This is a genomic window from Rhodococcus sp. 05-2256-B1 (genome assembly GCF_002258465.1).
Lineage (GTDB): Bacteria > Actinomycetota > Actinomycetes > Mycobacteriales > Mycobacteriaceae > Rhodococcoides > Rhodococcoides fascians.
The window spans coordinates 56,948-112,476 of sequence record NZ_NOZA01000038.1 but is presented as its reverse complement, the minus strand read 5'-3'; the positions used below and the strand labels follow the sequence as shown (position 1 = coordinate 112,476).

Here is a 55,529-nt window from a genome sequence, read left to right as displayed (position 1 = left end):
GGCCCTCGTGGAACGGCTGTGCTCCCACGTCGGTGTCATCACCGGCGGTCGAGTCGTGGCGGCGGGAACGGTCGACGACGTCCGCGCCGGTGGCACCCTCGACGACGCCTTCGTGCGCCTCGTCGGATCCCGAGACCAGAACCCGGACGGCTTGTCCTGGATGCGCTCGTGAAGTCGGTCGGTCGCACCGTCCTGCAGATGCGAATCACGCTCTACCGCAGGCAGTTCAAGGGCGGACAAGCAGTGGTCAAGACCGTGTTCGGGTTGCTGGGGCTGGCCCTCGCGGTTCTCGCATGCGTGATGGCGGCCCGAACCGACGCATCGCAGGTATTGGTGGGCGGCACCGCAAGCCTCGGACTGACCCTGACGGGCCTGAGTTGGGTGCTCTTCCCGGTGCTGTCGGGTATCTCCGACGACAACATCCAGCCCCGCCACTTCCAATTGCTGTCCGTCGATCCTGCGCGACTGGCCCGTGCACTGCTGACCACGTCGGTGATCGGCATGGTGGTTCCGCTGACGATCGTTGCGGCGGCGTCCATTCCGATTTACGCTGCGTCCCGGTCGGTCGCAGCAGTGCCTCTGGCTCTGGTGGCCTGGCCCGCGACGGTGGTGTTCTTCGTGACGCTGTCACGGGTGGTGACGCTGGCCATGTCGCAACTACTCAAGAGTCGCCGCAGCCGCGAGTTCGCGTTGCTGGCGTTCGGCGCTGTCTTCGGAGGCCTGTACTTCCTGCAGTTCCCCATCACGCAGAATCTGGATCGTGTGCTGTCGGGTGAGGTGACGTGGCCGCTGACACTGGCCCATTCGATTCCCTTCGGCTGGGGTATCACCGGCGTCGATGCTGTGCTGGAGGGCAATTGGCTGTTGGCGATCGGCGCGGTGGTGGGATTGCTGCTGCTGGACGTCACACTGGTGTGGGCCTGGCAGCGACTGGTTCTACGCCACTTCGAGGGGCGAGTCTCGACGTCGTCGGGATCGACCCGTAAGCAGACTGCAGAGAAGGGCCGCGACGGTGCAACAGGGTGGCGGGCAACGCGCGTCGGCGCGGTAGTGACGCGAGAGCTGTCTCTGTGGCGCGGTGACATGCGTCGTCGGAGTCAGCTGCTGTCGGTGCTGATTTTCGCAGTGCTGGCCGGCATCGGCCCGCTGGTGACCGACTCGATTCCGTTCAGCGCAGCCTGGGGTGCGTGGATCGCGATCTTCATGGCGATGGGTGCGGGATCGAATTCGTACGGTCTCGACGGTGGTTCGATGTGGCACCTGGTGATGATTCCGGAGGCTCTCCCCGACGACATCCGTGGTCGGCAGATCGCGTGGTTGCTGGTCGCTACTCCCTTCGCGATCGTGCCGGTCCTGGTGGTTCGAGTGTTCGGAGATCTAGGGCTCGACCGATGGGAGATCCCTGTCGCCGTGACGATCTCGATGCTCGGAGTCAGCGCCGGTCTGACCGCCGTGAACTCCGTACGCGGTGCCTACCCGGTGCCCGAAGCTACGAAGTCGTTCTCGATGAACACACGGGGGTCGTTCACCGGAAATGCATTCGTATTCCTCATCCTCGGGATAGTGGTCCTGGCCGTGTCGGTCGTGCCCGCACTGCTTCTCGCACTGCTCCTTCCGGGAGCGTGGGCGTATCTGTCCATCCTGGTGGCCGTAGCGATCGGCTGGCTGGGGATGTGGTGGGGCGCGCGAATGGCAGTCGGCACGCTGGTTCGTGACTCCGACAGAATCCTGAACTCGGTGATCTCACGGTAGTGCGCGGATCGCCCGACACGGGTTCCCTGCAGCGAACGTATGCGGCGGTACGTCGCGGGTGACGACACTTCCGGCTCCGATCACCGAGTTCTCTCCGATCGTCACTCCGGGACAGACGATGACGCCTCCGCCGAGCCAGACATTGTCTCCGATAGTGATGGGAAAGGCGCTCTCCCAACGAGATCGACGAGCATCGTGGTCCTCCATGGGATGCAGCGCCGTCAGTAGCTGGGCCCGTGGACCGATCGAGACGTCGTTCCCGATCGTGATCGGTGCACAGTCCAACAGAATAGCGTCGTAGTTCAGAAAGCTGTTGGACCCGATGGAAATGTATGTGCCGTAGTCGCATTGGAATCGTGGCATGATCCACGAGTCCGCTCCGATGGAACCGAGTAGGTCGCCGAGCAGTTCACGTCTTTCTGCGTCCTGGTCTGCCTCGGTTGCGTTGAATCTGTCGAGCAGCTTTCCACACGACACCCGAGACGCCACCAAGTCGGGATCATTGTCTCGATAGAGTTCGCCGCGCAACATCCGGTCCCGATTCTCGCTCATGGACCAGAGGCTATCTTTGTCCCGTGATCAATGTGCTCGTGGTCGAGAGTGATTCGGACCGAAAGGCCTTCCCGTCGATTGGCGGAGTCCACTTCCGGAGCTGCACGATCCCCGAACTCGTCGATGCGGTGTCGTGGGCGGAGGTTCTACTGTTTCGCACGTTCGAGGCAGTCGACCTGCAGAATGTGTGGCCGCACGCCGACAAGCTTCGCTGGATTCATGTGTCGAGCGCCGGGGTCGATCGGGTGCTGGATCCGGTGCTGCGGGACAGTCCGTGGGTACTGACCAACTCCGGCGGCATTCTCGACCGTGCGATCGCCGAGTACGTCGCTGCGGGCGTTCTGGCGTCGATGAAGAAGCTGCCCGAAGCGCTTCGGCGGCAACGCGAACGGGTCTGGGAGCATCGCCTCACCAGTGGAATCCACAATCGAAGGGTGCTGGTCGTCGGTCCGGGTTCGATCGGCCGCGCCATCGGTCGCGTTCTCGGTGCACTCGGCATGCGTGTCGAGGCGGCCGGCACATCCGAGCGACCGGGCGATGCGGAGTTCGAGAGAATTCGTTCGGTGGACGAGTTACCCGCCTACGCAGGTGAATACGACGTGGTGGTGCTGGCAGCGCCGCTGACCGAAAAGACTCGCGGTCTCGTGGATGCGGAGGTCCTCGGGGCAATGCGTCACGACGCGGGGCTGGTCAACATCGCTCGTGGGCCCGTTGTCGACGAACAGGCCTTGTGTGAGGCGTTGGATTCCGGGGCGATCGGATGGGCTGTGTTGGATGTCTTCGAGGTCGAGCCACTTCCGGCGTCGAGTCCGCTGTGGGAGCTCGACAACGTAATTCTGACGGCGCATCTGGCCGGTGACGCCGACGACTTCGCCGATCGGCTGTGGACGCTGTTCGAGGACAATCTCGATAGGTATCGGCGGAACGAGTCCCTGGTCAATGTGGTGGACAAGCAGGCGGGCTACGTCCGCCGGTAGAAGCCGACGTCAATCTATGTGTAACACGCCGTCGCGTGTATTAGTGTCGGTGGAATGCGTGAGATAAACCATTCGGCGGTCGCGTCGACACCCCGCGACGCGGCTTTCGCCTACCTCGACGACTATCGAAACGTCCCGCGGTGGATGTTCGGGATCACGCGGTTCGAGCCGAGGAGTGAGACCACCTCCGGTCTCGGGGCGACGTACGACGCAACCATGCAGATCGGCCCCAAGTCATTGAATTCGATCGTGCGCGTCACCGAATGGATCGAGAACGAGCGACTCACGCTCGAATCGGTCGAAGGCCTGTCCAACTCATCGACCTGGTCTTTCACGGACCTGGATGAGGGCCGGACCCGCCTCGATGTCATCTTCCGTTACAGCCTGCCCGGGGGCATCGCCGGCAAAGTTCTCGGGGCCGTCGTGGAGCCCGTCGTCGGGCAGGCGATTCGGCACACCGAGTCCACATTGCGGTCGCAACTGGAATCGGCCGAACATCGGTAGTCCCGAATAATCGGTACTCTGGCTAACGTGACGGACGAGCCGGAACGACCCCGCGGATTGAGCTTCGGCAGAGTCGCCGAGGAGTACGACCGGGCTCGCCCTGGATACCCGGCGGCGCTGTACACGGATGTTCTTGCCGGCGGTGCGACCCGCGTGTTGGAAGCGGGAGCCGGCACCGGAAAAGCCACCGTCGCGTTGGCCGAACGCGGCGCTTCGGTGGTTGCCGTCGAGCCGGATTCGGGTATGGCCGAGGTGATCCGACGCCGCACCGAGAACATGGACGTCGATGTTCAGGTCTCCCGGTTCGAGGATTTCGTCTGCGCGCCGTCATCGTTCGATGTCGTCGTGGCCGCTCAAGCGTGGCACTGGGTGGACCCCGATCGAGGAGCCGCGGTGGCGGCTCGTGCGTTGGTCCCCGGGGGATCACTTCGGTTGTGGTGGAACATGCCCGGTCAGCTCGACGGACCGGTGTGGGAGTCGGTACGGGCTGCGTACATCGCCACCGAGCCGGACGCCGCACCGCTGTTGGCGCACTCCCTCGGCGTGCAATCCGAGACCGCGGTACCCCGCGCGGCCGGCTTCGGCCCCTGGTCCACGTCGACGTACGAGTGGGTTCAGCGTTACTCCGCAGACGAATTCTGCGCGATGGCCGCGACGTACTCGAGTCACCTGATTCTCACCGACACACGTCGGCAGGAAGTGCTCCGAGCGGTTCATGCGGCTATCGACAGCCACGGCCACCTGGATTATCGGTACGTCACGCAGATGATGACGGCGACTCGAGGCTAGGCCACCGTCGTGGTGCAGACGACGAATTGCCGTGCTTCGTAGGCGAATCCGCCTTCGGGGCAGTCGTTGGGGTCCGCGGTACCGGTCTTGATCTCGGTGACCTTCTCGACGCTCGTCGCGCTGGGGTCTGCGCAATCGACTCGGGCGGGCTCGTCCATTCCGGTACTCGGCACGCTCATGCAGCCGTCGATCACCCAGTCGACGTCGAGGCACAGTGCGCCCTGCTCGACACCGTTCAGAGTCTCGTAGTACGTCTGGTTGACGTCGGTGGGGCACTGCTCGTTCTCTGCGGCTTTGGCGATGACCTTGTAGTTGGACTCCATGCTGCCGCATTCGGCGTTGTCGATTTCGGCGGCCGTCATCGTGCCACCGAGCTTGACGCACTGGCCGATCTCGACGTCGATGTCGGTGGAGCCACCGGCGTCGATGCCTTCCTGTCCGGACACGTTGTCGGTGGTGGTGGGGGCTGCGGAGCTGCTGGAGGCGGTGGTGTCTGCGGCAACGGCGGTGCCGGCGTCGGACGACGAACAGCCCGCGGCGAGCATCAGCGTGAGGGCTGCACCCGCGGCGAGAAGGCCTCGAGATAGTGCGTGCATCGTGGCATGACCTTTTGGACTCGTCCAGGCGAAGGAGCATTCCTTCGTCGGCAGCCCCGCGGGCCACCGATGAAAGATTCTCGACCATCCGGGCGGTTTTGCAAAGTCACGAACGGAACACGATGCGCGCCACCCACTTGGTGTTGTGCACACCGGGAAGCGCGGGAACGATGACGCGTGCCGGGTAGCCGTGATCGAGCGAGAGATCGACGCCGTTGACTTTCAATGCCAACAGTGAATCGGGATGGAGCGCTTGATTACCCTGCAGCACAGCACGACCGAATGGGCCACCCTGTTCTATCGAGATGACTTCCGCGGACCTGGGTGCGGGTACACCTGCCAATGCTGCGAGTTCGGCCAACGGAACGCCCGTCCAACTCTGCGTGGTCGACCATCCTTCGACACAGGCGATGGGAAGTTCGGCGGTGTGCTGAGTCATCGACAGCAGCCTGCCGCGGGAGAGAACCACCGGTTCCATGTTCTCCGAAGTACTTTCGACGGACAGTGTCCAGTCTGCGCCCGTCTGTTCTTCGGTGACCCCGGCCGCCTCGGCAGTGCGATTGATCTGAAAGTCGTTGGGCCCGTCGCCGTACGAACGTCCCCGCGGAAGGAGAATTGCTGCCTTGCGTAGGACGCCGCCGACGGTCTGCCCCACCGTCAACACGGCCACGAAACCCATTCCGGCGGCGACCAATCCGAGCGCACCGCGTCGGCTCATGGTCTGGTGTGGCCGGCTCGGCGCTTCGTTGCGGGCGCGCAGGACGTCCATCAACGATTCCGATCGAAGGGTCCGCCACATCAGCGGCACCTTGAGGCCGAGGTGCACCAGGAATCCGGCGATGAAAACCCAGGCACCGAAGTAGTGAGCGGCGTAGAAGTCGAAGCCGAACACGTAGTCGTACTGGATGTTCAGCACGCCGGTCACGATCTCGAACAGCAGACCTCCGACGAGTGCCAGCAGCGACAGTCGCTCGAGTGCATGTGCCGGCGACCGCACCGGCGGCAGTTCGACGAGCTTGGGCATCACCGACCAGAGCTTGGCGATCACGAGCGGGACGATGATCAGGCCCAGCCCGACGTGCAGGCCCTGCGTCAGCTGGTACAGCCAGGCCGGGTTCGTCGGCCAGTCGAAGAACGGTAAACGCAACCACCCGACGGCACCTGGTCTGGCTTGGCCGAATTGCGGCCCGTAGGCACTGTAGGACAGCAGGCCCGTCAGAATCACGATCGGCAGCGCAACGAGCAGCACCGCGCCGAACACCGACGTCAACCACGTGCTGCGCAGCGGACTGCGAAAGCGCGCGAGCGGGTTGGGTGCGTCGGCCATGTATGGCATTCGCTGCCCGACCCGTCCCGGATGTGTGGCGGCGAGTTCCCCTTCCTGTTCCATGGCTCGGTAGAAGGCCTCGGCATCCTCGGCCGTCGACACCTTGGGGCGGCTCGACGCCCATCGGCGGAACAGCATTTCGTATCGGTCGCCCAACGCCGAGGGCAGTGCCGGATAGCGTGCCGCGATCTCGGCCGCTCGCTTGTTCAGCAAAGCCGCTCGGACAGTGTCCACTGTCGCAGAATCGAATTCGGCGGGCAGTGGCCCACCTGCCACGAGAGCGCGCACCAACTCTTCTTGACGGCGAGCCAGGTCGTCGTTCACCTCGTGTACCCGGACGTCCGTACCCCGGTGATGCGATCGAGTCCCGCGGCATCCGCGATCGAATCCAGTTCTGCGAGAAGCTCGGCCTCGGGTGGATAGTGACCGTCGCGTTCGAGCATCAGGGGCGTGCGATGCCCAGCCGTCGCAAAGGTTCGTAGTAGTTCGAGGACTTCGTCGGGCACCGGCTCAGTGTGGGTGTCGTGATAGATGCCGCCGCGGACCGTGCCACCGGCGATGTGGCAGTAAGCAATTCGATCCAGCGGCAGGCGTTCGAGTTCGGTCCACGGGTCGCGGCCCCGATTGAGTGCGTTCGCGTACACGTTGGCGATGTCGAGCACCAGGCTCACGCCGGTCCGCTCGACGAGTTCTGCCAGGAACTCACTCTCGGTCAACTGGTCTTCCGGCCAATCGAACAGGGCTGCAATGTTTTCCACCGCCAGTGGAACCGGCACAACATCCTGCGTTCGTGCGATGTTTCGCGCGAGCGCCGTCAGGGCTTCGTGGGTGCGCGGCACCGGAAGCAGATGACCGGCCTCGATGCCGTCGGCGCGGACGAAGGCGATGTGCTCGCTCACCAGTGGGGATCCGAGCATCGAGGCGACTCGTGCCAGTCGGTCGATACGGTGCTGCTCCACCGGCTCCGCACCGCCCAACGACAACGAGATTCCGTGCGCGACGACGGGAACTCCCAATGCGACGAGGCGATCGGGTGCCTGCTCACCGATCGATTCGGCGATGACCTCGCAGAACGCCAGCCCCGGCAGTTCCGAGACGATGCCGGATATCTCCGAGCGCCAACCGATTCCGAGCCCCACGGGCACTGCGTCGACGTTCAACCTCCACAACCTCCGCCGCCGCATCCCCCACCGCCGCCACCGCAACTGCTGCTGCCGCCGTCGCCTCCGCTGCCACCGCTGTCGCCGCCGAAGCCGAACGACGCGGCCCCACCGGCCTGAGCGGTGCCGTAGCTGAGCGCACCGGCCATCGCTGGATCGAGCATCAGCAGGGCGCCTGCTCCGAAGATGGCTGCCGACATTCCAGCGCGAGTCGGCCCGTATGCGGTGAAGGACGGTCGCGCGCGGGGTGAGAGGTAATCGTTCTCGGCGCGGAGCCGGCGTAGTTCGGTATCTCCCGCGGCTGTCCGACGGCGTCGACGAAGCAGAACCGGCACGGCCGCGAACAGGACGAACACGATCGCGACGAGAAACCAGACGGGCTTGCCGTTCGCGGTGCCGGCGACGATGCGGGCAATTCCGACTGCGATGACGAAGACCACCGGGAATACCCGTGTGACAGCGGAGCCGCGTGCGCCGTGCAGCAGACCCTCGTCGACGAGAGTGCTCCGCAGTTGCGCGCATGTGCCCGACATGTTCGCCACCAGTCGGGAGCGAACCAGGGGTGCTTTACCGCTACCGAGGCGTTCGAGAACGGTGCGGGTGAACCAGTCCAGCTGTGACCGCTCGATGGCGCTCAGCTCGCGGCGCTTTCTTCCTTGCGAGTCGATGATCTCGGCACCGCGAAGTATGGCCAACGATGCCATCACTGCCTGAGAGTCGCTGGTGAGCACACCTACTTCGGGTGGTGTGAGCACGCGGCCTGCCGACGTCACCGGGGTCGATCGGTGAGCGGCTATCCAGTTCCCCGCCATCGTCAGGAGTATCGCGAGAACTGCCGCGAGCAGGTACCAGCGGAGAAAGTCTGTGCTGGGGATGCCCCAGGTGTCCGAACCGCTCATGGCCACACCCACTTTCCGTCGGATCCAGCATCTGATGCTCAGTATCGGGCCCGTGGGCGAGAAAGCAACCCCGACGACGTCCCCGCGGGGACGGGTGCGTCGGTCTCCCGCCGTTCTTGTCGGTGCCTCGTCGTACTGTCGCCGAACATACATTCGACGAGTGGGGGCATTCATGGTCGAGACTGCAGACATCGAGACGGAGATATGCGCGCTGGCGGGCCAGATCGCGGCTGCATCTGCGCAGTATCTGATCCTGGTCGGTGAGTTCGATGCTCGACGCGGGTGGGCCGCGTGGGAGACGAGGTCCTGTGCGCACTGGTTGTCCTGGCGCGCGGGAGTCGATCTGCACACTGCCCGTGAGCAGGTACGGGTGGCCAAGGCGATGCGAGAGCTGCCCCTGATCACCTCTGCGTACCTGAGCGGCGCGGTGTCGTATTCGAAGGTGCGCGCGATGACCCGTGTCGCAACAGCCGACAACGAAGCGTCACTGTTGCAGAAGGCGCTCGATGCACCCGCCGCGCACATAGAACGTCTCTGCCGTGGTCTGAAGAAGGCGATGCGGCCGACCAGGGGCAACGGTGTCGACCTCGATCCGTGTGTGGGACGGTGGCGCTGGGACGACGAGGACGGCTCGCTCGTGGTGACGGCGCGCTTTCGGCCCGAGGACGGCAAGCGATTTCTGGCCGCCGTGACCAGGGCCGAGTACGAGCGCACTCGCACGGAGGTGGAATCCGAGGGTGACCGGTCGGCCCCGGCACCGCCGAACCCCGTTCCTGCGCTCGTCGCAATGGCGGAGATGGTGTGTGACGCCATCGATTCTCCGGTCGTCTCACCTGCCGCGGACGTGTTGGTCCACCTCGGAGACAGCACCGAAGCAGGGTGCGATCATGCTCATTTCGACGACGGACCTGGTCTGGACGACGAAACTCTCGCTCAGGTGTTGTGTTCGTCGGTCATGCGAGTCGTCGGTCACGGCCGGTTGGGAAAAACTGTGCGGTGGAGTACCACGGCCAAAGCTCCGAGTCGAACCCAGTTGCGTCAGTTGATCATTCGCGATCGATGCTGCTCGGTGCCCGGGTGCAGGCGCACCCGATTTCTGCATGCTCACCACGTCACCTACCGCTCGCGGGGAGGCGCGACCTCGCTCGACAACTTGGTCCTGCTGTGCGGCGAACACCATCGAGCACTGCACGACGGCTACTTCCTCATCGAATCCCTCGGCCACCAACGATTCACGTTCCGGCACCCATCGGGAGCAGAGATGGTTCATGCGCCGGCGCTGTCCAGAGACACGGAGGTCCTCCGGCGGCAATATCAGCACATCGAACCCGACGCCATTGTCCCGAACTGGGGCGGGGAAGGCCTCGACCTGAGCTACGCGACCGACGTTCTGATCACCAACTGGCAGCAGGCTGCATGAAACGGGGCCGTTCAGGGCAAGTTAGTGTGACGAAGAGACTCGGACAAGAAGCGGTGGGATATGAGCGTCGACAGATCGATGGCGGACGAACAGTCCTGGCCGGTGGAACCATGGCCGAGCTGCGAGGATGCAACCAGGCCTGAGAACGACCCGTTCTACGCCGCGCCCGAGGGTTACGAAGCAGCTCTACCGGGGACGATTCTCAAGGTGAGGCCTGTCGAGGTCGCGATGTTCGGCCACGTGCGACAGCGAGTCGACGCATGGCAGCTGCTGTACCGCACCGCTGATCTTGGCGGTGTACCGCAGGCCAGTGTGACGACGGTGCTGCGGCCGCAGAATGCCGAACCGGTGTTGCTCTCGTACCAGTGCGCCATCGACGGCGTCGCGTCCTCGTGCTTTCCGTCCTACGCGCTTCGACGCGGCTCGAAGGCCCTCGGCGCAGTTCCTCAGTTCGAGTTTCTGCTGGTTCTGCATGCCCTGCGCCGCGGATGGACCATCTCGATCCCCGACCACGAGGGACCGGACGGACATTGGGGGTCGCCGCAGGAACCAGGATTCTGCACACTCGACGCGATCCGCGCGGCGCTGTCGTTCGAGTCGTTGGAACTGCACGAGAGCACACCCGTCGCATTGTGGGGATATTCGGGCGGCGGGCTCGCGACGTCGTGGGCCGCGGAGATGGCCCCCGAATACGCACCGGAGATCGAGCTCGTCGGTGCCGCCCTCGGCTCCCCCGTCGGCGATCCGGGTTCTGCGTTCACCAGGCTCAACGCGACGCTGCACGCGGCTCTGCCGACGCTTGTTGTCGCGGGACTGCGACGCACCTACCCCGATCTCGATCGTGTGGTGCGTCAGTACGTCAGCGAGGACGGAATGCGCATTCTCGATTCCGTCGAATCGATGACGACCGTTCGCGCCGTCAGACGGCTTGCCCGGCACGATCTCGACAACTACATCGACATTCCGCTCGCCGACCTACTCGCCCTACCCGAGATCGTGCAGGTGTTCCAGGACATCCAGCCCGGTCGCACTGCTCCGTCGGTGCCGCTGCTGGTCGTGCAGGCCGTGCACGACCAGATCATTGCCGTCGACGACGTCGACGGCCAGGTCGATCGGTATCTCGAAGCCGGCGCACACGTCACCTACCTGCGAGATCGATTGAGCGAGCACCTGTCGCTGCATCCGCTCAGTGCGCCCCTGACCCTCGATTGGCTGGCCGATCGCTTTGCCGGCCTTCCTGTTGCCGAACCCGCGACCAGAACGGTGTGGTCGACGGCGTTCTCGTTCGCGGCTGTACGGGGCTTGATGTCTCTGACCTGGACAACCGTCCGAGCATTGACCGTCGGCGTCAGGGCGTAGCTACTCTCGGTGCGATGCAGCGAACCTGGGTACGGATTCTCACCGGAACGATCGCGACGCTGGGCATCGTCACCGGACTCGTCGCGATGGGGGCGTACTACACCGACACCCGCATCAACGTTCTGATCGCGCTGGCATCGTTCGTTCCCCTGATGCTCGTCGCTGTCGTGGTCGGTGCCGTCGTCGCGCTGATCGGTAGGCAATGGATTCTGGCGGCGGTGTCGGCGGTCGTGTTGGCAGCAGCCGCTGTGGCGTACGCACCTCTGTACGTGGCCGACGCGGCATCCCAGGACGACGCGAGCGGCAATGCCGTCCGGCTGCGGGTGATGCAGGCCAACCTGATGGTGGGCAGCGCCGATCCGTCGGTCGTCGTCGGATCGGCACGCGACAATGCCGTCGACGTCGTGACGATCCAAGAGCTGACCGATGCGTCGGTGCTCGGGCTGCGGGATGCCGGCATGGAGCAACTCTTTCCGTACAGCTACCTGCGAGCGTTGCCGACGGGTGGTGGAGGTGCCGGAATCTACAGTCGCACACCGCTGTCCGACAACCGCGAACTGGATGGCTTCGGGCCGGTGAACCTGGCCACCTCCGTCGACGTTCCCGGATCGGAGCCAGTGACGCTGCTGGCCGTCCATCCCGGCCCCGCATACGTCACCCCGGCCGATATCTGGACTGCCGAATTGGACACGCTCCGTAGCGATCTCGAGGCGGTGTCTGCGAGCGGTCCCGTCATTGTCAGCGGTGATTTCAACACCACGTATTCGCACAAGAAGTTCAGGAACCTACTCGATGCCGGATATTCCGACGCTGCAGCACAATTGGGGATGGGGCTGATACCGACCTATCCCACGGACAAGGGCACTCCGGCCGTCGTCGGCATCGACCATATTCTCACCAATTCCGGGCACGCCCGATCACTGGAAAGAATCGACCTCCCGGGATCGGACCACCACGGTCTGATCGGGGAGATCGAGTTCTCCGGAGTCAGCTGACGCGCGCCGACTGCTTGCGAGACTTGCCGCACTGCAACAGAATTCGCACCTTGGCTGGAGTTCCGTCGAGTGAGGTCACGATGTCGTCACGGGTCCGTGCTGCGGCGTCGGAGACCTGCTCGAGGGACGTTACGGCTGGGTCGAGCGTCGCGACGATCTCGACCACGCGCTGCCCCCTGTCCGAGACAGAGCGACCGGAGGCCGAGACGATTCCATCGTGACCTGCCAGCGACTTGGCTGCACTACGGGCGGCGGTGCCGAGGTCGACGCTGAGCCTGCCGTCGACCTGCTCTCCGTCCACGTTCGTGACGTCGGCCGACGTGGATCCGAAGGCCACGGTCCCGACCGATCGGCGCGGCAGGTGCGCGAGCAACCACCACAGACCCAGCAGGATCAGCACGACAGCGGCTACGCCGAGAGCCCAGGGCCACCAACCGGCGTCGACGGCGGTGTCGACGAACGCGGCGTCCAGCCGCTCGCGGCCGGGAAGCTCGCCGCGTTCCCACGCGATGGCTCCGCCACCGAGAGCGATCAGAGCCAGCCCGACGACGGCTGTGCCGGTGCGGTCGAGCGATGCGGTTGCACGTTTCACAGCTGCTGTCCTTTCATGAGGCCTGTCCTGTCGTGCGCACTCGGGTGCGCACCTTGGGTGCCGACGCGAGTGGGCGGAGGGCGTCGTCCACGGACGTCACGACCGCGGATTTGAGAGCCGAGGTGTCGGTACCGGCCACGGTGGATACGGCGACGGTGACCTTCTTGTTGCCCGCCTTGGCGGACGCGGTGTCGACGCCGACACTGTCCAGGGCGGCAGATCGCGCGACGGCAGCGACGTCGCCCTTACGAAGCCAGACGCCCTGCTCGGTGAGAGCACGGTGGGTGCGACGACGTGGGCGAATTGCCACGAACACGAGAACGAATCCGATGACGACGGCGGCGATACCTGCGGGCAGCATCCACTGCTGAGCGGTGAGCCCGTCGAGGTTCGATGCGGCCGGGCCGACCCACTCGGAGCCGTCGAGAGCGCCCAGCTTCAGCAGCGCCTCGCGGCCGAGTACGACTCCGGCGGCGATGAGAACGAGAGCGAACAGGACGGCCGGAACAGCTGCGGTGGGGTTGGCCACCGGCTTCTTGCTTGCTTGCTCTGTCACTGCACTCTCCCTTCTTCGCTGGTGGGCTCGGCCGGTATGCATTCGACGGTCACGTCGACTCGGTCGACGGTGTAGATACCGAGTTCGGACAGGTCTCTGGCCACGGCGGCGCGAACGTTCGCAGCCACTTTCGCCAACGGTGAGGGCCAGGTGACTCCGACTGAGACCTTCGCTCGCACGCGCTCGCCGGTGATCGTCACATCGGCCTTCGGCAGATCACGCCCACCGAGGAGGTGCAGTCCGGGCTGGCGGTCGGTGACGGAGTCGGTGCCGCGGGCCGCCAGAACGGCCAGGCGTTCGACTGCCTTGTGCTTGATCTCCAGGGAACCGCGATCGCCGGGGTCCGCGAGTGACCCCGAGGTTGCTGCCGGTGTCCCGGGGGTCGTGGGGGCTGCTGCTGTGTCAGTCACGACCGCGACCACGCATGATCGAGTTCAGATCCAGTTCACCGTCGATGTAGCGGCCGACGAAGAAACCGAGTCCGCCGAGGACGATGGCGATGAGGAAGCCGGTGAAGCCGCCGGCTGCTGCGGCGATGGCCAGCAGAAGTCCCACGAACAAACCGATGGTTGCAGTGGTCATGGTCTTGATCTCCAGTCAGAGTGTTCGGAATCCGAGGTGTCGGATGTCGAGGGTTCAGATGTCGAAGTAGTTGCGTCGAGTGACGCGTTTGCGGAGCCGGGCGATGCGTTTCGGCAGTGTGCGCAGTGGCGTCGGTACCGAGGACGAGCGGAACGCTGTCGGTGCGCTGGCAGTGTTGATCGGAGTCGACGGAAGTACGGCGAACCGGCGGTCGACTTCGGCGAGCTCTGCCATGTACCGGGCGGGATCACCACCGATGTCGGGGTGGTGTTCTCGGGCCACAGCGCGCCGGGCCGCCTTGTACGCGGCGGCCCGGTCGCGCGCTGAATGCTCGTTCACCTGGTCAGACTCGCACAATTCAGACCCGCACGACATCCTCGACTGTGACGTGCACGGGCCCGTCGACCATTGCCGCGACGGTGCTGCGCACTGCCTCGGCGGTCTCCCGTACGGCGTAGCCGAACTGGAGAGTGACGTGTACCTCGGTGCCGTCGTCTGCGATCCGGATGCCAGCGACGCGGCGTCCGGGTAGATAGGTCGCAGCCTCGCCGAACATGCCGCCGTGCAGCCCGACGACACCGTCGATCGCCTGTACGGCGTCGGCGATGTCCTCGGACTTGTCACGGTCCGTCGGGTTCGGGTCGGTCACTGCACTCGGGTGGAGGCGGTCTCGGTGGTCTCCTCTTCGTCCGAGCCGTCGTCCAGGTAGATGTCGTGAACGACGATGTTGACCTCGGTGACCTCGAGGCCCGTCATGCGCTCGACGGCGTTGATGACGTTGCGACGAATGCCTGCTGCGAGGTCTGCGATCGAGACGCCGTAATCGGCGACGATGTCGATGTCGACCGCTGCCTGACGCTCGCCGACCTCGACCGAGACGCCCTGCGACTGGTTGACGCGGGCACCGGGGATACGCTCGCGCAGGGCACCGATCGCGCGGCTCGCTCCGCCGCCGACGGCATGTACGCCCTGGACCTCACGGGTGGCGATGCCGGCGATCTTCGAGACGACGGTATCGGCAATGGTGGTGCGGCCCTGCGAGCTGACGAGCACGGAATCCGACTTCGTGGTGATGTCGGTCTTGCCTTCGCCTGCTGCGGATACGGTTGCCTTGGTGTCCGTCGTGGAGCTCATGACTGCCTCTCTTCGCTGAGTAGTGGTGCACAGTGTGTGTCAGGAGTTGGTCGTAGCTCGATCACCGAAACGCACGTACAAATAAAGTGACCTACGTCATAGATTACGTCTGGGGGCCCGATGGAGTGGAGAGATGCGTCGGACCGCGTACTCGTCGGCGCAGCCGCGCTCGGCGAGACGGATGCGTTCGAGGAGATCGTGGGCCGATACGGACCGGAGATGTTTCGGTACGCCCGAAACATGCTGTCCGATCAGGGTGCAGCAGAGGAGGTGGTGCAGGACGCGTTCGTCGCAGCGTGGAAGGGACTCGACAACTTCCGGGGCGATTCGGCTCTGCGCACCTGGCTGTTCTCGTTGGTCTCGCACAAAGTGATAGATCATCGCCGGCGTCGCAGCGTTCCTCCTGCCGAAGACTGGGTATTCGAGCGCAAGAGCACGGGCGCGGGCAGTGATCCCGAGGCGGACGTCGAAGCAGACAGCTTCATGGCCGAATTGGGTGTGGCACTGGCGGAGTTGCCCTATCGGCAACGGGCCTGCTGGTTGCTTCGGGAGGTCGAGGGCCTGACCCATCCGGAGATCGGCGCGATCATGACGTTGTCCGCAGGAGCAGTACGAGGTCAATTGACCAGAGCACGAGCAACATTGAGCGAAAGGTTGGCGACATGGCGAACCCGGTAGAACCGAATGCGGTTCTCGCGCGTGCTGCCACCGAGCTTCGGGAGGCACCGCAGGAACCGAACTGGGTGGACATCAGCTCGTCCATCCTCGCGAAAGTGCGCAATACGACGCGTCGCACCTGGCCGATCGACAGCGCCTTCCCGGCGGGTTCAGCGGCCGATCCACGGGACTCACTGCGGATCAGCGATCACATCGTCAAGACGACGTTGCGCCGTGCTCTCGCGGGCGTACACGGTGCACAGCCCACCGAGATCGACCTCGATCTCGAGGATCACGCCTGCACAGGTCTGTTCGTCGCGGTGATCGGCGTGTACGGCGACGATCTGCAGGCGGCAGGCGAAGAACTGGCATCGATCGCCATCGACGTGGTTACGGACCTGCTCGGCGTCACCCTCGGCAGGGATGCGGTCGAAATCCGCGTCGACGACATCGAGGAGCGCTAGCGGATCGCGATCGGCCGAGGAGCGCTAGCGGATCGCGATCGGCCGAGGAGCGCTAGCGTAAAAACTCCGTCATGACCGCAGGTCGTGAGCGTAGGAAAGCGTAAGGAACGCGTTTTCGTTCGCTGGTGGGATCCAAGATCGAGCAATGACCGAATTGCTCTGTCTCACGGTGGCCGCGTTCGTCGCGGTCTACCTGTTCGTCGCTCTTCTCGATCCCGAGAGGTTCTGACGCCGCCATGAATCCTGCTCTGCTTGCCGGTCTTCAGATCGCTGTGGTCATCGTCGTGTTGGCGGCGGCGTACGTGCCGCTCGGTGACTACATGGCCCGGGTGTTCGGTTCGACCCACGACACTCGGGTCGAGAGTCTGCTCTATCGGGTGGCCCGGGTGAACTCGTCGTCGGAACAGACCTGGGTCGGCTATTCCACCAGCCTGCTCGGGTTCTCGTTCGCCGGGGTCGTATTCCTGTTCGTACTGCAGCGAATTCAAGGTGTGCTCCCGCTGAACGGTGGCCTGTCGGGGGTGAGTCCGGCGATGGCGTTCAACACTGCGGCGTCGTTCGTCACCAACACCAACTGGCAGTCGTACGTTCCCGAGACCACGCTGTCGAATCTGACGCAGCCGCTGGGGCTGGCGGTGCAGAACTTCGTCTCTGCTGCAGTCGGTCTCGCGGTGGCGATCGCCGTCGTGCGCGGCTTCGTTCGGGTGTCGACGGGCGGTGAGCTCGGCAATTTCTGGGTCGACCTCACGCGCGGGACGCTCCGTATTCTGCTGCCGCTCTCCGTGCTCGTCGCGGTGATCATGCTGACTCAGGGCACCGTGATGTCGTTCTCGTCCGGCTTCACCTCCACCGGTCTCGATGGGCAGACGGTCACCAATGCGCTTGCGCCCGTTGCCTCGCAGGAGGCGATCAAGGAGATCGGCACCAACGGTGGTGGCATTCTGGCGGCCAACTCGGCGCACCCGTTCGAGAACCCGACACCACTGACCAACATCGTGCAGATCATCTCGTTGCTGCTGATCCCGGTGGCCCTCACTCGTACGTTCGGCACGATGATCGGCAACCGCAAGCAGGGTCTGACGCTGCTGGCGGTGATGGCGACGCTGTGGGCGACGTTGTTGGCGGTGACGTTGTTCGCCGAATCCGGTACCCGTGGAGTGGCAGCAACGGCCGCGGGCGCGATGATGGAAGGCAAGGAAGTTCGCTTCGGCATCCCGGCGTCTGCGCTGTTCGCGGTGTCGACGACCGGAACATCGACCGGCGCAGTCAATTCGGCCCACGACAGTATGTCTGCGCTGGGCGGCGGAGCGGTGTTGCTGAACATGCTGTTCGGCGAGATCGCGCCGGGTGGCGTCGGCACCGGTCTCTACGGATTGCTGGTGCTTGCGGTCATCGCGGTCTTCGTCGGTGGCCTGCTCGTCGGCCGGACCCCGGAATTCCTCGGTAAGAAGCTGGGTCGACGGGCCATCACGATGGCCGCGCTCTCGGTTCTCGTGATGCCGATCCTCGTGCTCGTCGGAACGTCGATCACGGTGATACTCGAATCGACGACGAGCTATCAGGGCAACCCCGGCATCCACGGATTCACCGAGGTGCTCTACGCCTACGCCTCCGCTGCGAACAACAACGGCAGTGCTTTCGGCGGCTTGACGGTGACGAGCGACTGGTTCCAGATCTCCCTCGGTATCGCGATGCTGCTCGGCCGGTTTCTGCCGATCGTCTTCGTATTGGCCCTGGCCGGTTCGCTTGCGACGACCAAACGCAGCGCGCCCAACGCCGGCACCCTGCCCACCGATGGACCGTTGTTCGGCACGCTGCTGATCGGTACCTCGATCCTGGTCGCGGCCCTCACCTTCTTCCCCGCACTTGCTCTCGGACCCATAGCAGAGGCCATGCAATGAACCTGTCACTGAACACCGCTCTACCCGGCGCGTTCCGCAAACTCGATCCGCGTCACCTGGCCCGCAACCCGGTCATGTTCGTCGTCTTCCTCGGCTCGATCGTCACGACGATCCTGTCGATTGCTCAGCCGTCGGTGTTCGCCTGGTTCGTCACCGGCTGGCTGTGGTTCACGGTGCTGTTCGCGAACCTCGCCGAATCCGTCGCCGAAGGTCGCGGCAAGGCGCAGGCCGCCAGCCTGCGAAAGGTGAAGCAAGACACCACTGCTCGACGACGCACGGCGTCGGGTGCCGAGTTCGTGATCACCGAGGTGGCCGGTGCCGAATTGAAGGTCGGCGACGAGGTCGTCGTCTCGGCCGGTGAGGTCATTCCCGGCGACGGCGATGTCATCGAGGGCATTGCAACCGTCGACGAATCCGCCATCACCGGTGAGTCGGCTCCCGTGGTCCGTGAATCCGGCGGCGATCGGTCGGCCGTCACCGGCGGCACCATCGTGCTCTCCGATGAGATCGTCGTGAAAATCACTGCAGCGCAGGGCGAGACGTTCGTGGATCGGATGATCGCCCTCGTCGAGGGCGCGGCGCGGCAGAAGACGCCGAACGAGATCGCCCTGAACATCCTGCTCGCGTCGCTGACCATCGTGTTTCTCTTCGCTGTCGTCGCCATCGGTCCGATGTCGAATTACGCGGGACAGCAACAGGATCCAATCCAGCTGATTGCCCTGCTCGTCTGCCTGATCCCCACGACCATCGGGGCACTGCTCTCGGCCATCGGTATCGCGGGCATGGACCGGTTGGTGCAGCGCAACGTACTGGCAATGTCCGGCCGGGCAGTGGAGGCGGCAGGCGACATCGACACGCTGCTGATGGACAAGACCGGCACCATCACCTTCGGTAACCGCCGCGCCACCGGTCTGCATCCGGCGACGGGCATCGACGCCGCCGAATTGGCTCGCGCAGCTCGGCTGTCGTCGCTGGCCGACGGCACCCCCGAGGGGCGCAGCATCGTCGAACTGGTCGAGCGAGACTTCGAATCCGTCACGGCAGAAGGCGAATCCGAGCGCGGCGAGTTCGTGGCGTTCACGGCGCAAACTCGGATGAGCGGGTTGGATCTACCGGGCATGGAGATCCGCAAGGGTGCAGCGGATTCGGTCTACAGTTGGATTCGCGACGGCGGCGGGACGGCCGATCTGGACGGCACCGTGCACGACATCGCCCAGAACGGCGGCACGCCGCTGGTGGTCGCGGTACGCGAAACCGGTTCTCCCGCTCGCGCTCTCGGCGTCGTCGAACTCTCGGACGTCGTCAAACCCGGCATTGCCGAACGGTTCGCTCAGCTGCGGGCCATGGGCATCCGAACGGTGATGGTCACCGGCGACAATCCGCTGACCGCCAAAGCCATTGCTGCCGAGGCAGGCGTCGACGACTACCTGGCCGAGGCCACTCCCGAGGACAAGCTCACGCTCATCCGGCAGGAGCAGGAAGGCGGCAGGCTCGTTGCGATGACCGGCGACGGTACCAACGACGCCCCGGCTCTCGCCCAGGCCGACGTCGGCGTCGCGATGAACACCGGCACCTCGGCCGCCAAGGAAGCCGGCAACATGGTGGACCTCGATTCCGATCCGACCAAACTCATCGAGATCGTCGAGATCGGCAAGCAGTTGCTCATCACGCGCGGAGCTCTGACGACGTTCTCGTTGGCCAACGACCTGGCGAAGTACTTCGCGATTCTGCCGGCGATGTTCTCCACCGTCTATCCCCAGCTGGGCGGGCTCAACATCATGCACCTGGCGACCCCGGAATCGGCGATCCTGTCCGCGGTGATCTTCAACGCGCTCGTCATCGTGGCGCTGATTCCGTTGGCACTCAAAGGTGTTCGATACACCCCGGCATCCGCGGCTGCGTTGCTGCGGCGGAACCTACTGGTCTACGGCGTCGGCGGCGTCATCAGTCCGTTCGTCGGTATCTGGCTCATCGACCTGCTCGTTCGACTCATTCCAGGGATTGGCTGACCATGCGTTTCGTACAGGGATTTCTCCGTCAGGTCGTCGCCGGCTTCGCAGTGCTGCTGGCGCTCACCGTGATCCTCGGCATCGCGTACCCGGCTGTGGTCTGGGGCATCGGCCGCATCGGCACCGACTCCGCCGAGGGGTCGCCGCTGCGTGACGCACAGGGGTGCGTCGTCGGCAGCTCGCTGATCGGCGTCGATCCGCAGGTGGATCCGGGAGAGCCGGATCCGTTCTTCCACACCCGCGTCACGGGCTCGGTATCGGACGACGACGCGTTCGCGCCCGGTGATCCGGCCGCGGCGCTGCCGACCAATCAGGGCCCGTCGAGCGAGGTACTCGCGTCGTTCGTCGAACAGCGCCGAGCCGCCATCGCAGCCCGGGAGAACGTCGACCCGTCCACCATTCCGGCCGACGCCGTCACCGGCTCCGGATCCGGTGTCGATCCCGATATCAGTCCCGCCTACGCGGCCCTCCAGGTCGCCCGGGTGGCCCAGGTCAACGGAGCGCCGGTGAGCGAGGTGGAGGCTCTGGTCGACGAGTACACCCGCGGCCCGCAGTACGGTGTACTCGGTGCCGAAGCGGTGAATGTCCCGGAGTTGAACCTGGCACTGCGGGACGCATACCGGCCGGGTGAGGAGACAGGCTGTGGCGGACAGGGGTGAGCTGCGGATCTATCTCGGTGCCGCGCCCGGCGTCGGCAAGACCTTCGCCATGCTCGGCGAAGCTCGTCGGCTGCAGGATCGCGGACGTGACGTGGTCGCGGCCGTTGTGGAAACGCACGGTCGGGCGCGAACCATCGAGGCACTCGAGGGCATCGAAGTTCTGCCGATGGCCACCGTCCGTTACCGAGGAGCCTCGGCGCAGGAACTCGATCTCGACGCGGTCCTGACGCGCCGCCCCGAGGTGGTGCTCGTCGACGAGCTGGCGCACACCAACACTCCGGGCAGCGTCCACGACAAGCGGTGGCAGGACGTCGAAGTGCTGCTCGACGCGGGCATCGATGTCATCTCCACACTCAACGTGCAGCACCTCGAATCTCTGAACGACGTGGTGCAGCAGATCACCGGTGTTCCGCAGCGAGAGACGGTTCCCGACAGCGTGGTTCGGGCCGCGGACGAGGTCGAGCTGGTCGACATCACACCGGAGGCGTTGCGGAGCAGGCTGCGGCACGGCAACGTCTACGCCGCCGACAAAGTAGACGCCGCGCTGAGCAACTACTTCCGCGGCGGCAACCTGACGGCTCTGCGTGAGCTAGCACTGCTGTGGATCGCCGACCAGGTCGACGCCGCATTGGTGAAGTACCGCAAGGACAATCGCATCACCGACACCTGGGAGGCGCGCGAGCGGGTGGTGGTCGCGGTGACGGGCGGCCCCGAGTCGGAAACCCTGCTTCGGCGGGCGAGTCGGATCGCCTCGAAGTCCAGTGCCGAACTGATGGTGCTGCACATCGTTCGCGGAGACGGCCTCATGGGCGTGTCCGCACCGCAGATGGGTTCCGTGCGCAAGCTCGCCGCCGGCCTCGGTGCGAGTGTGCACAGCGTTGTCGGGGACGACGTGCCCACCACTCTGCTCGATTTCGCGCGCGGAGTGAACGCCACGCAGTTGGTGATCGGTACCTCGAGAAGGTCACGCGCCGCCCGCATTCTCGACGAGGGTATCGGCGCGGCCGTGGTGCAGAACTCGGGAAAGATCGACGTGCACATGGTCACTCACGCCGAGCAGGCCCGTCGGCGGAGTCTGCAGGTCGATTCGGGGCGTCGACGGGTGATCGCCTGGCTGGCCGCGGTTCTCGTGCCTTGCTTGGCCGCTGCAGTGCTGAGCACGGTCGGTCCCGATTTCGATTCCAGCGGTGAGAGCGCCCTGTTCTTCATGGTGGTGCTGTGTGTGGCGCTGCTCGGAGGTGTTGCCCCGGCAGCACTCTCGGCGCTGATCGCAGGATTTCTACTGAACTATTTCTTCACCACACCCAGATACAGCCTGACGATCGCCGAGCCGGACAACTTCGTCGTGACAGTCGTACTGCTGCTGGTCGCTGTCGCGGTCGCGGCCCTGGTGGATGCGGCTGCTCGGCGGACGCGTCAGGCACGCCGGGCGACGCAGGAAGCCGAACTGTTGACCCTGTTCGCGGGGTCCGTCCTGCGCGGTGCCGATCTGGGTGCGCTGCTCGAGCGCGCACGGGAGACGTACCGCCAGTCCGGCGTCGCATTGTGGGACAACCAGTCCCGATCCATCGTGGGCAGCTCGGGCGAACACCCGCCTACCGATCGCAACGGGGCCGACACCGAAATCGACGCGGGCGATTTCACGCTGCTGCTCGTCGGCGAACGCACCCGCGCCCACGATCGCCGCGTCCTCGCAGCCGTGGCCAACCAAGCCGCGGGCATGGTGCGCCAAGCCCGTTTGGCCGAGGAAGCCAGCCGCGCCAACGCACTGGCCGAGGCCGACGCGTTGCGTCGAGCATTGCTCTCGGCCGTCAGCCACGATCTGCGGACGCCGCTGTCGGCGGTCAAGGCAGCCTCGTCGTCGCTGCGCAGCACCGACGTTCAGTTCTCGCCCGAGGACACCGACGAACTGCTCGCCACCATCGACGAGTCGGCCGACCAGTTGACGGCATTGGTGACCAATCTGCTCGACTCCTCGCGGCTGCAAGCCGGTGTGGTCCAACCCAGTCTGCGTCCCGTCTTCGTCGACGACGTGCTGGCAGGCGCGCTGGTAGGGGCCGACGAGCGCGTGCGGGTCGAGGTGGGCGACGTCGAAGTGCTCGCCGATCCGGGTCTGCTCGAACGAGTGCTCGCGAACCTGGTGGCGAACAGTGCCCGCTACGCCCCCACCGGCGAGATCACCGTGCGCGCCGCAGTGCACGGTGACATGGCCGCCATCTCCGTCGTCGACCACGGCCCCGGCATCACCGTCGGGGCCGAAGCGACCATGTTCGACGCGTTCCAACGCCTCGGCGACCGTGACAACTCGGTGGGGGTCGGACTCGGCCTGTCGGTGGTGCGAGGATTCGTGCGGGCCATGGGCGGTACCGTCACGGCGTCGGACACCGTCGGCGGAGGGCTGACGATGACGGTCGAGTTGAAGGCGGCGAGCAGGTGAAGGTACGGGCGCTCGTCGTCGACGACGAACCACAGATCGTGCGGGCGCTGCGGATCAATCTGAACGTCCGCGGATTCGAGGTCGTCAGCGCGGCTACGGGTGGGGAAGCACTGCGGGTGGCCGCGAACTTCCACCCGGACATCGTGATTCTGGACCTCGGTCTGCCCGACATCGACGGTATCGACGTCATAGCAGGTCTGCGCGGATGGACCGATGTGCCGATTCTGGTGCTCTCGGCGCGCACCGACTCGGCCGACACAGTCGAGGCACTCGATGCCGGAGCGGACGACTTCGTGACCAAGCCGTTCGGCATGGACGAGCTGTTGGCGCGGCTCCGCGCGGCCCTGCGCCGCGGTCCGCAATCGGTGCCGGACCCCGTCGTCGAGACCGCGGACTTCACCGTCGACCTCGCTGCCAAAACCGTTGTTCGGCAGGGCGAGAACGTGCACCTGACGCGCACCGAGTGGGGGGTGCTGGAGTTGCTCGTCCGCAACGAAGGAAAGCTGGTGTCGCAGAAGGAGATTCTGCGTACCGTGTGGGGGCCCGGGCATGAACGCGAAACGCATTATCTGCGAATCTATCTCGGCCAACTACGGCAGAAGTTGGAACGAGACCCGGCGGCACCGGTACATCTGATCACCGAAACCGGCATGGGCTATCGATTCGTGAGCTGAGCGCTACCCGCGCCCGCACCTATCCACCCAGTACCTCACCTTCGCGGCGTGGGTCCGCTCCGCCGATCCAGCCACCGTCGGTGCGTTGCAGCGCGCTCAGCCCGCTCGACTGGTCGGCAACCGAGACCTGGTGGCCCTTCTCGCGCAGCGTCACCACGACCGGATCGTTCTCTCCGGTCACGTTGGGATGTTCGCCGCCGTAGTTGGTGGACGGGGTGTTGGCCGCCCCGAAGTCGACCATCGACACCGCCTGCTGCGGGTCCATTCCCCAATCGAGCAGTCCTACCAGTGTTTTGACGACGAACTGGATGATGACAGACCCGCCGGGTGAGCCTGCGACGAGAACGAGATCTCCGCGTGTGCCGTCGTCGCCGCGGTCGAACACCAGGGTCGGGGCCATCGAACTGCGCGGACGCTTGCCGGGCTCGACACGGTTGGCCATGGGAGTTCCGTCCTCGGCCACCGGCGCGGCGGAGAAGTCGGTCAGCTGATTGTTGAGCAGGAAGCCGTCGACCATGTGGAACGAGCCGAAGGCCGACTCGACAGTTGTCGTCATCGAGGCCGCGTTGCCCTCGCCGTCGACGATCGAGATGTGGCTGGTGCCGTGCTCGGGATCGGTGGACGAGGCGAACTGCACCGGTCCGAAGTCGCCCGGTTTCGCGGTACCCATCGACTTGCCTTCGTCGATCAGTCCTGCTCTGCTGCTGAGGTACTCGGGGTCGAGCAGGGTGTCGGGCGAGCCGCCGGGTAGGGGTACGAAATCCGGATCGGCGACGTACTTGTCGCGATCGGCGTACGCCAGACGCTCGGCCTCGGAGATCAGATGCACGGCCTCGGCGGTCGGCTTGCCGCCGTTGGCATCCATATCCGTCGGGGCGTACTGCGCCAGATCGAAGTTCGACAGAATGCCCATCGTCGACGCCACCGCGATGCCGCCGGAGGACGGCCCCGGCATTCCGCAGATGTCGTGATCGCGGTACGGCGTGCACACTGCGGTACGGGTCTTCGGCTCGTAGCCGGCGAGGTCGTCCACCGTGATCTGCCCCGGGGTACGGCCGGCGGTGGTATCTGCTGTCGCGTCGACGATCGCCTGGGCGATGTCGCCGGTGTAGAAGGCATCGGCACCGTCGGTTGCGATGGTGGACAACGTCTTCGACATCGCCGGATTGTTCAGCACCGTGCCGGCAGGCTTACCGGTTCCGTCGGGCTGCAAGAAATAGTCCTTGGACGCCGGGTCGAGTGCGAGCTTCGGTGCCGAGTCCGCGATGGACGAGGCCATGCGCGGGCTGATCTCGATTCCGTTGTCGGCGAGCTCGATCGCGGGTCGGAACAGATCCCCCCACGGCTTGTCACCGTGATCCTCGTGCGCCTGCTCGAGCATGCGCACAACGCCCGGCACGCCGATCGATCGGCCACTGGACCGCGCATCGGGTTGCGGCACAGTGCGGTTGACGTCGTCGATGTACCGCAGGTAGTCGCCGGTGGCACTCATCGGCGCGGTCTCGCGGCCGTCGTAGCTCTGCACCTCGCCCGACGCGGCGTCGTAGTACATCAGGAAAGCGCCGCCGCCGATTCCCGACGACTGGGGTTCGACGAGCCCGAGCACGGTCTGCGCCACGATGAGGGCGTCGGCCGCGGTGCCGCCGTCGCGTAGTACCTCGCATGCGGCCTCCGTGGAGACCGGGTTGGCGGTGGAGACCGAGTACGACGGCGTCTCCACCGGAGTCATGTTCGACCGATATCCGGTCGCCACTTCCGGATTGGTGGAGATGTCACCCGAGCCGGTGCTCGGGGTCTTTCCTACCGGGGTGCCGCCACTGGCACCGAGTACGCAACTGTCCGCCGCGGCGGTGTCGGTACCGGCGTCGTCGCTACTGCTGCACGCGACGAGCGGCACCAGCAAGAGAGCACAGGCGAGGGCGGTGTAGCGAACAGGGCGCATTCCGGTTGCAGACACCGCTCGACGCTAACACCGTGGTCACCGTTGCTGCGCGGATTCGAGAAGCCAATGCGCGATGGGGGCGGGCCTGCCGTACAGATAGCCCTGCGCGAAACGGCAGTCGAGTTGCTCGATGATCGCGGCCTGTTCCTCGGTCTCGACCCCCTCGGCGACGGTCGTCACGGAAAGCGCGGACGCCATGGCGGTGATGGCGCGAATCAGCTGGACGTCGGAATCGGAGACGCCGATCTCGTGGACGAAGGACTTGTCGATCTTGAGCAGCGCAATCGGCATCTTGCGCAACCGGTTCAGCGAGGAGTAGCCGACACCGAAATCGTCGAGCACGATGAGTACGCCCATGGCGGCGAGCCGATCGAGCACGGTCTTCGCTGCGCCGACGTCGTCGATCAGAACACTTTCGGTGATCTCGAGCGCCAGGTCCGCACCGGCGACGCCGAAGGTATCGAGCACCCGTTGGACGATGCCCGGCAGCGAGTCGTCGCGCAGCTGCATCGGCGAGACGTTGACCGACATGGTGACGTCCTGCCCGTTCGCGCGCAGTGTCACCAGATCGGAGATCGCGGTGCGCAGTACCCACTCACCGATCTCCTCGATGAGATTGGTCGATTCGGCGATCGGGATGAACTCGTTCGGCGTCCGTACTCGGCCCTGCCAGTTCCAGCGCACGAGCGCCTCGTAGACAACGGTCTTGCGGGACTTCGTCGCGACGATCGGTTGGTAGTAGACCTCGAGTTCTCCGCGCCGGATCGCGCCGCGAAGTGCGGTGGCGGTCTCGATCGCCGATGTTGCTCGCGCACGCAAGGACTCGTCGAAGAACGCGTAGCGAGACGCCCCGAGAGATTTCGCGTGATACATCGCGGTGTCGGCCTCGCGGATGGCGTCGTGCAGTCGTTCGGCGTCGGCGATGCCCACCGAGGCCGAGACGTAGGCGGTGGCAGCACTGAGCGGGAACGGCTCACTCAGTCGTTCGATGATGCGGCGCGCCAACAGTTCCGAACCGGAACGGTCGCGGCGGGTGAGCACCACGAACTCGTCGCCGGCATAACGAACGACGGTGTCGGCGGCACCGACGGCCGCGCGGATGCGACGTGCCGCGGCGACGATCAACTCGTCTCCGACGCGGTGGCCGTACGAATCGTTGACCATCTTGAAGTTGTCGAGGTCGACGAACAGAGTGCAGGTGCGTCCGGGTCGCTGAGCGCGTTCGTGTCGGGCGTACTCCGCGTCGAGCGTCGTGCGGTTCGGCAGTCCGGTGAGCAGGTCGTGTGCCGCGAGGTAGCGGGCATGCTCTTCGCCGGTCTGCACTCGGGCCAGGGCGCGTTCGCCGCGGAGGAAAGCGCCGACCAGGATCGAGGCGAGCAACAGCGAGCGGACGATCAGGTCGCCGGTGGAGACCGCCGAACCGAGCAGCGGCACGGTCGCACAGACCACCAACAACAACACCACGAAGACCACCCGACGGCTGCTGTGGGCGGGTGCGGGGGTCTGCCGGTGCGACACCGTGCGCATCGACGGGTCGAGCGCTGCCATCGCCAGCGACAGGTACGCGAACAGGTAGATGCCGTCGAGCAACCCCGAGGACGGAGCGTCGTCGGTCGTCGCCGCGAAGGCGTAGGACACGTCGCCGACGAATGTCGCCACCAGGGCGAGCAGCGCCCAGAACAGCGCGGCGGAGCGGGGTTTCGAGGAGAAGAGCAGATATGTCGTCAACGTGATCAGCGCCGCGTCGATCGCCGGATAAATCCCGTTCACCACCGTCGACACGGACGAACGCGGCAGGTCGAGGGCCGGAGAGATCAGCAGCAACCACGACAGGAACAGTGTGCCGAGGAAGATCAGGCCTGCATCGACGAGTGGGGTGATGTCGTCGATCGATCGGCGGTCTCGGATCCACCGAGACAGGGCGTATCCCACCAGGGCGTACCCGGTGAGAGTGAACAGATCCGGAAGCAGCGAGAACGATCGATCCAGCGCGTTCGGGTCGCTGCGAAACGAGACTCCGAACATGAACAGCACCGAGGCTCCGAACAGAGCCCACCAGCATCGGGCGTCGCTCGGGCGGTAGCGACGAATTGCCGCACTGATCGCCACGACCGATCCGACGGCGACGACAGCCAGCACGCCGGCACGCACGTCGGCACTGCCCTGGACGAACACCGTCACCGCGACGACGGCCACAGCAGCCAAGAACGCGGTCCGCACCGACGGCACGGCGAAAGGTGCAGCGGCCTTCGCATTCATCGAAGGACCCCACTTCCCCTCGCGTGCGGACTCGCACCGTCCCGACTGACGCCATCATCGGTGAATATACGTCTTTGCCTGCACAAACGGTGATCAGGGTCACTATTTGCCCTCGAACAAACCGCGACTCCACCGACCCTCGGGGAACAGGCGTCAACCAAGGGTTGACGATCGACGACCGTCAACCTAAAGTTGACGCATGACAGAATCGACGAAGATCACCAATCCAGTCCGACTCGACGACCTGATCGCCGCCATCGAGAAGGTGCACACCGACGCACTCGATCAACTCTCCGACGCGGTGATCGCCGCCGATGCGCTCGGCGACATCGCCGACCATCTGATCGGCCACTTCGTGGATCGAGCGCGTCGGTCCGGTGCGTCCTGGACTGCCATCGGCGCGTCCATGGGCGTCAGCAAGCAGGCGGTACAGAAGCGGTTCGTGGCCAAGGGCGGCGACGACCCTGCCGAGCTCGACGCCAGCCAGGGCTTCTCTCGCTTCACTCCGCGCGCACGAAATGTGGTGGTGGGGGCGCAGAACGAAGCCCGGGCGACGAGCAACGACCACATCACCACGGGCCACTTGATCCTCGGCCTGCTCGGCGAGCCCGAGGGCTTCGCCGCGAAGCTGCTGGGTGCGCAGGGGCTCACCGACGAGCAGATCCGCGCCGCGGTGACGGCGACGCTGCCCGCACCGGCCGATCCCCTGCCGGCGCTGATTCCATTCGACGCCGGTGCCCAGAAGGCACTGGAATTGACCTTCCGTGAGGCGCTTCGGTTGGGACACAACTACATCGGCACCGAGCACATCCTGTTGGCGTTGCTCGAGAACGAGGATGCCACCCTGACCGAGCTCGGGGTCCGCAAAGACGCCATCGAGAGCGGACTGGCAACCGCGCTGGGAAGCTGATGAACCGCCGTCAGGAGGCCATTGCTTCGGCCTGCTCGACGGCGAACCGAACGTCCTCCTCGATGAGATCACCGTTGATCGCGGCACCGGCCTTCACGCCTGCCGCAGATGCCGCGACGACGGTGTCCATGGGTGCCGCTACGTTGCCGGCCACCCACACTCCTGGCACGGACGTCGCCCCGACCGGGTCGGCCTCGATGTAGGTGCCCAGGACGTGCCCGTTCATCACCATCTCGGTTGTCTCGAGTCCCAATGACTCGAGAACGTCCGCGCGGGAAGTGAAGTTGGGGCCGACGACCACGGCGTCGAGCGCGACGGCGACGCCGTTCGCCAACGTGACGCCGACGATGGCGTCGTTCTCGACGTCGACTCGCGTGATCTCTTCTTCGACCACGACGATCCCGCGGGCGCGCATCCGCGTCAGCTCTTCGGGGCTCAATTCCGTTGCGGTGTGGGTGAATACGGTGACATTCTCGGACAGTTGACGCCACATCTGGGCCTGATGTCCGGACATGACGCTGCCGATGATGCCGATCGCCCGGTCTCGGACTTCCCATCCGTGGCAGTACGGGCAGTGCAGTACGTCGCGGCCCCAGCGCTCGGCGAGCCCGGGGATGCTGGGAAGAATGTCGGTGAGACCGGTGGTGACCAGGAGGCGACGGCCTCGAACGACGGTCCCGTCGGCGAGGGACACCTCGAACCCGGAGTCGGTCCGCGCAGCCGAGGTCGCGCTGCCGTCGACGATGCGGACGCCGTAGTGCTCGGCCTCGATACGGCCGAGACGAACGAGCTCGAGCGGAGATTCGCCGTCGCGCGTCAGGTAGTTGTGGGAATGGGCGGCCGGAGCGTTGCGTGGATCGCCGGCGTCGACGATCGCCACGGATCGGCGGGAGCGTCCGAGAGCGACGGCTGCGCTGAGCCCCGCGACTCCGCCGCCGACGATTATCGCGTCGACGGGGACATTCTCGACGGGGGCTGGGTGTGCGTTGTCTGAAGTCATGTCTGCAGTGTGCGGACAGGACTGCATGGTTGGCAAGAAATATTGCCAGGACAGCAACTTGTCGAAGGCGAAAATACCGCTGCTCCGACTCGCGCAGACAAAACGAGGTAGCTGCCCTGTTTGTCCCCGCGTCGGCCGAACCGACGGTTGCCATCGGTGGCAGTAAGCGCGGATCTACCGCTTGAACAGGCCGTTCGGGTGCGGTCTACTGATCGGCAGGAAGAATTTTGGGGGCGCAATGGGGAATTTCGAAATCGGAGATACGGTCGTCGCACTCAGAAATCTGGGACGCGTGCGTTGGCGAAGCGGCATTCCGAAGGGAACCGTGGGGATCGTCGTAGGCATCGACTGGCTCGGCGACGCCCGAGTAGACTTCACCGCCGACCCGTCGATGCGAGCGCGCGGAGAAGCGGTGGAGCACATCGTGGCCGACGGTGACGTCCGGACGGTGCGGTCGGCGCCTCGCCGCTTGTTCGGCTAGCTGCCGTCGGTTCGCTCGTCGTCGGTGGCCGGGCCGGATTCGATGGCCCCGCCCTCGCTGGACCAGTCGTTGGTGTCTGCGTCCGCAGCCGGGTCGGACTGCACGTCCTTGTCGGCGTCGGGGGCAGAGTTCTCGTCGTGCTTCGGATCAGTCATGTGTGCGGTGTACCCGTGCGGTGCCGGACGAACCGTCGGCACCGCACGGATGGCGAACTGCCGGTCCTACAGTCCGAAGGGCAGCGTTCCCGGTGCCAGCTCGAAGCCGCTGCTACCAGCAGAAATGGAGCCGAAGCCGGCCAGGATCGCGTTGATGAAGTTGGTGATCATGCGATGTTCCTTTCCTTCGATGTGTAGACGTACTCGTGGGACAACCCGGTCGAGGTTACCGGCCGCGGTAGCGTCGAGCCTGTGAGGAACCCTGGGATCTACGTCGGGATTGCTGTTGCCGTGAGTCTGCTGGCGGCGTGTTCTTCGCCCAGTGCACCCGACGCCGACGTCCCGGACGCCCCGGCTTCCGCCCCACTGAACTATGTGGCGCTGGGTGATTCGGCGGCGTCGGGGCCACGTATCCCGGAGCAGGTGGGCGTACCAGGTTGTGAGCAGTCCGACTCGAACTACCCGCACGTCGTCGCGGCTCAGCTCGAGGTCGCGTCGTTCGTCGACGTCACGTGCGGCGGGGCCGTGACCGAGAACCTCGTCTCGACGCCGCAGAGCACCTCCAGCGGGGATCAGCCCGTCCAACTCGACGCGGTGACGCCCGAGACCGATCTGGTGACGGTGACGATCGGAGGCAACGACATAGGGCTCGTCTCGACCGCGGTGGGCTGCCTGACGTTCGCGAATTCCTCGACAGGCAACGTCTGCAAGGACCGGCTCACCGCCGGCGGCGTCGACACCGTCGCCGCCGCCATCGCGGACAAGGCTCCGGGCTGGGGCGCGATGCTCGACGCGGTGGCCGAGCGTGCGCCCGACGCGCGGATCCTCGTCGTCGGATACGGAACGTATCTCCCCGACGGCGGCTGCTTCCCCACTCAGCCGGTTCTCCCCGAGGACGCCGACTACATCCAGAGCAGCATCACCGCCATGAACCAGGCGCTGAAGACACAGGCCGAGGAGCACGGGGCCGAGTTCGTCGACACCGAGGCACTCAGCGTCGGCCACGATGTCTGTGCGGCAGTCGATCAGCGGTATTTCGAGGGCGTCATCCCGGAGAACCCCGCTGCGCCACTGCACCCGACAGCAGCCGGCATGGCCGCCATCGGTGACGAGATTGCCTCGATCGTGCGAAGCGAATAGGTGTCCACGGGAAGGTAACTGGCTCTACCCGGGCGTTCGACTATCGGGAAGTGTCGACCGTATGGTCTCGTGGTCCGCAGTATTCGGCGTGTTCGCCGTCGCCCTCGTGTTGGTTCTGACACCGGGTCCCAACATGATCTACCTCGTCTCGCGCAGCATTTCGCAAGGCAGGCGGGCGGGGATGGTGTCCCTCGTAGGTGTGGCTGTCGGCTTTCTGGTCTACCTGACGGCCACCAATCTCGGCCTGGCAGCGGTGTTCACGGCCGTGCCCGCGTTGTACATCGCGGTCAAGCTCGCCGGCGCGGTCTACCTCGGTTGGCTTGCCGTGCAGGCGCTACGCGGAACGGCCTCCGCCTTCGAGGCGACTGCACTGCAACAGGATTCGAACCGTCGACTGTTCGCGATGGGTCTGGTGACCAACCTGCTGAACCCGAAGATCGCGATCATGTACATCTCCGTGATTCCGCAGTTCGTCGATCCTGCGGCTGGCCGCCTTCTGCTGCAGGGCTTCACACTCGGCGGCGTACAGATCGCCGTAGCGGTGGTGATCAATCTGGTGATCGTGGTTCTGGCCGGATCGATCGCCCGATTCCTCGCCGTCCGGCCCACCTGGCTGAAGATGCAGCGCTACCTCATGGGCACCGTGCTCGGGCTACTGGCTGTCCGCGTCGCCACCGACGGCAGCAGGCCCGTTCCCGCGTGAGCAGTACGTACGCCAACCGCCGAATTCGGTGATGTCGGTGCCGTTCTCGGCCGCGTCGTGGGCGCAGCAGAACCCGGTGACCCAGCGTCCGTCCGACAACTCGACCGGACCGAGGCCCATCGGCGCGGGCAACCCGGCGAGGAAGGTGCCGAGCGCAGCAGCGGACATCCGGTACAGCTCTCCGGCTATGGGTGCGCCGTCCCCTTCCCGCCGCACCAGACCGGGCTTGGGCGGTGTGGTGTGCAGATCCACGAGTCGATAGTCCGCAGACGTGGTCACCTCGCCGCTGAACCGTGCGCCCCGATCGGTCAGCTGGCTGTGTACCGGGAACCCGCGTAGGTGTGCCCCTACGGCCAGCACCTCGATGCCGTCGTCGATCAGCGAGGGTGACGGCGCTTCGCTCAGCCGAGCAGCGAGGTCGATCGCGATCTGATCCTCGAACGCAGGGACGACGAACATCACTCCGAATGGAGTACCGTCCGGCGTCGGGGCACCGGGAACGGCCACCGCGGCCATGTCGAGCAGATTGCAGAAGTTGGTGAACGTACCGAGGCGACGATTGATGGCAATCGGATCCGACTGCACCGCAGCGATACTCGGATGCTCGGTGGTGGTGGGCAGCAGTAGACCGTCGACGTCGCGTAGCAGTTCGCGGGCAGCCGTCTTGGCCTGGGTGAGTGTGCCCAGATCGTCCACGTACCGGTGCGCGGACGGGCCGGCTGCAGAGCGGACGATGGCATCGACCGTGGGATCGGCACCGTCCGGCGCGGTGTCGAGAAATTCTCCGACGGCCGAATAGCGCTGCGCCACAATGGCTCCGTCGTACAGCAGTGTCGCCGCATCGAGCAGCCCCGAGATATCGACCTCGATGTGGGTGAAGCCCTTCTCGGCCAGGCCTGCGACCGTCTCCTCGAATGCCCGACGGTATGCCGGGCTCAGCGATACCAGATCCGTGGCACGCGGAACGGCGACCCGGGGTTCCGGTGACGCGGCCAGTCGTACGTCGGCGGGCCAGGCCCGGCTGCGCGGATCGGTGGTGGTCGGACCGGTCATGACTTTGATTGCTGCCGTGGCACTGTCGAGATCGTGGGCCAGAACGGTGACGCAGTCGTAGTCGGCGCAGGCGGTAACGACGCCGGTGTTCGGCACGATCCCCAGTGTCGCCTTGATGCCGACGAGTCCGTGGAACGCGGCGGGGACTCGCCCGGATCCGGCTGTGTCGGTGCCGATTCCGATGTCCGCGATCCCCAGTGCCACCGCCACCGCCGAGCCGGAACTGGATCCGCCCGAGACCAGCGTGGGGTCCCAGGCACAGCGCACTGCTCCGTAGGGGCTACGGGTGCCGACCAGTCCGGTAGCGAATTGGTCCAGGTTGGTCTTGCCGAGTATCAGAGCGCCCTGGCTCGTCAGTCGCTCGATGGCGACGGCGGAGATTGCTGGTGTGTAGGCGAATTCGGGGCACGCCGCAGTAGTGGGCAGACCGGCGACGTCGATGTTGTCCTTGACCGCAACCAGCACGCCGGCGAGCGGCAGATCTGCACCTGCCTCCAGTGCGCGTTCGAGCGCCACGGCCTCGGCCAGCACGTCGTCCTCGTCGCGCAGGGTGATCCACACCTCGGGTCGGTCGACCTCCGCGATTCGCTTGTAGGCCTGCAGAACTCGTTCTCGTACCTCAGGCAGCATCGATCTTGCCTCTCTTGTCGAATTCTCCGGCTGCCGACCACGCGTCCCGCTCGGCCCCGAAGGCCACGGCCTGAGTCGCGCGGAACTCCGCGATGGACTCGGCGTTGGACTCGAGGAAGTTCTCGTGCTCGGCGAGCGAGAACTCACCGTCGGTGATCTCGACTCCACCGCCTCGGCCTGCTGCCAGATCGGCGCGCAGGTCCATCAGCTCCTCGGGTTCGACCGAGTACCAGGAGATTCGGTCGAAGAACCGCAACAGCCACGGGGTGCCTTCATCGAACGGGCCTCCGCTGTACGTGGCACTGTGGTTCCACACCTGCGTGGTTCGGCCGACGAACTGATATCCGCCGGGACCTTCCATGCCGTAGATGCAGAGGTATGCCCCGCCGATGCCGACGGCATTCTCCGGCGTCCACGTGCGTGCCGGGTTGTACTTCGTCGTCACCAACCGGTGGCGCGGATCCAGCGGAGTCGCCACCGGGGCACCGAGGTACACGTCACCGAGCCCGAGCACCATGTAGTCCGCCGCGAAAACGGTGTCGAAAACGTCTGCGACGGAATCGAGTCCGTTCATCCGCCGGATGAACTCGATGTTCCAGGGACACCACGGGGCGTCGGCACGCACGCCGTGCATGTACCGCTGGATCGCTTCCCGGGTCGACGGGTCGTCCCACGAGAGCGGGAGCCGAACCTGGCGGCTGGGCACCACGAGCTCCGAGGCTGCGGGCAGATCGTCCTCGACCTCGGCGAGCAACCCCATCAGCGAATCGATCGACAGTACATCGGGATTCACCTTCACCTGCAGCGAGCGGATGCCGGGCGTCAGATCCAACAGGCCTCGGGGCGCGATGGCTTCGACACGCTGATGCAGCGCGTGAACCCGTGCTCGCAAGGTGAGGTCGAGTTTCATGTCGCCGTACTCGACGAGCACGTTGTCGTCACCAGATCGCCGGTAGGTGACGCAGGTATCGGCGTCGCGCCGAGCGATGACGCCGTCGTCCCCGTCGCCGCCGGCGGAGAAGACTGCGGGCAGTGATGCGCGCCGAGCGAGGCCGAGCGATCCCAGCGGCGCGGTGGCTGCAGCCCGGACCGGCACGAATCGGATGGTGTCGCCGGGACGAAGCTGGCCGAGCTTCCAGCGTTCGGCCGCGACAACGGTGACAGGACAGACGAATCCGCCGAGACTCGGGCCGTCGGGGCCGAGCAGGATCGGGGTGTCGCCGGTGAAGTCCAAAGCACCCACGCTGTAGGCGTTGTCGTGGATGTTCGACGGGTGCAACCCCGCCTCGCCGCCGTCGGCGCGAGCCCACTGCGGCTTGGGTCCGATCAGCCGAACTCCGGTGCGATCGGAATTGAAGTGCACCTCGTAACGGGTCGCGTAGAGGGTGTCGATGTCGTCGCGGGTGAAGAACTCGGGTGCTCCGTGCGGGCCTTCGGTGACGGCGATGTCCCAGTTGGACGTCAGCACCGGCAGGTGTTCCATCGGGATCGGTCCGAGGACGGCTGAGTTGTCGGAGCGGCCGGCCAGTCCGATGATGTCTCCCTCGCCCAGGATGCCGCCGCGATGTCCGCCGAACTTACCGAGCGTGAATGTCGCTGCGCTGCCGAGGTAGTCGTCGACGTCGAGGCCACCCTGGATCAGGACGTACACCCGCAGACCGTGTCCGGTGGTGGTGCCCACGTCCAGTGTTGCTCCGGCAGGTACCAGAACCGGTCGCCACTGCGGGGCCGGTCGGCCGTCGATGCGCACCGGCACTGCTGCACCGGTGACGCAGACGTAGGTGTCGGCGTCGAACGTCAATGCCGGTCCGGCCATGGTCGATTCGAGGCCGGGTGCGCCCTCGGGATTGCCGAGCGCGGTGTTGCCGAGCCGGAACGACAGATCGTCCATCGGTCCCGACGGCGGCACGCCCACCTTCCAATATCCGACGCGTCCCGGCCAGTCCTGCACGGTCGTGATCATGCCGGGCCGCTGCACGGTCATCTTGGCGGCCTTACTGTTCACAGCGGTCATGATCGCGTCACGATCATCTGCACTGCGGTGGGCTCGAACCCGTTGCAGGGGTTGTTGATCTGCGGGCAGTTCGAGACCAACACCAGGGTGTCGATCTCTGCGCGCAGCGAGAGCGTCTTACCGGGGGCCGACAGACCGTCGACGATGCCGAGGGTGCCGTCGGCGTCGACGGGGACGTTCATGAAGAAGTTGATGTTGGGGGCCAGATCTCGCTTGCCGAGTCCCCACTTGGAACCCTCGATGAGGAAATTCTCGACGCACGCGTGCTGGTGCTGGGTGTGATGGCCGTAGCGCAGGGTGTTCGATTCCTTGGAGCACGCACCGCCGACGGTGTCGTGGTTGCCGACCTCATCGTCGATGATCGTCATCAGCGGTGTCGAATCATCGCTGCGGAGAACGGTTCCGGTGGTCAGGAACAGGTTCTGTTGCGCGGTGACGGTCGCGGCCGCGGAGTATCGCAGTGAGTGATCGTGTGCGGCGTACAGCAGGGTGTCCACGGCCTGATTGCCGTAGAGGTCGACGATGGTCAGGACGTCGCCGGCCTCGACGATTGCCGACCAGGGGCCGAACGCGGGAGCGATCTCGTCTCTCACTGTCACCGTGTTCACTGTGCTGGTAGTCATTGCGCTGCCTTCCATGCGTTCTCGGTGTTCTGCACTGCTCGCTGGTATTCCGGCTCGGTGTTGTCGAGTGTGAGCAGCTCCTCCGGTGCGCGCCAGGCCAGTACGTCGAGTGTCGTCGTGTCGTACTCGGGACTGGGGTTCAGTGGGTGAGCGGTGTTGGCGAGCAACACGATCACCGGCAGGTGGATGAGCAGATCCACCGAGCGGCCCGGTCCGGCAGAGCCGGTGCTGACGAGGCTCCCGTCCGCGTCGACGGTGACGCCGTGGAAGAACGACAGCGATGGTCCGACGTCACGCGGCTCGAGTCCGTGCTTGGCCGCGGCAAGGGTGAACAGCTCGCGTCCGGCCGGAGCGGACGAATGCGGTCCGCTCACTCCGTATTTGGCGATGTTCGTCGCCGTGGACGTGGTACCGCACAGCGCGTCGTGGTGACCGGAGGTGTCGGCGACGATGGTCGCCAGCACGCGGCCCTGATCGGAGAGCAGGGGGTGGCCCGCGCTCAGGTACGCCTGCCACGGAACCTTGACGGTGTCAGCGGTGTTGAGACGCTCCCACGGTGCGTCGACGCGAAAGAGCAGCAGGTTGGCACAGGCGGCACCGTCGACGTCGACGAGGCGCAAGCGGGTTCCGCGAGCCAGAACCTTCGTGGTGTAGCTGCCGCCGGGCACCGATTCTGCCCACGTCAGTTCCGACACGCCCTCCGGTGCTGTGGGGGCCGGTGCGAGGGTCGCCTGGGACCGCGCGTGTTCCTTGGCCGAATGGGTGGTTGCTGTGCTCATGGTGGTTCAGGCTCCGATCGTGACGGGCTTCGGGTGGGCTTTGCCGCGGGGCAGGCAGGCGATGCCCACGACGATCACTGCGAGGACGGTCAGGGGTGCGGCCCAGCGCAGCAGCGGGAATTCGCCGGTGGGGTCGAAGATTTCGGCTCGTGGCCACGAGAGGTTGACCACCATGAGCCCGCCGTAGAGAACTGCGGCGATGTTGACCGGCAGGCCGAGTCGGCCGAGGGTGAAGAGCTTCTCGCCGTCGGCGTCGTGCATGATGCCGCCGTGCGGCCAGCCTTTGAGTCGCTGGATCAGCAGCGGGACGGTCACCATCATGTAGGCGAGGTAGATGAGCACGATGCAGACGCTCGACAGGGTCGTGAAGATCGCGGAGTTCCCGACGTTGACGGCGAGGATGGCTACGCAGGCGAGGCCGATCAACACCGAGGGTGCGATGGGAGTTCCGGTGCGCGAGTTGACCTTGGCCAGTGCAGCGGATGCCGGCAGTCGTCCGTCGCGGGCCATGGAGAACATCAATCGGGAGGCTGCGGTCTGGATGGCGAGGGTGCAGATGAACACGGCGATGGCGACGTCGACGAGCAGGACCTTGCCCCACGGCGAGGTGAGAATCGAATCGATGACGTACGGAAGTCCCTGCGTCGCAAGCTGACCGTCGGTGAGGCTGGGAGCGGCCATCAGTGCGCCGACGATCATCAGGCCACCGCCGAGAGCCGATGCCGAGAGCGCGAGGCGGATGGTGCGCGGTGCGACGCGTCGAGGATTGCGGGTTTCCTCGGCGAGCTCGCCCGCCGAGCCGAAGCCGACCATGACGTAGGCGGCCATCAGACCCGAGACGATCCAGGCCCCGATGTAGCCGGGATCTGCTCCGGTACTGCCGGTATCGAACACCACCTGCGGGCCGCGCTCGGCGTGAGTGAAGAAGACCAGCACGAGGGCGATGACACCGACGATCTCGCAGGTGACTCCGATGCTGTTGATGCGCGACATCCAGTTCACGCCGATGCAGTTGATGGTGGTCGTGAGTACCAGCAGAATCGAGCCCAGCACAACGGCATTGGCGGCACCGCTCGGCGAGGTGAGTGCCGTGTCCTCGCCGATCAGTTGGAACCCGCCCCAGATGCTGGGCAGCACCACCTGCAACGCGATTGCGGCGGCGGAGGCGGTGACGATCTGCGCGATGATCATGAACCACCCGGCGAACCAGCCGACCAGTTCACCGCCCATGCGCCGGGACCAGTGGTAGATGGCCCCCGAGATGGGGTAGCGCGCGGCGAGTTCGGCGAAGTTCAAGGCGACCATGAACTGGCCGAGGAACACCAGCGGCCAGGTCAGGAAGAAGGCCGGGCCGCCGAAGCTGAAGCCGAGGCCGAAGAGCTGGAAGATGGTGGTGAGGATGGAGACGAACGAGAAGCCGGCGGCGAACGACGCGTACTTGCCGAGGCTACGGTGCAGCTGCTGGTCGTACCCGAGGGCAGCAAGATCCGAATGGTCCGTCGTACGAACCGGTTCGGATCCCGCGCCGGGGGCCGGCAATGTTGTCGAGCTCATGTTCACTCCTACGGGCGAGGTGGGTGGTGAGTGACCGCCCGCTGCATCGCCGAGGCGGGTTTCTGTCAGTTGATAGTTTTCGGCACCGCCGTTCCCGGGCGGTGTCCGTCGTGAAACAAGCTCGTTTCGTCTATTTCGATCAGATGACAGAAATCTCACCGTCACGTGGACCTGACAAGATGCAGTCATGACCGGCGCAGGCAGACCACGGCTGAGCACAAAGAAGCGGGCAGGAGACACCGCTCGCGAGGAAATACTCGACGCTTCGGCCGAGCTGTTCACCACGCGCGGATTCACCAACACCTCGACCCGCGTCATCGCCGACGCCGTTGGATTGCGTCAGGCCTCGCTCTATCACCACTTCGCCACCAAGGACGACATCCTCGACGCACTTCTCAGCGGCACCGTCGACGCGCCGTTGGCCGTTGCGCAGCGAATCCGCGATTCCGGAGCCGAGGCGCCGACCCAGATGTACGCCCTCGCCTACTTCGACGCCGGGCAGCTGGCCGCGTCCACCTGGAATCTGGGTGCGCTCTATCTGCTGCCCGAGTTGCGCAGTGAGCGTTTCGAGGCCTTTCGCGATCACCGCTACACACTGATGAGCCTGTATGCGGCCATCGCGTCGGACACGCTGGTTGAACTCGGTTCCGAGCGTCGGCCGGGCACCGAGGACCTGCCGTTTCGCCTGGTGGAGACCGTGGTCAACGCGCGAGCGGATCGCGAGAACGGACGCCGCGACCCGACGGTGGATGCGGCGGGGATTGCCGTGGCCGCCCTGCGGGTGCTCGGTTGGACCGCGGATGTCACCGCGTTGCACGAGAGTGCGGAAGCCCTGCTCGAGACGGTCGTCGGAATAGTCGAGGATTCTCGCTCCTTGCATTCGACATGACATCGATAGCAATAGTCGGAGCAGGTGCAGGTCTCGGAGCAGCAGTGGCGCGTAAGTTCGGCGCACAGGGCTTCTCGGTCGGCCTGATATCCCGCAACCGGTCCCGTGTCGACGCACTCGCTGATCAGTTGGCGGCCGACGGTGTATCCGCCAAGGGATTCGTCGCCGATGTGCGCGATCCGGCCTCGATCGCCGCAGCGCTCGAGCAGGTCACCGAAACGCTCGGCCCCATCGAGGTGCTGCAGTACAGCCCGCTTCCGCAGAAGGACTTCATGCGGCCCGTGCTCGAGACCACCCCGGCCGACATGGTCGGTCCGGTCGAGTTCTCCATCTACGGACCCATCGCCGCCGTTCATCAGGTGCTGCCGGGAATGCGCTTCCTCGGCAAGAACAAGGGCACGATCCTGTTCGTCAACGGCGGCTCTGCCGTGAAGCCCGGTCGTACCGTCACCGGCACATCCATCGCGTTCGCAGGTCAGGCCGCCTATGCGCAGCTGCTCAACGAGGAGTTGGCCGCGGAGGGAATTCAGGTGTCGCAGTTGATCATCGGCGGTGCCATCGACGGTAGCGATCCGCAGAAGAGCCCGGAGGCTCTCGCCGAGCAGCTGTGGAGCCTGCACACCGAGCGCGACAGGTTCCGGGTTCAGGTCGCCACGGACTGACTAGGCTTGCCGGCATGACATCGTTGCCCGACTGGGCTCAGAGCCTGGACCTGGCACCCCACCCGGAGGGTGGATGGTTCAAGGAGACCTGGCGCAGCGAGGTCACGATTCCACAGGCAGCTCTGCCCGACGGTTATCCCGGCCCGCGCGCGGCAGGGACGGCAATTCTGTTCCTGCTCATGCCCGGTCAGCAGTCGGCCTGGCACACCGTCCGCGGCACCGAGATGTGGCTGTATCACCGCGGTAGTCCGGTGCAACTCGACCTCGGCGGCGACGGGGTCGAGCCGGGGTCGGTGACCTCGCTGCTGGTCGGTCCCGACACTCCGCAGCAGATCGTGCCACCGTCGGTGTGGCAGCGGGCGCGTCCGATGGGCGAGGAGCCGAGCTTGGTCAGCTGCACCGTCACCCCGGGATTCGATTTCGAGGACTTCCGGCTCGAGGACTCCCATGGGTAGGAAGCGTGAGTCCGCTGGAGGGCTGAAGCCCGGCCTGTTCGAAATCGACTCGGGCACCTGCGAACTGGTGCGCGATACGTTCTCCGACGACGGCTGGGTCGTCAACGTCAACGACGTCCCGAGCTCGCACATCGACATGAACGACCCCACAGTCCTCGAGTTCGAGTACATGCGGTGGATCTCGGGACTGGTTCGAGCGCAGTGGGATTCGACCTTCCCGCTGCGGGCGCTGCATCTCGGGGGCGGGGCCTGCACGCTGGCGCGCTCGTTCACCGCCGAATTCCCCGGTGCGCGTCAGGTGGTCGTGGAGCTCGACGGGAAGCTCTCGGAGCTGGTTCGTGAATGGTTCGACCTCCCTCGGGCACCGCTGCTGCGTATCCGCGTCGGCGAGGCACGGGCCGTCACCGAGACGCTGAGCGAGAACAGCCGAGACCTGATCGTGCGAGATGTGTTCGCCGGAGCCACAACTCCGGCCCCGCTGCTCACCGCCGAGTTCACCGAGCATGTTCGACGCGTTCTCTCGCCCGGCGGCATGTATGTCGTCAACTGCGGTGATCGACGCGATCTCTCGCTCGCGAAGCAGGAGGCGTCGACCATCGGAAGTATCTTTCCGCACACGGCGATCGTCGCCGATCCGGCGATGCTCAAGGGCAGGCGCTACGGCAACATCATCATCGCCGGCAGTGACGTCCCGATCGGAGACTCCCCGGCTTTGGCGCGGGAACTTCTCGGCGGAGCAGTTCCGGCGCATGTGTGGTTGACCGACGAGGTCACGACTTTCGCGCGTGATGCAAAGATGTTGCGGGATTGAAGTACTGGGTTCCAAGACCCGCTCACAGCACGTCCTGCGCGAGTGTCATCAGGCGACGGTGCGCATCGGCTCCGGCGCGGCCTATTTCGTCCTGCGGTGCGCTGATCAGGACGTCGTTCTCGACGATCGTTCGACCGCCCACCATCAAGCGAGCAAGCGGTGGCGTCTGCCCGTAGGCGAACGCGACCACAGGGTCGTCCACGGCCGAGTAGAAACCATCGGTGCGCCAGATGGCGATGTCGGCCAGCTTGCCAACCTCGAGCGAACCGATCTCGCTCTGCCGTCCCAGTACCTTTGCACCGCCCAGGGTTCCGATCTCGAGTGCCTGACGCGCGGTCAGTGCTGTCGGACCGTACTTGGCTCGCTGCATGTACATCGCCTGGCGGACCTCGCCGGCAAGCGGCACCATCTCGGCCGAAGCGGAACCGTCCACACCGAGGCCGACGGGTGCGCCGGCCGCGAGCAGGTCCGAGATTCGCGCGATGCCTGCGCCCAGACGTGCATTGGAACTCGGGCAGTGCGCAATGCCGGTGCCGGTGGCCGCCATCTTCGCGATGTCGGAGTCGTGCAGGTGTACCGCATGGGCGAACCACACGTCGTCGCCGAGCCAGCCGACCTGCTCCATGTATTCGACCGGGGTGCAGTTCATCTGAGCGATGCAATGCTCCTCCTCGTCCAGAGTCTCGGCCAGATGGGTGTGCAGCCGAACACCTTTTGCGCGGGCGAGTTGTGCGGACTCGACGAGCAGTTGCTTGCTGATCGAGAACGGGGAGCACGGCGCGACGGCGATGCGGAGCATAGAGCCGAAGGAGGCGTCGTGATAGGTGTCGATGGCCTCGGCGGTAGCGGTGAGGATGTCGTCGAGCGTTTCGACCACCTCGTCGGGCGGCAGACCGCCGTCGGAGACACCCCGGTCCATCGAGCCGCGGCACGGCTGAAATCGGACGCCGATGCGCTGAGCCGCGTCGATCTCGGCGGCGAACAGGTCGCCTCGGCCCTTGGGGAAGATGTAGTGGTGATCGGTACTGGTGGTACAGCCCGATTTCGCCAGCCACCCGAGCCCGGCAGCGGCAGCGCCACCGACGACCTCGGCATCCATCTTCGACCATGGCTTGTACAGCGCCACAAGCCATTCGAAGAGCGTGTTGTCCTTGGCGAGACCTTGAGAGGCCCACTGATAGAGGTGGTGATGGGTATTCACCAGTCCAGGCGTGACGAGGCAGCCGGACGCGTCGATGTTCTCTGCCCCGGCGAGGACCGGTGCCGAGCCGGATCCCACGGCGGTGATCTTCGTTCCTTCGATCACGAGATAGCCGGAGGGAATCTCGTCGCCGACAATGGGGGCGATATACGCATTGGAGATCACGGTGGTCATGTGTCGTCGGCCTTTCGAGTTGCTGCGACATCGTAAGCCCGCCGGAGCGTCGGCGCAGCGGAGCGGGTCTAGGGTGACGGTATGGCTCTCATTGCACAGTTGGATCTGACGTTCAAGCCCGAATCCCTTGCCGAAGCACGGGCGCTGCTGCGGACCGTTCTCGCGGACACCCGCGCGTTCGAGGGGTGCCTCGGCGTCGAGGTGTGGGTCGACGAAGAGAACGAAGCGCACGTCGTCGCGCATGAGACGTGGGAATCGGCGGAGGCCGACGCGAAGTACCGCGAGTTCCGCGCCGGACCGGGCAAGATCGTCGAATTGCCGCCGCTGCTCGCCGCAGCACCGTCGTTGACTAAATTCACCGTCGATTCCTCGGTGTAGCGGATTCGTCGATCCGGCCACCGGCCACGGTGGCCGGTTGTGGTCGACCGGTGAGGAACCCCTGCACCATGTCGGCACCGAGATCGGCCGCCACCCGCAATTCCGCGTCGGTCTCGACACCCTCCATGATCACGCCGGCACCGATCTGTCGGGCGAAGTCGATGATCGCCGTGGCCGCGGCGCGACGGAACGAGTCCCGGTCGATTCCGTGCACGAGTGCGTAATCGATTTTGAGGGTGTCGGGCCTGAGCTCGACGATGTGGCGCATACCGGCGAATCCGGCTCCGACGTCGTCGATGGAGATTTGAACCCCCGCGTCGCGCAGCTTCTCGATGGCGCGGGTCACCGCACGGTAGTCGTCGACACGTTCGTGCTCGGTGATCTCGAGGTGGAAGGTTCGGGTTGCCAGATGCGGACGCAACCGGTCGAGTAGGTCGGTCGTGCGGATGGTGTCGGCCGACGCATTGAGCGACACGAACGGCCCCGGTGGCAGCAGATGAACATCCGCTAGTGCCCGTTCCAGTGCGGCGCGTTCGAGCCGTGGACCGACGCCGGCCTCGGCTGCGTCGCGGTACCACGACAGGGGCGATCCGTGGCCGAACGGGAACCGCGACAGTGCCTCGTAGCCGACGGTCGAACCGGTGACCGTGTCGCAGATGGGCTGAAAGAAGATGTCGGGACCGCCGGATTCGATGAGCGCATCGATTCTCTGCCTGGCCTGTTCGCGGGCGTCCGCTGCGGACAGTCCCGTCTCCGGAAACTTTCCCGAGGTCCGTGCTTTGAAGCGATACATCTCGATGTCGGCGAGAGCGATCAACCGTCGGACCAGTACGTGTAGGCCGGTGTCGGCGGGTGGCGTCTCCACGGCCGAGCCCACACTGGTGGTGAACGGCGGGCCGTCGAACGATTCCTCCAGCGATGCGCGAATCCTGTTGTCCGATTCGGCGATCGACTCTCTGGTTCCGACGCTGACGACCACGAACTCGTCGCCGCCGAGTCGTGCGACCGCGGACTTGTCTCCCACCGCACAGGACAGGCGACGGGCGACCTCGACGAGCACTGCGTCACCGGAGGGATGGCCGAACCTGTCGTTGATGTGCTTGAACCGATCGATGTCGAGGACGGTCACTCCGACCGCTTGCTGTGCGCGATCCTCTGCCGGGGACAGGCGCAACGAGTCGACGGTATCGAGCAGCCCACGTCGGTTCCACAGGCCGGTCAACGGATCTCGCAATGCTCTCGCCGCGCTCGTTCGCAGCTGACCGATGTACGACTTGATCATGAAGGGTGCGGCGTAGAGGGATCCGATGGTGACCATTCGAGAAGTGGTGGACCATGGATCGGCGCCCTCCGAGACAGCCAGAGCGGCGAGGCCCGCAAGGGTGAGTGCGCCGATTGCCAAGTGAATCAACATGACACGATGCGAGCTCGCGACGACGATGAACGCTGCGACGATCGAGAACATCGCGCAGCCCGGCATCGCGTCGAAGTGGGTTTGGAAGGCGAAGAGAACGGTCACGATGCCGACGTCGGCGTAGAGGATGTAGACGATCGCCATCCTCGGGGATGCCCACGGCCGGACGTACCAGGCAATCGCCACCGGCACCGTGGTGACGGACGCGAGGAGGACGGCGATCGACATGGGGTCGGAGAACTGACCGGCGGGGACCATCAGGGCCCCGGCGAGGCCGAATGTGAGCGTCATTCCGCTGATGAACAGCCGCACCCAGCGTTCCTCCGCGGTGGGTGCGAAGTCTCCCGGTTCGGAAATGGTGACGCCCTCCGTAGAACCAGCCACTAACCTGCGTGAACGCTAGCACCCACAACTGGTGCCGTAGTGGGGATACAGCCGTTCAGACCATGTCGTGTTTGGTGAGCCAGCGCAACGTCGGCCAGCCGAGAAACACCGGTAACCAGCAGGTCAGTACGCGATAGAGCAGCACGGACGGGACTGCGATGGAGGCGGGGAGACCGAACGCGGCAAGCCCGCCGATGAGGGCTGCTTCCACGGCCCCCACACCGCCCGGCGTCGGGGCGGCCGAGGCCAATGTGCCACCGATCATCGTCACCACTGTCACCGTCACGAACGTCGTTCCGCCGCCGAACGCCTCGACGCTCGCCCAGAGGGCGAGCGCAGCACCCAAAGTGGTTGCGGCACAACCCAGGATGATGATCGAGAACCGTTTCGGGTCGCGGGCGAGTTCGCCGAGCTCGGTGAGCACTTCGGCAACCTGGGGCCGGACGGCCACTTTCAGCCACAGTCGCAGCTTGGGCACGAACATGAAGGTTCCGACGACTCCGAATGCGACGCCGGCGATGAGGTACAGGACGGTGTTGCCCGGCACCATGTTGGACAGCCCCGACGACGTTCCGGCGACGACGCTGAAGAAGATCAACAGGCTGACATGGGTGATCACCTGAACCGACTGTTGCAGTGCCACAGCGGCCGTCGCGCGGACGGTACCCAATCCACCCTTTTGCAGAAAGCGAACGCTCAGGGCCAGGCCACCGACGCCCGCAGGTGTCGTGGTCGCGGCAAAAGTATTCGCTACCTGCATGATCGTCAGATTCCGGAAGCTGACCTTGCCGAATGCGCAGGCCCACAATGCGGCACCCGCACCGATGTAGGTCAGTGCGGAAACGGCCAGACCGAGCAGTGCCCACCACCAGTCGACCGAACCCAATTCGACGACGAACGCGGGAACTGCACTGATGAACGGGTATGCGACGTAGACCAATCCGATCAGCAACACGAGCGAGATGATCTGGTTGCGGCTGAATCGAGTGACCTGCTCGGCCTCGATCCTCGCGGCACCGGTCTGTTCGAGCACTTCGAGCCGGACGGACTTCATCGTCTTTCCTGCATCGGCAACCGACTGACGCACACGAAGGGGGATGGCGGACTTGGTCAATCGACCGGACGCCGCGATCACGACGTCGATTCCCAATACCTCGACGGCGGTGGCCACGGCGCGATGGGAGCCGAAAAGGTCTGCGGTGGTGAGCAACAGCTGTGCGACGTCGGATTGCATCTGCGCGTCCGACGCGCCGAGTTCTGCGTGCCCGAACCCGCAGAACAGTGCCGCGCCGTCGTGGAGCCGCAGTTCACCCCGATGCAGGTCACCGTGCGAGATCTGATTCTCGTGCAACGTGTTCAGAGCCGACCAGAGAGCTCTGAGCGCGGCATCGTCGAGCTCGGCCTCGATGGGGTCGCCGATGGGCTGGCTGTGCGCGTACAACGTCCAGCCGCGGTCGAGTGCTGCTACCGCCAACGGGTCGCTGCCTGCGGCGTTCATACTCTTGATGGCCAGGCCCATCAACGCGCGATGCTCGACGGCGCGGCGCATGGACGCATGCAACGGCGCCGTCTCGCTGCCGCGGCGGGTGATCCATCGCCAGAACTGGCGTAGCGCACCGCCACTGCGTTGGTTCTGTCCGTAGAGCTCGACCACCACATCGGCGTCCGGGGTGTGTGCGTTCAACACCAACGGGCCCGGGCCCGCGGGGCGCACGACGGTGAAGCTGCGGACGTCGACGCCCCGGCTGCGGAACAGGCGCACGGCCGCGTCGAGTGGAACCTCCAGTGCCGGAGTGCCGACCAGCAGCACGATGATCGCACCGACGAGCCAACCGACGGCAAGCCCGAGCAGCGAACGGGCCGGGACCACCGTGGACACGACCAGGTGTATCGGTACGAAGGCGAGCAACAGTGCCCACCATGCTCGACGCCACCGCGCGGGCAGGCCCGGGCCCGACACCGTGAGTGCCGCGGCGAGCATGGCGATCCAGCGCGAATCGTCGAGGAATTGTGACAGGAACGTGTCGAGTCGCTCGGGCACGTCCAGGTCCCACGTCGGAGTCGAGATTCCGGTACCGGTGATGGACAGAGCCAGCGCAGCGATCAGAGCTGCGGCCGCGTACCCGGCCAACAGTTTCCATTTGCGTCCGGCGATCAGCCCGATCAACACTCCGAACGGGAGGGCGAGGATCGCGACGCCGTACACGATGTAGACGGCGTTGGACTGATCGGGGCTGAGCACGCCGACGATGTTGGACACCGATTGTTCGAGTGCGTCCCACTGATTTCGGGTGATGAGCGAGCCGGCGATGACCAAGCTCAAGAACACCGAGGCGGCAACGACCCGAATGATGTCACTGGTTCTTCTCACCAGCGGCTGCAGCAGGTTTCCCGCTACGGGAACGTCCCGCCCATCCACGCGCATGGGCTCAACTTACCGTGCGGTACGTCGACGGAGTTCGTTGCGCACGGCGGGCCATTCGGATTCGATGATCGAGAACACGACGGTGTCGCGCAGTGAACCGTCGGCCATGCGTTGGTGATTGCGCAGAATGCCGTCCTGCTTGGCTCCGAGTTTCGCGATGGCCGTCCGCGATTGGAGGTTCATCCAGTGGGTGCGGAATTCCACCGCGATACAACCGAGCTCCTCGAAAGCGTGCGTCAGCAACAGGAGTTTGCTCGACGCGTTGGTACCGGTTCCGTGGGCGGAGCGCGCATTCCAGGTGTACCCGATCTCGACGCGACGGTTGTTCGCATCGACGTTGCAGAAGGTCGTCGCGCCGAGAATCTGCCCGGTATCGTTGCGCCGCAAAGTGAATGGAAGCATGGTTCCCGCGTCGAGCAGTCCCAGCCGGCGATCTATCTCTGCGGCCATGTCTTCCGGTTTCGGAACGCTCGTGTACCAGAGGTTCCAGAGCTCGCCGTCGCGGGCGGCATCGCACAGCCCCTCGAGGTGGTCGCGGCTCAGCGGCTCGAGGGTCACGAGGTCGTCAGTGAGGGTCACCGGTTGCAGAAAGGACATTGGCCGACGATACGTCCCGGCGTGGTGTTCGCAACAGCGAGAAGATCACCGCCGCGGTCACGACGAGAGCTACGACGACGATTGACACGACCTCGGTGTAGGCGTGCGCGTAGGCGTCGGCAAACCCGGGGCGTCCGGCTGCCGCGGCATCGGCGTCGACTCGGTCGGGTAGCTCGCCGCGGACCAGGACGGTCACCAACCAGGCATATCCGGCCACCATCAGGGCCTCGCTGCCGATGCGAAACAGGTTCAGCACGCCCGCCGCGGTACCGCTGCTGTGCGGCGGCACTGCAGCCAATGCCTCGCCGTCCACCAAGCCGATCGGGAGTCCGAATCCGAGCCCCAATGCGATCATCGGGACCACGACGGCACCGAGCGGGACACCTGGTTGCAGCGCCAACATGCCCAGGTTGCCGAGGACGAGGCAGCCGAGGCTGACCAGCACGACCCGAGTGGGGGTGATGGCGTCGAACATGCGGCTCAGGCGGGCAACGGTCAGCGGAGCGAGCAGAACGGGGATGGTCATGGCCAGCATGAACACTCCGGCAAGCCCCGGCGTCAGCGACGCGACAGCGCTCAGTGCAGCGGGCAGATACGTGAGCAGCGTGACGAATCCGATGGCCCCGGCCACCGGAACGAGGCACAGGGCCAGGAATCTGCGGTTGCGCAGCAGCGAGAAATCGAGCAGGCGGTGCGCCGTCGATTCGGTTCGCAGAGCCGGCAGAGCGACAGTTCCGATGGCCGCCGCAGCCAGGACGACCGCCTGGGCGGCGAACACGCCCCGCCACTCGAACGCCGCGACGAGCAGCCCGGAGATGGTGGGCCCGAGTGCCAGACCGAGACCGTTCACGGTGCCGAACAGTGCGAACGCGGTTGCTCTGGCCGCGCCGTGGAAGTGAAGCGAGAGAATGGAAGTGGAGCCCACCAGAACTGCTGCGGCTCCGATGCCCGCGAACACCCGCGCGACATCGAGTAGGTACAACGACGGCGCGACGGCGCTGACCGCACTCGCGACGGCCGTCAGCACCACCCCGATGCGGAACGACGTGCGGTGACCGATTCGGTCCGACACCGCGCCCCAGACGACGGTGAACAGCGCGAACGCGATGTTGAAGCCGTTGACGACCCACTGCAGAGGCGTCGGATCGGTGCCGAGGTCGCCGGCGATGACCGGAAGGGCGAGTGCAGTACCCGAGATGGACATGGGTACGACGAATTGAGCCGCGAGTACGACCGGTAGCACTGCCTTCATGTGTCCCCCTGAACCGTAGGTACGATGGTTCTCGTACTAGACCAGGTTTCAAGGTACGGCGCAAGTCGTACCTTGTAGGAGGAGCGCATGGCGGACAAGGACGGGCATCCCGAGCCCGAGGAAATGCAACTGGGTGCGGTGATGTCCGCGTTGGCCGATCCGTTGCGTCGCCAGGTGGTCACCGAACTCGTCGGCGACGACGAGGGAGCCGAGCGGACGTGTATGTCGTTCGAGCTCGGTGTCACCAAATCGACTCTGACGCACCATTTTCGAGTGCTACGCGAGGCAGGCCTGGTGTTCCAGGTCGATCGCGGAAACAGTCGCAAAGTGACGCTGCGTCGCCACGAGCTCGAAGAGCGATTCCCCGGTCTGCTCGATCTGATCGCCAACGAAAACCGGTAGCCCTGCACCTTCTCCGCGTCCTACGGTGGGCGGCATGCACTTCGCGATGATCGGCACGACGGCACCGAGTCACATCTACCCCTCGCTCGCCGTCGTCGCCGAATTGGTCCGCCGCGGGCATCGCGTCACCTACGTCGTCGGCGAGTCGTTGCGGCACTTGGTGGAACCGGCTGGAGTCGAGGTGGTGGCGTTCCCCTCGATACTTCCCGACGGTCAGGGCTCTTGGCCGGACGACCCGGCCTCGGCGATGCAGGTGTTCCTCGACGAAGCGATTGCGTCCTTTCCCGTGCTCACCGCGTTCTACGACGACGATCAGCCGGATGTGATCCTCTACGACATCGGCGGCCTGACCGCCCCGATCCTCGGCGTCCGGTACGGGGTGACGGCCGTGCAGCTCTCCCCTACGTATGTCGCCTGGGACGGCTACGTCGAGGATCTCGGTGACGGGATGACCTCTATCCGCGAGTCGACAACCGGCGTTGCGTATCGCGAAACCTATGCGACCTGGTTGCGAGAGAACGACATCGACGCCGACCCGTGGGACTGGATCACGTACCCGGAGCACTGCCTGTCGTTGATCCCGAAAGTGATGCAGCCGAACGCCGATCGAGTCCCCAGCTCGGTGCAGTTCGTCGGCCCGTGTCTCGATCCGGTGCGACTGCACGACCGATCGTGGCCCGCGCCCGAGGGGCCCGTTCTCTACGTATCGTTCGGCACCGGGTACAACGAACGCCCCGACTTCTACCGGCTGTGCATCGAGACGTTCGCGAACACGGACTGGCACGTGGTGATCTCCATCGGCCGACGCGTCGACCCCGCCGTACTTGGGGAACTGCCCGCGAATGTCGAAGTCCACGAACACGTTCCGCAGCTCGCGGTGCTCGACGCCGCCACCGTGTTCGTCACCCACGCCGGAATGGGTGGGTGCACCGAAGCCCTGTGGTTCGGCGTACCGACAGTTGCCCTACCGCAGGCGGTCGACCAATTCGGCAACGCGGCGATGCTCGCCGAACTCGGCGCAGGAGTGCACATCGACTTCGACGGGATGACGGCGACAGGACTACGCGACGCCGTCGAACAAGCCCGGGGACTCGCGCCGCGCGCACGTGAGATCAGCGCAGAGGTGCGCGCGCACGGCGGCGTCGACCAGGCCGCGAATGCGATCGAGGCATTCGGTGTCGATGCCGGCGGCGCGGCTACGTAGCCAGCGTCGCCAACTCCTCGAACGTCTCGGCGTACGTGTCGCGGACCTGATCCCAGGAAGCCGTCATGTCCACACTCTCCGGACCGGCGATCGGCAGCGCATAGCCGTACTGCGAGCGCGGCACCGGGCTACCGGGCAGAACGAGTACCTGCGTGAACGCTGCAGAGTCAGGATTGAACGTCAGAGTGTGCGAGGCGACGTTGCGGCCCCAATCCTCCGACGGCCACGACAGGAAGATCACGTGCCGAGGGCTCTCGGCGGGATCGGTGTACGAGACGTAGCTGCCGTAATGATCTTCTCCCAGAGACATGATCTTGTATGCGCCGTTGTCGGTGTAGATCAACAACGCCTCGGCGAACGGCTTCTGATCGAACAGTGCCGTGTACCTCAGCGCCTGAACGAACACGGGTCGGCCCAACGGAATCGAGATTGCATCCTGCTGTGTAGTCACGAGAATCAAAGGTACCGATTCAGTCCTCCAGAACGCTGACGCTCACGCCGTAGGGCAGGAAACGAACCCGTCGACGCGGGTCGGTGTTGTCCTTGTGTGCCCGCAGCGCATCGAGTTCGGTGGCGTAGAGCTGATCGATCTGCGCCGAGCCGGCATCGTCGACGCTGTAGATCGCCCACACTCCGTCACCCTTCTGGCCTGTGGTTTCCGGCTCCGGCGGGGCCTTGGGTGCTCCCGTGTTGGCGAACAGCGAGCCGACGACCTCGCGCAGGCCCTCGGTTGCTTCACGCGCGAACTTGTCGAAGTCGTCGGATCCGAATCCGAAGGGTCCCTGGTTGGCCATGGCGCTACCTCCTGAGTGAAACTCCAGTATGCGCGTTTTCTCCGAATGGGCGAGCAGCTACTGCTGCAGTCGGGCCCCGATGGTGTTGTGCAGAGCCCGCAGTGAGTTCTGACCGAGCGAGACCGTCTGAGATTCGATGTGTCGCAACAGATGGGTGTCGTTCAGAACCTTCTCGCTCGACTGGATCAGCACCGTGCCCGCGCCGGTGAAATCGAACTGACGCTCTTCCCCACTGTTGGCCCCGAGGAATCCGCGTGCTGCGCCGAGGAAGTTCTGCATCCAGTCCGCGTCGAAGTGATGCGAGGGTGACGGGCAATCTGCCCATCCGACAAGCGCTTCCGGGTCGATCCGCAGCGGCGGCTCGGCGAACATGACCGTGCCGTTGGAGGAGGCGAGGAACTTCCCGGTACCGAGCAGGGTCAGGAAGCCGGGCACGATGGACTGCTTGAGGTCGAGAGTGGGCTCGAACGCCAGCAGATTCGCGGCTCGGATCGTCAGGTTGCCGTCGTCGAGGTCGTAGCTGTTGATGTTGAAGCCGCGGTCGCCGAGGATGAGCTTGCCCTGGCCCTGCGCCAGAACCCAGTCGTTCGAGTACAGCGGAGACGAGAAGCGCGCGGCGACGATGGCGGGCATCGACGTCTGCCCGAGCGGTTCGAAGCGAATGTTGCCGTAGTACGCGATCATCGCGCCCTTCGACGTGAACCACGGCTGGCCTGCGAGTTCGACGCAGAACGCGTAGTCGTTGCCGGGCACGTTGTCGTTGACCGGCAGGGTGTACGGGGTGTGAATCTCCAAACTCATTGCCGCTCCCTAGAACTTCTGCTCGGACGCCTGCACCCACACGGTGCCCATGCCGGTCATCTTCAACTGGATCGCCTCGCCGCTGCCCTTGCCGACGGCGTCACGCCACCCGACATTGGCGGAGATGTCGACGTTGATGTTGCCGATGTGGCACACGTACGCCTGCGGATCGATCACGACCATGGGGTTGTTGGGCCCGACCTGCAGCGGAGTCGCGCCGCCGTGCGAGAGAACCGCGACGCTGCCCTGGCCGGTGAGTTGCGTCGTGAACAGACCCTGCCCGGTCATGGCACCGCGCACTGCTCCGCGAACGCCGCCCTGGGAGGTGAGCGCAACGATGGAACTCTGCAGGTAGCCGTCGTGCACCAGGAGCCGGTCGGCCTCCACTGTGAGCATGGACGAGCCGTCGAGATGGATCACTTCGACGTACAGCCCGGCGTGGCCGTAGAAGACCTCGCCCTGACCCTCGGCGGCCATCATCGCCACGTGCTCGCCTGCCATCATGCGGCCGGCCATCCCCGCGACGCCGCTCATGCCGGGCATGGCACCCGCGCCGCCGCCCATGGAATGCGGGACGAACCGGACGTCGCCGGTGTAGTAGAGCATCGATCCGCGTCGAGCGAGCACGCTCTGATTCGGTGCCAGAACGGATTTGACGACTTTGCTGTTGACGAGTTCGAGCGGCACGTCAGCGCTCCTCGGGTTGGATGTAGACGACACCCTGGCCGTCGAAGCGGAGGGAGAACGCCTCGCCACTGCCGCCGCCGATGGCGGAGCGCCACGTGACGTCGGTGACGAAACTCTGGTTGAGCTGTCCGCGATGGGCGACGAAGGCATCGGGGTCGACGACGAGCGGATACTGCGGATCGACGGCGAGCGCGATGATCGGCCCACCCTTCGACAGCAATGCCACCGTCCCCGAGCCGCTGACGACGGTGGTGAAAAGCCCCTGCCCCGACGTCGCACCACGAAGGTCGGAGAACTTCACGTCCGTCTTCAATTGACCTGTGAGAGCAAGTAATTGAGACGATTCGACGTGCAGGTTGTCGCCTTGCACCTCGACGAGAGTGATGTCCTGGGCGTCGACCGCGAAGTACACGGTGCCTTTGCCGGACACGTCCATCAGCGACAACGACTCGCCGGTCACCTTTTGTTTGAGCGCGGCGCGGAAACCGCCGCCGCCGCCCATGCCTGCGCTCTTGAAGGCGACATCGCCTTCGTAAGCAACCATCGAACCCGACATCGCGCGCAGAGAGTCACCGGTCAGGTCTGCGACCAAAACACGGTGCCCGTTCATCCTCAGCTGAGCCACGGGGGAACTATGCCATCGCTCGCGCCCCCGCGGCTACTGCTGGAGAAAAATCTAGACGAGCGGCTTCAGAGCCTTGCCCGCCAATTCGACGGCACCGGGCTGATGTCCGTTGGTGATCAGGTTGATGATGACGCCGTCGATGCCCTGATCGAGGACGCGCTTCTGCACCTGCTCGGCGACGTCGTCGGGGGTTCCGCAGAAGTGGCGATCGGTGGCCTTCGCTGCGTCCTCCTCGGAGAGATTCGTCAGATCGAGGCCCTGCTTCAGCACGAACTCCCGCTGCAACTCCTTGGCCTTGTCGCCGTCCTCGTCGATGATGACGAAGGCGAGGAAGCTCGTCTCGAGATCCTTCGGATCGCGGTCGACTTCCTCGCAACGAGCCTGAACGGCCGCCATCTTGCGGGGCAGTTCGTTTGCGTCGCAGATGATGTTGAGGTGATCGGCGAACTGTGCGGCCAGGCCGAAGGTCTTCTTCTCGCCGCCACCGCCGAGCATGATCGGCAGGTCATCTCGGATGCGGGGCTCGTTCATGGCGTTCTCGACCTGGTACCACAGGCCGTCGAACGTGGGACGCCGGCCGCGCAGCATGGGTTCGATGATCTGTAGGGCCTCGTCGAGGCGCTCGAATCGGTCGGTGAACGTACCGAATTCGAGTCCGAAGCTCTGGTGCTCGAGTTCGTACCAGCCGGCACCGATACCGAGAATGGCCCGGCCGCCGCTGACGACGTCGAGGGTGGTGACGGTCTTGGCCAGGATCGCCGGGTTGCGGTACGTGTTGCCGGTGACCAAGGCGGAGAGTTGGATGGTGTCGGTGGCCGTCGCGAGCGCCGACAGGGCGGAGTAGGCCTCGAGCATCGGCTCGTCGGGCTTTCCGATTCCGGGGAGTTGGTAGAAGTGATCCATCACGAACGCAGTGTCGAACCCGGCCGCTTCGGCCTCGCGCGCCTGCGCGATGACCTGGGGAAAGAGTTCCGCGACCGAACCGTCGTAGCTGAAGTTGGGCATCTGGTAACCGAGGCGAATAGTCACGGCTGCCACGCTACTCGGATATCGGCCCGCAGCACGTGGGACAGCGCGATAATTCGTCCATGACCACCATCGATCTGGCCCGAGCACCGTTCTCCGGATTCGCCGTC

60 protein-coding genes (2 of these 60 running past the window's edge) are annotated in these 55,529 nt (G+C 65.2%); 28 read left to right on the top strand and 32 right to left on the bottom strand.

Annotation, left to right across the window (positions count from 1 at the left end):
- A protein-coding gene (locus CH285_RS24870; RefSeq protein WP_094644099.1) for an ABC transporter ATP-binding protein crosses the window boundary here: on the top strand, positions 1-172 show its 3' portion. Its footprint begins 629 nt before the window's first position; 172 of the gene's 801 nt are visible here — the last part of the coding sequence; the start codon falls outside the window, past its left edge; the stop codon is at positions 170-172.
- Positions 169-1,752: an ABC transporter permease gene (locus tag CH285_RS24865; protein ID WP_094644098.1), complete on the top strand. Its 1,584-nt coding sequence runs from the start codon at positions 169-171 to the stop codon at positions 1,750-1,752. The genes CH285_RS24870 and CH285_RS24865 overlap by 4 nt, the downstream gene beginning before the upstream one ends.
- On the opposite strand, the gene CH285_RS24860 is transcribed toward CH285_RS24865, so the two are convergent.
- A complete protein-coding gene (locus CH285_RS24860; RefSeq protein ID WP_094644097.1) occupies positions 1,744-2,304 on the bottom strand; it encodes a sugar O-acetyltransferase in 561 nt (186 codons plus the stop codon). The genes CH285_RS24865 and CH285_RS24860 overlap by 9 nt on opposite strands.
- 23 nt (positions 2,305-2,327) lie before the next feature.
- On the opposite strand from CH285_RS24860, the gene CH285_RS24855 reads away from it, so the two are divergent.
- Genes CH285_RS24855 through CH285_RS24845 form a run of 3 tightly spaced genes read left to right on the top strand, consistent with a single transcriptional unit; the run spans position 2,328 to position 4,574 of the window.
- The gene (locus tag CH285_RS24855; protein ID WP_094644096.1) at positions 2,328-3,281 is read left to right on the top strand and encodes a D-2-hydroxyacid dehydrogenase; all 954 of its coding nucleotides are present in this window, start codon (positions 2,328-2,330) and stop codon (positions 3,279-3,281) included.
- A 54-nt stretch (positions 3,282-3,335) separates the two neighbouring features.
- A complete protein-coding gene (locus CH285_RS24850; RefSeq protein ID WP_027495118.1) occupies positions 3,336-3,785 on the top strand; it encodes an SRPBCC family protein in 450 nt (149 codons plus the stop codon).
- Between the two features lie 27 nt (positions 3,786-3,812).
- Entirely contained in the window at positions 3,813-4,574 is a 762-nt protein-coding gene (locus CH285_RS24845; protein WP_052718676.1) for a class I SAM-dependent methyltransferase, read from the top strand.
- Here the strand turns inward: CH285_RS24845 and lppU are convergent.
- The 4 genes from lppU to CH285_RS24825 all read right to left on the bottom strand — a co-directional run bounded on the left by lppU (position 4,571) and on the right by CH285_RS24825 (position 8,556).
- Positions 4,571-5,170 (bottom strand): LppU family putative lipoprotein, encoded by a 600-nt coding sequence (lppU, locus tag CH285_RS24840; protein ID WP_032367706.1) that lies wholly within the window; start codon positions 5,168-5,170, stop codon positions 4,571-4,573. The genes CH285_RS24845 and lppU overlap by 4 nt on opposite strands.
- Before the next feature lie 106 nt (positions 5,171-5,276).
- Positions 5,277-6,506, bottom strand: a complete 1,230-nt coding sequence (locus CH285_RS24835) for a molybdopterin-dependent oxidoreductase (protein ID WP_094644129.1) — start codon at positions 6,504-6,506, stop codon at positions 5,277-5,279.
- A 311-nt stretch (positions 6,507-6,817) separates the two neighbouring features.
- Positions 6,818-7,681 (bottom strand): DUF692 domain-containing protein, encoded by an 864-nt coding sequence (locus CH285_RS24830; protein ID WP_094644095.1) that lies wholly within the window; start codon positions 7,679-7,681, stop codon positions 6,818-6,820.
- Positions 7,654-8,556 (bottom strand): TIGR04222 domain-containing membrane protein, encoded by a 903-nt coding sequence (locus CH285_RS24825; RefSeq protein ID WP_094644128.1) that lies wholly within the window; start codon positions 8,554-8,556, stop codon positions 7,654-7,656. Before CH285_RS24825 ends, CH285_RS24830 begins: the two co-directional genes overlap by 28 nt.
- A 172-nt stretch (positions 8,557-8,728) precedes the next feature.
- Here CH285_RS24825 and CH285_RS24820 point away from each other — a divergent pair, with 172 nt between their 5' ends.
- The 3 genes from CH285_RS24820 to CH285_RS24810 are packed head-to-tail and all read left to right on the top strand — an operon-like array spanning position 8,729 to position 12,330.
- Entirely contained in the window at positions 8,729-9,976 is a 1,248-nt protein-coding gene (locus tag CH285_RS24820) for an HNH endonuclease signature motif containing protein (RefSeq protein ID WP_179271320.1), read from the top strand.
- 60 nt (positions 9,977-10,036) lie between these two features.
- Positions 10,037-11,335: a lipase family protein gene (locus tag CH285_RS24815; protein ID WP_094644093.1), complete on the top strand. Its 1,299-nt coding sequence runs from the start codon at positions 10,037-10,039 to the stop codon at positions 11,333-11,335.
- 14 nt (positions 11,336-11,349) lie between these two features.
- The gene (locus CH285_RS24810; protein ID WP_094644092.1) at positions 11,350-12,330 is read left to right on the top strand and encodes an endonuclease/exonuclease/phosphatase family protein; all 981 of its coding nucleotides are present in this window, start codon (positions 11,350-11,352) and stop codon (positions 12,328-12,330) included.
- Here CH285_RS24810 and CH285_RS24805 read toward each other — a convergent pair.
- From CH285_RS24805 to CH285_RS24775, 7 genes are read right to left on the bottom strand one after another with little or no spacing between them, the layout of a single operon-like run.
- Positions 12,323-12,922, bottom strand: coding sequence for a hypothetical protein (locus tag CH285_RS24805; protein ID WP_052061626.1), 600 nt, complete (start codon positions 12,920-12,922; stop codon positions 12,323-12,325). The two genes, CH285_RS24810 and CH285_RS24805, sit on opposite strands and share 8 nt — an antisense overlap.
- Before the next feature lie 13 nt (positions 12,923-12,935).
- Positions 12,936-13,478: a DUF6286 domain-containing protein gene (locus CH285_RS24800; RefSeq protein ID WP_052053617.1), complete on the bottom strand. Its 543-nt coding sequence runs from the start codon at positions 13,476-13,478 to the stop codon at positions 12,936-12,938.
- Positions 13,475-13,888, bottom strand: coding sequence for an Asp23/Gls24 family envelope stress response protein (locus CH285_RS24795; RefSeq protein WP_032367998.1), 414 nt, complete (start codon positions 13,886-13,888; stop codon positions 13,475-13,477). Before CH285_RS24795 ends, CH285_RS24800 begins: the two co-directional genes overlap by 4 nt.
- Complete coding sequence (locus tag CH285_RS24790) at positions 13,881-14,060, bottom strand: hypothetical protein (protein WP_027495126.1); 180 nt, start codon at positions 14,058-14,060, stop codon at positions 13,881-13,883. The genes CH285_RS24795 and CH285_RS24790 overlap by 8 nt, the downstream gene beginning before the upstream one ends.
- 54 nt (positions 14,061-14,114) lie before the next feature.
- A complete protein-coding gene (locus CH285_RS24785; RefSeq protein WP_162182897.1) occupies positions 14,115-14,399 on the bottom strand; it encodes a hypothetical protein in 285 nt (94 codons plus the stop codon).
- 19 nt (positions 14,400-14,418) lie between these two features.
- On the bottom strand, positions 14,419-14,709 hold the full coding sequence (locus CH285_RS24780; protein WP_027495127.1) for an Asp23/Gls24 family envelope stress response protein: 291 nt from the start codon (positions 14,707-14,709) through the stop codon (positions 14,419-14,421).
- Positions 14,706-15,194: an Asp23/Gls24 family envelope stress response protein gene (locus tag CH285_RS24775; RefSeq protein ID WP_027495128.1), complete on the bottom strand. Its 489-nt coding sequence runs from the start codon at positions 15,192-15,194 to the stop codon at positions 14,706-14,708. The genes CH285_RS24780 and CH285_RS24775 overlap by 4 nt, the downstream gene beginning before the upstream one ends.
- A 120-nt stretch (positions 15,195-15,314) precedes the next feature.
- Between CH285_RS24775 and CH285_RS24770 the strand changes: the two genes are divergently transcribed.
- The 8 genes from CH285_RS24770 (at position 15,315) to CH285_RS24735 (ending at position 23,995) form a co-directional block, all read left to right on the top strand.
- Positions 15,315-15,872, top strand: a complete 558-nt coding sequence (locus CH285_RS24770) for an RNA polymerase sigma factor (RefSeq protein ID WP_048318882.1) — start codon at positions 15,315-15,317, stop codon at positions 15,870-15,872.
- A complete protein-coding gene (locus CH285_RS24765; protein ID WP_094644091.1) occupies positions 15,857-16,315 on the top strand; it encodes a hypothetical protein in 459 nt (152 codons plus the stop codon). The genes CH285_RS24770 and CH285_RS24765 overlap by 16 nt, the downstream gene beginning before the upstream one ends.
- A gap of 145 nt (positions 16,316-16,460) precedes the next feature.
- The gene (locus tag CH285_RS28745; protein ID WP_072691966.1) at positions 16,461-16,544 is read left to right on the top strand and encodes a potassium-transporting ATPase subunit F; all 84 of its coding nucleotides are present in this window, start codon (positions 16,461-16,463) and stop codon (positions 16,542-16,544) included.
- Positions 16,545-16,551: 7 nt separating this feature from the next.
- A complete protein-coding gene (gene kdpA, locus CH285_RS24755) occupies positions 16,552-18,216 on the top strand; it encodes a potassium-transporting ATPase subunit KdpA (RefSeq protein ID WP_094644090.1) in 1,665 nt (554 codons plus the stop codon).
- Positions 18,213-20,225: a potassium-transporting ATPase subunit KdpB gene (gene kdpB, locus CH285_RS24750; protein ID WP_032392575.1), complete on the top strand. Its 2,013-nt coding sequence runs from the start codon at positions 18,213-18,215 to the stop codon at positions 20,223-20,225. The genes kdpA and kdpB overlap by 4 nt, the downstream gene beginning before the upstream one ends.
- A gap of 2 nt (positions 20,226-20,227) precedes the next feature.
- Complete coding sequence (locus CH285_RS24745; protein ID WP_032392574.1) at positions 20,228-20,884, top strand: potassium-transporting ATPase subunit C; 657 nt, start codon at positions 20,228-20,230, stop codon at positions 20,882-20,884.
- The gene (locus CH285_RS24740) at positions 20,868-23,321 is read left to right on the top strand and encodes a sensor histidine kinase (protein ID WP_052053615.1); all 2,454 of its coding nucleotides are present in this window, start codon (positions 20,868-20,870) and stop codon (positions 23,319-23,321) included. Before CH285_RS24745 ends, CH285_RS24740 begins: the two co-directional genes overlap by 17 nt.
- Positions 23,318-23,995: a response regulator gene (locus tag CH285_RS24735; RefSeq protein WP_032392572.1), complete on the top strand. Its 678-nt coding sequence runs from the start codon at positions 23,318-23,320 to the stop codon at positions 23,993-23,995. Before CH285_RS24740 ends, CH285_RS24735 begins: the two co-directional genes overlap by 4 nt.
- Before the next feature lie 19 nt (positions 23,996-24,014).
- On the opposite strand, the gene ggt is transcribed toward CH285_RS24735, so the two are convergent.
- Positions 24,015-25,937 carry a gamma-glutamyltransferase gene (ggt, locus tag CH285_RS24730; RefSeq protein WP_032392571.1) on the bottom strand — a complete coding sequence of 641 codons (1,923 nt, stop codon included), beginning with the start codon at positions 25,935-25,937 and terminating at the stop codon, positions 24,015-24,017.
- Positions 25,938-25,973: 36 nt separating this feature from the next.
- Positions 25,974-28,196, bottom strand: a complete 2,223-nt coding sequence (locus CH285_RS24725) for a putative bifunctional diguanylate cyclase/phosphodiesterase (RefSeq protein ID WP_032392570.1) — start codon at positions 28,194-28,196, stop codon at positions 25,974-25,976.
- 199 nt (positions 28,197-28,395) lie between these two features.
- Here CH285_RS24725 and CH285_RS24720 point away from each other — a divergent pair, with 199 nt between their 5' ends.
- Positions 28,396-29,106 (top strand): Clp protease N-terminal domain-containing protein, encoded by a 711-nt coding sequence (locus tag CH285_RS24720; protein ID WP_027495137.1) that lies wholly within the window; start codon positions 28,396-28,398, stop codon positions 29,104-29,106.
- Positions 29,107-29,116: 10 nt separating this feature from the next.
- Here the strand turns inward: CH285_RS24720 and CH285_RS24715 are convergent, their stop codons facing one another.
- A complete protein-coding gene (locus CH285_RS24715; protein ID WP_094644127.1) occupies positions 29,117-30,106 on the bottom strand; it encodes an NAD(P)/FAD-dependent oxidoreductase in 990 nt (329 codons plus the stop codon).
- Positions 30,107-30,344: 238 nt separating this feature from the next.
- Here CH285_RS24715 and CH285_RS24710 point away from each other — a divergent pair, with 238 nt between their 5' ends.
- Positions 30,345-30,587: a hypothetical protein gene (locus CH285_RS24710; protein ID WP_027495139.1), complete on the top strand. Its 243-nt coding sequence runs from the start codon at positions 30,345-30,347 to the stop codon at positions 30,585-30,587.
- On the opposite strand, the gene CH285_RS28090 is transcribed toward CH285_RS24710, so the two are convergent.
- The gene (locus CH285_RS28090) at positions 30,584-30,742 is read right to left on the bottom strand and encodes a hypothetical protein (protein WP_176458587.1); all 159 of its coding nucleotides are present in this window, start codon (positions 30,740-30,742) and stop codon (positions 30,584-30,586) included. The two genes, CH285_RS24710 and CH285_RS28090, sit on opposite strands and share 4 nt — an antisense overlap.
- A 252-nt stretch (positions 30,743-30,994) precedes the next feature.
- Here CH285_RS28090 and CH285_RS24700 point away from each other — a divergent pair, with 252 nt between their 5' ends.
- The gene (locus CH285_RS24700) at positions 30,995-31,882 is read left to right on the top strand and encodes an SGNH/GDSL hydrolase family protein (protein ID WP_176458588.1); all 888 of its coding nucleotides are present in this window, start codon (positions 30,995-30,997) and stop codon (positions 31,880-31,882) included.
- Between the two features lie 61 nt (positions 31,883-31,943).
- Positions 31,944-32,585 carry a LysE family translocator gene (locus CH285_RS24695; protein WP_094644088.1) on the top strand — a complete coding sequence of 214 codons (642 nt, stop codon included), beginning with the start codon at positions 31,944-31,946 and terminating at the stop codon, positions 32,583-32,585.
- Here the strand turns inward: CH285_RS24695 and atzF are convergent.
- The 5 genes from atzF to CH285_RS24670 are packed head-to-tail and all read right to left on the bottom strand — an operon-like array spanning position 32,535 to position 39,238.
- Positions 32,535-34,268: an allophanate hydrolase gene (gene atzF, locus CH285_RS24690; protein ID WP_094644087.1), complete on the bottom strand. Its 1,734-nt coding sequence runs from the start codon at positions 34,266-34,268 to the stop codon at positions 32,535-32,537. The two genes, CH285_RS24695 and atzF, sit on opposite strands and share 51 nt — an antisense overlap.
- Positions 34,258-36,282 (bottom strand): 5-oxoprolinase/urea amidolyase family protein, encoded by a 2,025-nt coding sequence (locus tag CH285_RS24685; protein ID WP_094644086.1) that lies wholly within the window; start codon positions 36,280-36,282, stop codon positions 34,258-34,260. Before CH285_RS24685 ends, atzF begins: the two co-directional genes overlap by 11 nt.
- Positions 36,279-36,905 (bottom strand): urea amidolyase associated protein UAAP2, encoded by a 627-nt coding sequence (locus tag CH285_RS24680; protein WP_032392566.1) that lies wholly within the window; start codon positions 36,903-36,905, stop codon positions 36,279-36,281. Before CH285_RS24680 ends, CH285_RS24685 begins: the two co-directional genes overlap by 4 nt.
- Positions 36,902-37,684: an urea amidolyase associated protein UAAP1 gene (locus CH285_RS24675; protein ID WP_094644085.1), complete on the bottom strand. Its 783-nt coding sequence runs from the start codon at positions 37,682-37,684 to the stop codon at positions 36,902-36,904. Before CH285_RS24675 ends, CH285_RS24680 begins: the two co-directional genes overlap by 4 nt.
- A gap of 6 nt (positions 37,685-37,690) precedes the next feature.
- The gene (locus CH285_RS24670) at positions 37,691-39,238 is read right to left on the bottom strand and encodes an amino acid permease (protein ID WP_094644126.1); all 1,548 of its coding nucleotides are present in this window, start codon (positions 39,236-39,238) and stop codon (positions 37,691-37,693) included.
- Between the two features lie 187 nt (positions 39,239-39,425).
- Here CH285_RS24670 and CH285_RS24665 point away from each other — a divergent pair, with 187 nt between their 5' ends.
- From CH285_RS24665 to CH285_RS24650, 4 genes are read left to right on the top strand one after another with little or no spacing between them, the layout of a single operon-like run.
- A complete protein-coding gene (locus CH285_RS24665; protein ID WP_032389380.1) occupies positions 39,426-40,127 on the top strand; it encodes a TetR/AcrR family transcriptional regulator in 702 nt (233 codons plus the stop codon).
- Complete coding sequence (locus tag CH285_RS24660) at positions 40,124-40,789, top strand: SDR family NAD(P)-dependent oxidoreductase (protein ID WP_094644084.1); 666 nt, start codon at positions 40,124-40,126, stop codon at positions 40,787-40,789. The genes CH285_RS24665 and CH285_RS24660 overlap by 4 nt, the downstream gene beginning before the upstream one ends.
- A 14-nt stretch (positions 40,790-40,803) precedes the next feature.
- Entirely contained in the window at positions 40,804-41,244 is a 441-nt protein-coding gene (locus CH285_RS24655; protein WP_032389378.1) for a cupin domain-containing protein, read from the top strand.
- Positions 41,237-42,055 carry a spermidine synthase gene (locus CH285_RS24650; RefSeq protein WP_032389377.1) on the top strand — a complete coding sequence of 273 codons (819 nt, stop codon included), beginning with the start codon at positions 41,237-41,239 and terminating at the stop codon, positions 42,053-42,055. The genes CH285_RS24655 and CH285_RS24650 overlap by 8 nt, the downstream gene beginning before the upstream one ends.
- Positions 42,056-42,077: 22 nt before the next feature.
- Here CH285_RS24650 and CH285_RS24645 read toward each other — a convergent pair whose 3' ends face one another.
- Positions 42,078-43,430 carry an 8-oxoguanine deaminase gene (locus tag CH285_RS24645; protein WP_176458589.1) on the bottom strand — a complete coding sequence of 451 codons (1,353 nt, stop codon included), beginning with the start codon at positions 43,428-43,430 and terminating at the stop codon, positions 42,078-42,080.
- 81 nt (positions 43,431-43,511) lie between these two features.
- Here CH285_RS24645 and CH285_RS24640 point away from each other — a divergent pair, with 81 nt between their 5' ends.
- Entirely contained in the window at positions 43,512-43,808 is a 297-nt protein-coding gene (locus CH285_RS24640) for a putative quinol monooxygenase (protein ID WP_027495153.1), read from the top strand.
- On the opposite strand, the gene CH285_RS24635 is transcribed toward CH285_RS24640, so the two are convergent.
- Genes CH285_RS24635 through CH285_RS24620 form a run of 4 tightly spaced genes read right to left on the bottom strand, consistent with a single transcriptional unit; the run spans position 43,786 to position 49,880 of the window.
- A complete protein-coding gene (locus tag CH285_RS24635; protein WP_255032300.1) occupies positions 43,786-45,606 on the bottom strand; it encodes a bifunctional diguanylate cyclase/phosphodiesterase in 1,821 nt (606 codons plus the stop codon). The genes CH285_RS24640 and CH285_RS24635 overlap by 23 nt on opposite strands.
- 55 nt (positions 45,607-45,661) lie before the next feature.
- On the bottom strand, positions 45,662-48,031 hold the full coding sequence (locus tag CH285_RS24630) for a lysylphosphatidylglycerol synthase transmembrane domain-containing protein (RefSeq protein WP_094644083.1): 2,370 nt from the start codon (positions 48,029-48,031) through the stop codon (positions 45,662-45,664).
- Positions 48,032-48,040: 9 nt separating this feature from the next.
- Complete coding sequence (locus CH285_RS24625; RefSeq protein ID WP_032367733.1) at positions 48,041-48,628, bottom strand: GNAT family N-acetyltransferase; 588 nt, start codon at positions 48,626-48,628, stop codon at positions 48,041-48,043.
- Complete coding sequence (locus CH285_RS24620) at positions 48,597-49,880, bottom strand: MFS transporter (RefSeq protein WP_094644082.1); 1,284 nt, start codon at positions 49,878-49,880, stop codon at positions 48,597-48,599. The genes CH285_RS24625 and CH285_RS24620 overlap by 32 nt, the downstream gene beginning before the upstream one ends.
- Positions 49,881-49,967: 87 nt before the next feature.
- Between CH285_RS24620 and CH285_RS24615 the strand changes: the two genes are divergently transcribed.
- Positions 49,968-50,282 (top strand): ArsR/SmtB family transcription factor, encoded by a 315-nt coding sequence (locus tag CH285_RS24615; protein WP_094644081.1) that lies wholly within the window; start codon positions 49,968-49,970, stop codon positions 50,280-50,282.
- 34 nt (positions 50,283-50,316) lie between these two features.
- Positions 50,317-51,486, top strand: coding sequence for a macrolide family glycosyltransferase (locus tag CH285_RS24610; RefSeq protein WP_094644124.1), 1,170 nt, complete (start codon positions 50,317-50,319; stop codon positions 51,484-51,486).
- On the opposite strand, the gene CH285_RS24605 is transcribed toward CH285_RS24610, so the two are convergent.
- The 6 genes from CH285_RS24605 to CH285_RS24580 all read right to left on the bottom strand — a co-directional run bounded on the left by CH285_RS24605 (position 51,479) and on the right by CH285_RS24580 (position 55,422).
- The gene (locus CH285_RS24605; protein ID WP_094644080.1) at positions 51,479-51,937 is read right to left on the bottom strand and encodes a hypothetical protein; all 459 of its coding nucleotides are present in this window, start codon (positions 51,935-51,937) and stop codon (positions 51,479-51,481) included. The two genes, CH285_RS24610 and CH285_RS24605, sit on opposite strands and share 8 nt — an antisense overlap.
- Before the next feature lie 19 nt (positions 51,938-51,956).
- Positions 51,957-52,280, bottom strand: a complete 324-nt coding sequence (locus CH285_RS24600; protein WP_032369979.1) for a hypothetical protein — start codon at positions 52,278-52,280, stop codon at positions 51,957-51,959.
- 57 nt (positions 52,281-52,337) lie between these two features.
- Positions 52,338-53,081: an AIM24 family protein gene (locus tag CH285_RS24595; protein ID WP_032369978.1), complete on the bottom strand. Its 744-nt coding sequence runs from the start codon at positions 53,079-53,081 to the stop codon at positions 52,338-52,340.
- A 9-nt stretch (positions 53,082-53,090) separates the two neighbouring features.
- Complete coding sequence (locus CH285_RS24590; RefSeq protein WP_032369977.1) at positions 53,091-53,768, bottom strand: AIM24 family protein; 678 nt, start codon at positions 53,766-53,768, stop codon at positions 53,091-53,093.
- 1 nt (position 53,769) lies between these two features.
- The gene (locus CH285_RS24585; RefSeq protein WP_094644079.1) at positions 53,770-54,378 is read right to left on the bottom strand and encodes an AIM24 family protein; all 609 of its coding nucleotides are present in this window, start codon (positions 54,376-54,378) and stop codon (positions 53,770-53,772) included.
- 66 nt (positions 54,379-54,444) lie between these two features.
- Positions 54,445-55,422: an LLM class F420-dependent oxidoreductase gene (locus tag CH285_RS24580; RefSeq protein ID WP_032370057.1), complete on the bottom strand. Its 978-nt coding sequence runs from the start codon at positions 55,420-55,422 to the stop codon at positions 54,445-54,447.
- A gap of 59 nt (positions 55,423-55,481) precedes the next feature.
- Here CH285_RS24580 and CH285_RS24575 point away from each other — a divergent pair, with 59 nt between their 5' ends.
- On the top strand, positions 55,482-55,529 hold the beginning of the coding sequence (locus CH285_RS24575) for a VOC family protein (RefSeq protein ID WP_032369976.1). The gene runs 330 nt beyond the window's last position; the window shows 48 of its 378 coding nt (coding positions 1-48); its start codon is at positions 55,482-55,484; its stop codon lies beyond the right edge, outside the window.

Bases quoted from the DNA above. Each gene is read 5' to 3' on its own strand.
- CH285_RS24860 (WP_094644097.1), bottom strand. From the start codon at position 2,304: ATGAGCGAGAATCGGGACCGGATGTTGCGCGGCGAACTCTATCGAGAC.
- CH285_RS24850 (WP_027495118.1), top strand. From the start codon at position 3,336: ATGCGTGAGATAAACCATTCGGCGGTCGCGTCGACACCCCGCGACGCG.
- lppU (WP_032367706.1), bottom strand. From the start codon at position 5,170: ATGCACGCACTATCTCGAGGCCTTCTCGCCGCGGGTGCAGCCCTCACG.
- CH285_RS24835 (WP_094644129.1), bottom strand. From the start codon at position 6,506: ATGCCATACATGGCCGACGCACCCAACCCGCTCGCGCGCTTTCGCAGT.
- CH285_RS24830 (WP_094644095.1), bottom strand. From the start codon at position 7,681: ATGCGGCGGCGGAGGTTGTGGAGGTTGAACGTCGACGCAGTGCCCGTG.
- CH285_RS24825 (WP_094644128.1), bottom strand. From the start codon at position 8,556: ATGAGCGGTTCGGACACCTGGGGCATCCCCAGCACAGACTTTCTCCGC.
- CH285_RS24820 (WP_179271320.1), top strand. From the start codon at position 8,729: ATGGTCGAGACTGCAGACATCGAGACGGAGATATGCGCGCTGGCGGGC.
- CH285_RS24815 (WP_094644093.1), top strand. From the start codon at position 10,037: ATGAGCGTCGACAGATCGATGGCGGACGAACAGTCCTGGCCGGTGGAA.
- CH285_RS24810 (WP_094644092.1), top strand. From the start codon at position 11,350: ATGCAGCGAACCTGGGTACGGATTCTCACCGGAACGATCGCGACGCTG.
- CH285_RS24790 (WP_027495126.1), bottom strand. From the start codon at position 14,060: ATGACCACTGCAACCATCGGTTTGTTCGTGGGACTTCTGCTGGCCATC.
- CH285_RS24775 (WP_027495128.1), bottom strand. From the start codon at position 15,194: ATGAGCTCCACGACGGACACCAAGGCAACCGTATCCGCAGCAGGCGAA.
- CH285_RS24770 (WP_048318882.1), top strand. From the start codon at position 15,315: ATGGAGTGGAGAGATGCGTCGGACCGCGTACTCGTCGGCGCAGCCGCG.
- CH285_RS24765 (WP_094644091.1), top strand. From the start codon at position 15,857: ATGGCGAACCCGGTAGAACCGAATGCGGTTCTCGCGCGTGCTGCCACC.
- CH285_RS28745 (WP_072691966.1), top strand. From the start codon at position 16,461: ATGACCGAATTGCTCTGTCTCACGGTGGCCGCGTTCGTCGCGGTCTAC.
- kdpA (WP_094644090.1), top strand. From the start codon at position 16,552: ATGAATCCTGCTCTGCTTGCCGGTCTTCAGATCGCTGTGGTCATCGTC.
- kdpB (WP_032392575.1), top strand. From the start codon at position 18,213: ATGAACCTGTCACTGAACACCGCTCTACCCGGCGCGTTCCGCAAACTC.
- CH285_RS24745 (WP_032392574.1), top strand. From the start codon at position 20,228: ATGCGTTTCGTACAGGGATTTCTCCGTCAGGTCGTCGCCGGCTTCGCA.
- ggt (WP_032392571.1), bottom strand. From the start codon at position 25,937: ATGCGCCCTGTTCGCTACACCGCCCTCGCCTGTGCTCTCTTGCTGGTG.
- CH285_RS24725 (WP_032392570.1), bottom strand. From the start codon at position 28,196: ATGAATGCGAAGGCCGCTGCACCTTTCGCCGTGCCGTCGGTGCGGACC.
- CH285_RS24720 (WP_027495137.1), top strand. From the start codon at position 28,396: ATGACAGAATCGACGAAGATCACCAATCCAGTCCGACTCGACGACCTG.
- CH285_RS24715 (WP_094644127.1), bottom strand. From the start codon at position 30,106: ATGACTTCAGACAACGCACACCCAGCCCCCGTCGAGAATGTCCCCGTC.
- CH285_RS24710 (WP_027495139.1), top strand. From the start codon at position 30,345: ATGGGGAATTTCGAAATCGGAGATACGGTCGTCGCACTCAGAAATCTG.
- CH285_RS28090 (WP_176458587.1), bottom strand. From the start codon at position 30,742: ATGACTGATCCGAAGCACGACGAGAACTCTGCCCCCGACGCCGACAAG.
- CH285_RS24695 (WP_094644088.1), top strand. From the start codon at position 31,944: ATGGTCTCGTGGTCCGCAGTATTCGGCGTGTTCGCCGTCGCCCTCGTG.
- atzF (WP_094644087.1), bottom strand. From the start codon at position 34,268: ATGCTGCCTGAGGTACGAGAACGAGTTCTGCAGGCCTACAAGCGAATC.
- CH285_RS24685 (WP_094644086.1), bottom strand. From the start codon at position 36,282: ATGACCGCTGTGAACAGTAAGGCCGCCAAGATGACCGTGCAGCGGCCC.
- CH285_RS24680 (WP_032392566.1), bottom strand. From the start codon at position 36,905: ATGACTACCAGCACAGTGAACACGGTGACAGTGAGAGACGAGATCGCT.
- CH285_RS24675 (WP_094644085.1), bottom strand. From the start codon at position 37,684: ATGAGCACAGCAACCACCCATTCGGCCAAGGAACACGCGCGGTCCCAG.
- CH285_RS24670 (WP_094644126.1), bottom strand. From the start codon at position 39,238: ATGAGCTCGACAACATTGCCGGCCCCCGGCGCGGGATCCGAACCGGTT.
- CH285_RS24665 (WP_032389380.1), top strand. From the start codon at position 39,426: ATGACCGGCGCAGGCAGACCACGGCTGAGCACAAAGAAGCGGGCAGGA.
- CH285_RS24660 (WP_094644084.1), top strand. From the start codon at position 40,124: ATGACATCGATAGCAATAGTCGGAGCAGGTGCAGGTCTCGGAGCAGCA.
- CH285_RS24655 (WP_032389378.1), top strand. From the start codon at position 40,804: ATGACATCGTTGCCCGACTGGGCTCAGAGCCTGGACCTGGCACCCCAC.
- CH285_RS24650 (WP_032389377.1), top strand. From the start codon at position 41,237: ATGGGTAGGAAGCGTGAGTCCGCTGGAGGGCTGAAGCCCGGCCTGTTC.
- CH285_RS24645 (WP_176458589.1), bottom strand. From the start codon at position 43,430: ATGACCACCGTGATCTCCAATGCGTATATCGCCCCCATTGTCGGCGAC.
- CH285_RS24640 (WP_027495153.1), top strand. From the start codon at position 43,512: ATGGCTCTCATTGCACAGTTGGATCTGACGTTCAAGCCCGAATCCCTT.
- CH285_RS24630 (WP_094644083.1), bottom strand. From the start codon at position 48,031: ATGCGCGTGGATGGGCGGGACGTTCCCGTAGCGGGAAACCTGCTGCAG.
- CH285_RS24625 (WP_032367733.1), bottom strand. From the start codon at position 48,628: ATGTCCTTTCTGCAACCGGTGACCCTCACTGACGACCTCGTGACCCTC.
- CH285_RS24620 (WP_094644082.1), bottom strand. From the start codon at position 49,880: ATGAAGGCAGTGCTACCGGTCGTACTCGCGGCTCAATTCGTCGTACCC.
- CH285_RS24615 (WP_094644081.1), top strand. From the start codon at position 49,968: ATGGCGGACAAGGACGGGCATCCCGAGCCCGAGGAAATGCAACTGGGT.
- CH285_RS24610 (WP_094644124.1), top strand. From the start codon at position 50,317: ATGCACTTCGCGATGATCGGCACGACGGCACCGAGTCACATCTACCCC.
- CH285_RS24600 (WP_032369979.1), bottom strand. From the start codon at position 52,280: ATGGCCAACCAGGGACCCTTCGGATTCGGATCCGACGACTTCGACAAG.
- CH285_RS24595 (WP_032369978.1), bottom strand. From the start codon at position 53,081: ATGAGTTTGGAGATTCACACCCCGTACACCCTGCCGGTCAACGACAAC.
- CH285_RS24585 (WP_094644079.1), bottom strand. From the start codon at position 54,378: ATGAACGGGCACCGTGTTTTGGTCGCAGACCTGACCGGTGACTCTCTG.